Raw genomic sequence first — 55917 nt, 5'->3', positions numbered from 1 at the left:
CGATCAGGGTCGGCAGCACGAAGGTGCCGCGGCTGCAGGCATCCCCCTGGGCGCGGGCGATCTGGTGCACCTTGCGGCCCTTGTCGCCCATCGCCTTGATGTGGCGCTCGATGTTGGCTTTGGCCTCGGCGTCGATGACGGGGCCGATGTCGGTGGCGAGGTGTTCGGGGCTGCCGACCTTGTACTCGGCCATGGCGCCCTTGAGCATCCGGATCACCCGCTCCGCCACGTCGTCCTGCACGCACAGCACCCGCAGGGCGGAGCAGCGCTGACCGGCGCTGTCGAACGCCGAGGAGATGACGTCCATCACCACCTGCTCGGTGAGGGCGGAAGAGTCGACGATCATGGCGTTCTGGCCGCCGGTCTCGGCGATCAGCGGAATGGTACGTCCCTGGGCGTCGAGGCGACCGGCCAGGTTGCGGGAGATGATGCCCGCCACCTCGGTGGAGCCGGTGAACATGACACCACGGATCCGCTCGTCACCGATCAGGGCCGCGCCCACGGTTTCACCGCGGCCCGGCAGCAGTTGCACCGCACCCTCGGGCACGCCGGCTTCGCGCAGGATGCGCACCGCCTGGGCGGCGACGAGAGGGGTCTGCTCGGCCGGTTTCGCGAGCACTGTGTTGCCGGCGGCCAGGGCTGCACAGACCTGGCCGGTGAAGATGGCCAGCGGGAAGTTCCAGGGGCTGATGCAGACCACGGGGCCGAGCGGCCGGTGGGTGTCGTTCGCGAAGTGGTCGCGGGCCTGGGCGGCGTAGTAGCGCAGGAAGTCCACCGCCTCGCGCACCTCGGCGATGGCGTTGGCGAAGGTCTTGCCGGACTCGCGCACCAGCAGGCCCATCAGGGGCTGCAGCTCGGACTCCATCAGATCGGCGGCACGCTCCAGCACGGCGGCCCGCTCGGCAGGCTGGGTGGCCTGCCAGATCTGGCCGCTCGCCAGGGCGCAGACGAGGGCCTGATCCACCATCTCGACGGAGGCTTCGCTCACCTGACCGACGATGTCGCGGTGATCCGCCGGGTTGATCACGGGCTGGAAGGCGCCGGGGGCGTCGAGTTCGCAGCCCAGCATGGGCAGGGCCTGGTAGGCGGTGTTGGTGCTGGCGAGCAGGGCGGCGGACAGGGACCCCAGACGGTGCTCGTTCGCGAGATCCAGGCCGGCGGAGTTCGGGCGGGCCTCGCCGTAGAGATCCCGGGGCAGGGGGATGCGCGGGTGCGGCAGGCCCAGGCTGCCTTCGCGGGCGGCCATCTGTTCGATCTGCTGCACCGGATCCTGCACCAGATCCGAGAGGGAGATGTTGTTGTCCGCGATGCGGTTGACGAAGGAGGTGTTGGCTCCGTTCTCCAGCAGGCGGCGCACCAGGTAGGCGAGCAGGGTCTCGTGGCTGCCGACCGGGGCATAGATGCGGCAGGGGCGACCCAGCTTGCCGTCCGCTACCTTGCCGACCACCTGTTCGTACAGGGGTTCACCCATGCCGTGCAGGCACTGGAACTCGTACTGGCCCGGGTAGTAGTTCTGGCCTGCCAGCTGATAGATGGCCGACAGGGAGTGGGCGTTGTGGGTGGCGAACTGGGGATAGATGGCCTCCGGCACCGCCAGCAGCTTGCGGGCGCAGGCGAGATAGGAGACATCCGTGTAGGGCTTGCGGGTGTAGACCGGATAGCCTTCCAGCCCTTCCTGCTGGGCGCGCTTGATCTCGCTGTCCCAGTAGGCGCCCTTCACCAGGCGGATCATCAGGCGGTGACGGCTGCGCTTGGCGAGATCGATGACGTAGTCGATCACATAGGGGCAGCGCTTCTGGTAGGCCTGGATGACGAAGCCGATACCGTTCCAGTCGGCGAGGCTGGGGTCGAAGCAGAGCTTCTCCAGCAGATCCAGGGAGATCTCCAGGCGATCGGCCTCCTCGGCGTCGATGTTGATGCCGATGTCATACTGCTTGGCGAGCTGGGTCAGACCGAGCAGGGTGGGGTAGAGCTCCTCCATGACGCGATCGTATTGGGCGCGGCTATAGCGCGGATGCAGGGCGGAGAGCTTGATGGAGATGCCCGGGCCCTCGTAGATGCCGCGACCGTGGGAGGCCTTGCCGATGGCGTGGATGGCCTGCTCGTAGGAGGCGAGGTAGCGCTTGGCATCCTCTTCGGTCAGGGCCGCTTCCCCCAGCATGTCGTAGGAGTAGCGGAAGCCCTTGGTCTCCATGGAGCCTGCGTTCGCCAGCGCCTCGGCGATGGTCTCGCCAGTGACGAACTGCTCGCCCATCAGGCGCATCGCCATGTCCACGCCCTTGCGGATGAGCGGCTCACCGCCCTTGCCGATCAGGCCCTTGAGGGACGTGTTCAGGCCCGCCTCGTTGTGGGTGGCCACCAGCTTGCCGGTGATGAGCAGGCCCCAGGAGGCGGCGTTGACGAACAGCGAGGTGCTCTGGCCCAGGTGCTGGCTCCAGTTGCCGCCGCTGATCTTGTCGCGGATGAGGGCGTCGCGGGTCGCCTTGTCGGGGATGCGCAGCAGCGCTTCCGCCAGGCACATCAGGGCCACCCCTTCCTGGGAGGAGAGGGAAAACTCCTGCAGCAGCCCCTGCACCAGGCCCTGGCGGCCGCTGGCGCTCTTCTGGTTGCGCAGCTTCTCGGCGATGCTCATGGCGAGTTTCTGGGTGGCGTCGGCCTTCTCCTTGGGCAGGCGCGCCTGCTCCAGCAGCATGGGGACGGCCTCGGTCTCGGGGCGGCGATAGGCCCCTGTGATGGCGGCCCGCAGGACGGACTGGGGCAGGATGCTCTCGGCAAACTCGAGGAAGACCTGGATACCCTGCTCGGTCAGGGTCTCGACGGCCTCTTCTCCGGCGGCGGCGGCCAGTCCGGAGTGCTCGGGCGGGGTCAGACCGCGCTCAAGTTGCTCCAGATAGGTGAAGATCGCCTGCTTGATCAGCCAGTGGGGGGTGCGATCCAGGGTCTGGGCGGCCTGCTTGAGCCGGTCGCGGGTCGCTTCGTCGAGTTTAACGCCAAGGGTGGTGGTAGCCATGGGACTTCCTGTGTCTAGAAGGTAACAATATTACCGGACGGTTAAATTTTGACGATAATGGTGCAACCAGGTGCAACCTTCAAGCAAGAATTTTTAATGGTTGTGCTACACGGTTTCGTTTGAGTTGAGGCCTTGCCATGGCTGTGCTGGTGGAAAAAACTGCCCCGGTAGTGATTTTTGCTGCTGGATCAGCTTGTTAACAATTTAAATTGTGAATGTTGTTAATGGTGCAACCTGTAGATGGATCTCGGTTGCATCTTTTTTTTGCCGCTGTCTAAGATGTGCCGCGTGGGTGCAACCGAAGCATGGATGTGGTGCCCCACCACTCGCTGACAACAACCTTCAAGGAATGAAGACAATGATGACTACACCCCTGGTGCAGCCACAGACGGCTGCGACCCGAAAACGGGCGCTGATAGCCAGCCTGACCGGCAGCTCCATCGAATGGTTCGACTACTTCCTCTACGGCACGGCCGCGGCCCTGGTGTTCAACAAGCTGTTCTTCCCGAACTTCGACCCCGTGGTCGGCCTGATGCTCTCCTACCTCTCCTTCTCCCTCACCTTCTTCATCCGGCCCATCGGCGGGGTGCTGTTTGCCCATATCGGCGATCGCATCGGCCGCAAGAAGACGCTGGTGATCACCCTCTCCCTGATGGGGGGCGCCACCGTGTTGATCGGCTGCCTGCCGACCTATGAGCAGATCGGCATATGGGCCCCCATCTTGCTCATCTCCCTGCGGGTGGTGCAGGGCATGGGCATCGGTGGCGAGTGGGGCGGAGCCCTGCTGCTGGCCTATGAGTATGCGCCCCCCAGGCGCAAGGGGCTGTTTGGCAGCGTACCCCAGGTGGGCGTCACCATCGGCATGCTGCTGGCGACCCTGGCGGTGAGCCTGATGGCCATGCTGCCGGAGGCGCAATTCCTCTCCTGGGGCTGGCGGGTGCCCTTCCTGCTGAGCGCGGGCCTGGTGTTCCTCGGCCTCTGGATCCGGCACGGGCTGGACGAGACCCCCGAGTTCAAGCAGGCCAAGGCCAGCGGCAATGTGGCCAAGATGCCCCTGCTGGAGACGCTGCGCCACCACTGGCGGGAGGTGCTGATCGCCGCCGGCCTCAAGGTGGTGGAGACGGCCCCCTTCTACATCTTCTCCACCTTCGTGGTGAGCTACGCGGTCAACTCCCTGGCCTATGAGAAGGGGGTGGCGCTCCATGCAGTCATGCTGGGAGCCCTGGTGGCGACCGGCATGATCCCCCTGATGGGGGCGCTGTCGGACAGGGTGGGGCGCAAGGCGGTCTACATCGGCGGCATCCTGGGGCTGGCGCTCTTCATCGTCCCCTACTTCATGCTGCTCGACACCCGCGCCGGCTGGGGCATCACCCTGGCGACCGTGATCGGCTTCGGCGTGCTCTGGGCTCCGATCACCGCCGTGCTGGGCACCCTCTCCTCGGAGATCTTCGCCACTCGGGTGCGCTACACAGGTATCACCCTGGGCTACCAGCTGGGGGCCGCCCTGGCCGGCGGCACGGCGCCCCTCATCGCCACCTGGCTGCTGAGCCGCTACCAGGGGGACTGGCAGCCGGTCGCTCTCTACATGCTGGTGACCGTCGGCATCTCCCTGGTGGCCATACTGGCCATCGGCAGGGGCCGGGACGCCGAGTTGCCTACCGGGGAAGTGGAGGCCGGGTAAGGCAAGCCTCCCGGGCTCCCCCCCGTCTGGGCGGGAGCGGGGGGCAGTCCTCTTCTATGCTGTTAGCTGGCCAGCGGGGCCAGCTATCGGTGACAAGGAGAAACCCATGGCGCGTGTGAGTACCTATCTCAATTTTGCCCGGGAGACGGAGGCCGCCTTCCTCTTCTACCGCACTGTGTTCGGCGGGGAGTTTGACGGCCCCATCCACCGCTTCAAGGAGTCACCCGGCTGCCCGGGCCAGCCGCCCTTGTCCGAGGAGGACGGGGATCTGGTGATGCACGTGGCGCTGCCCATCCTCGGCGGTCACGTGCTGATGGGCACGGATGCGCCTGCCAGCATGGGGTTCACCCTGGTACAGGGCAACAACAGCTACCTCAACCTGGAGCCGGACAGCCGGGCCGAGACGGATCGCCTGTTCGCGGCCCTGGCCGAGGGGGGCAAGGTGGAGATGGCGCTGCAGGAGATGTTCTGGGGAGATTACTTCGGATCCCTGGTGGACAAGTTCGGTACCCACTGGATGTTCAACTGCCAGAGCAAGACGTGAGAACCGATAGCAAGCATGGAAGGACAAACAGGGGCGCCACGGCGCCCCTGCTTTTTTACGGGTCAGGCGCCTCCTTGTTCGCCGCGACCCACCATGTCGGCGGGGATCACCCAAGCATCGAACTGCTCCGCATTGAGGTGGCCGGAGGCGATGGCCGCCTCCTTCAGGCTGAGCCCCTGGCGGTGCGCCAGCTTGGCGATCTCGGCGGCCTTGTCGTAGCCGATGTGGGGGTTGAGCGCGGTGACCAGCATCAGGGAGCGGGCCAGCAGATCGTCGATCCTGGCTTGGTTCGGGGTGATGCCGACGGCGCAGTGATCGTGGAAGCTTCGCATGCCGTCTGCCAGCAGCCGCACGCTCTGCAGGAAGTTGTAGGCGATCATGGGCCGGAACACGTTCAGCTCGAAGTTGCCGCTGGCGCCGCCGACATTGATGGCCACGTCGTTGCCCATCACCTGGGCGCAGAGCATGGTGAGCGCCTCGCACTGGGTCGGGTTGACCTTGCCCGGCATGATGGAGGAGCCGGGTTCGTTCTCCGGGATGATGAGCTCGCCGAGCCCGCTGCGGGGGCCGCTCGCCAGCCAGCGCACGTCGTTGGCGATCTTCATGAGGGAGGCCGCCAGCGTCTTGAGGGCGCCGTGGGCGAAGACCTGGGCATCGCTCGCCGCCAGGGCCTCGAACTTGTTGGGGGCGCTGACGAGCGTGAGTCCCGTCTGCTCGGCCAGGGTCCTGGCCACCGCCTCGGCAAAGCCCGGAGGGCAGTTGAGGCCGGTGCCGACCGCGGTGCCGCCGAGCGCCAGCTCGCACAGATGGGGCAGGGCGGCGTGCAGGTGGCGCTCCCCCTGCTCCAGCTGGGCGACCCAGCCGGAGATCTCCTGCCCCAGGGTGAGGGGAGTGGCGTCCTGCAGGTGGGTGCGGCCAATCTTGACGATGTGGTCGAAGGCGGCGGCCTTGTCGGCCAGGGTCTGCTTCAGGGTGGCGAGGGCCGGCAGCAGGTGGCCCGTGATGGCGGTGACGGCCGCCAGGTTCATGGCGCTCGGGAAGACATCATTGCTGGACTGGCTCCGGTTCACCTCGTCGTTGGGGTGAACCAGGCGCGCCTCCCCGCGGGGGCCGCCGAGCAGTTCGCTGGCCCGGTTGGCCAGCACCTCGTTGAGGTTCATGTTGGTCTGGGTGCCGGAGCCGGTCTGCCAGACCATCAGGGGGAACTCGGCGTCGTGCAGGCCGCGCAGGATCTCGTCGGCGGCGGCCATGATGGCCTGGGCCTTGCGGGCGGGGAGCAGCCCCAGGGCGTGGTTGACCCTGGCACAGGCGGACTTGATGCGGGCCAGGGCATGGATGATCTCCATGGGCTGGCGTTCTCCCGAGATGTTGAAGTGGTGCAGGGAGCGCTGGGTCTGGGCCCCCCACAGCCTGTCCGCCGGGACGGCTATCTCCCCCAGGCTGTCCCTCTCCATCCTGATGTTCATCGCGTTTCTCCTGCCGTTGGGGTGGTGATCCCCAGCATGAACTCAAACGGCGGGCGGGGCCAGCTTGCACATATCATCTCTTCGCTTATAATAAGTAAAGCTTATTATATAGGTTGCATGCCATGAACAAACAGCCCGACACCCTCGGCTTCCTGATAGGGGACGTCCAGCGCCTGATGCGCCGTCAGTTCCAGCAGCAGCTGGAGGGCAGCGGTCTCACCCTGGCCCAGGCCAGGGCCCTGGTGCATATCGCGCGCAGCCAGGGGATCCGCCAGGTGGATCTGGCTGATAGGCTCGACATCCAGCCCATCACCCTGGCCCGCCAGCTCGATCAGCTGGCGGAGAGCGGCCTGGTGGAGCGGCGCAGTGATCCCCATGACAGGCGGGCCTATCAGCTGTTTCTGACCGAGGCGGCCACCCCCCACCTGGCGATGATCAAGCGGGCCGCCGACCTGGTGCATCAGAGGGCCATCGGCGAGCTGGGGGAGGAGGCGACAGAGGCCCTGTGCCACTCCCTCAAGATCCTGCGTGCCAATCTCTGCCACTCCTGATTCTTTTTGTTTGACGCAACCAATGCGGAGCGATCTCATGACCCATGACTCACCCTCTTCCCCCCGTCCCGCGGCCAATCGGCGCCGCACCCGCCTGCTGTTGCTGGTGGTGGTGCCGGCCCTGGTGCTGCTCGGGGCGGGGGCCATCTACCTGCAGGGCGGACGCTATGTCGAGACGGACAACGCCTATGTGAAAGCGGACAAGGTGCCCATCAGTACCGAGGTACTGGGCCGGGTAGCCAAGGTGTTCGTCGACGAGAACCAGCAGGTCAAGGCCGGCCAGCCGCTGTTCGAGCTGGATCCCGAATCCTTCCGGGTCGCCGTGACCAAGGCCGAGGCGGAACTCGCCAAGGTGCGCACCGATCTGGTGGCGCTGCAGACCAGCTATCGGGGCCAGCAGGCCGAAATCGCCGTGGCCCGCACCCGCCATGCCTATGCCGTGAAGGAGGAACACCGCCAGGCGGATCTGGTGGCCAAGCACTTCACCTCTACCGCCAATTACGACGATGCGCGCCAGCTCACCATACAGACAGCCCAGCAGCAGGTGGCGCTGGAGGAGGGGCTCAAGAAGATTGAGGCCTCCCTCAGCGGGGACGTGAACCTGCCGGTGGAGCAGCAGCCCGCCTATCGGGAAGCCGCCGCCGGACTGGCCAAGGCCAGGCTGGATTTGGCTCGCACCACCGTTTATGCCCCCGCCAACGGCGTCGCCAGCCAGCTGCCCAAGCCGGGCCAGTACATGATGGCGGGCATGACCGCCATGATGCTGGTGGAGACCGATACCCCCTGGGTGGAGGCGAACTTCACCGAGACGGAGCTGACCCATGTGCAGCCTGGCCAGCGGGTCGACATCAGCGTGGACACCTACCCGGATGCCCATTGGACCGGGGTGGTGGAGAGTCTGAGCCCGGCCACCGGCTCCGAGTTCTCGGTGATCCCGGCCCAGAACGCCACCGGCAACTGGGTCAAGATCGCCCAGCGCGTGGCGGTGCGGATCAAGCTGGACACGGGGGCGGAGCTGCCCACCCTGCGGGCGGGGCTGAGCGCCATCGCCGAGATCGACACCGGTCATCAGCGCTCCCTGCCCGGCTGGTCGAGCCGAGGTTGATATGACGAGCGCAGCCACAGAGGAGGCCGACCAGGTCTCCCGTCGCACCTTCATCACCCTGTCGGTGATGGTGGCGACCATCATGCAGGCGCTGGACACCACCATCGCCAACGTGGCCCTGCCCCACATGCAGGGGGCCATGGGGGCGACCCAGGACCAGATCTCCTGGGTGCTCACCTCCTACATAGTGGCGGCCGCCATCTTCATGCCGCTGACCGGTTTCATCTCGGCAAGAATTGGCCGCAAGCGGCTGTTCATGTGGTCGGTGGCGGGCTTTACGGTCGCCTCCATGCTGTGCGGCGCGGCCCAGAGCCTGGATCAGATCGTGCTGTTCCGCCTGCTGCAGGGGATCTTCGGCGCCAGTCTGGTGCCCCTCTCCCAGGCGGTGCTGCTGGACACCTACCCGCCGGAGAAACACGGCTCCGCCATGGCACTCTGGGGCATAGGGGTCATGGTGGGCCCCATCCTGGGGCCGTCGCTGGGGGGCTGGCTCACCGAGTACTACAACTGGCGCTGGGTCTTCTACATCAACCTGCCGTTCGGTCTGCTGGCCTGGTTCGGGCTCGCCGCCTTCATCGAGGAGACGAAGATCGATGCCAGCCGTCGCTTCGATCTGCTGGGCTTCGCCCTGCTGAGCCTCGGCATCGGTGCGCTGCAGATGGCGCTGGATCGGGGGGAATCCCAGAACTGGTTCGCGAGCCGGGAGATCATCATCGAGACCGCCCTGATGGTGATGGCGTTCTACCTTTTCGTGGTGCACATCTTCACCCACCCGCACCCCTACATCGAGCCGGCCCTGTTCCGGGATCGCAACTTCAGCGTCGGCCTGGTGTTTATCTTCATCGTCGGCATCATACTGCTCGCGACCATGACCCTGCTGCCCCCCTTCATGCAGGGGCTGATGGGGTACCCGGTGATCGACGTGGGCTATCTGCTCGCCCCGCGCGGGGTCGGCACCATGTTCGCCATGATGCTGGTAGGCAGGCTGTCGGGCCGGGTGGATGCCCGCTATCTCATCCTCTCGGGGCTGCTGCTCACCAGCTTCTCCATGTGGGAAATGACCCTGTTCAACACGGACATCGGCAGCTGGGACATAGTGCGCACCGGCATCATCCAGGGGCTGGGGCTCGGCTTCATCTTCGTGCCGCTCTCCACCGTCACCTTCGCGACCCTGGCGCCGCGCTATCGCAACGAGGGGACGGCGCTGTTCAGCCTGGTGCGCAACATCGGCAGCAGCATCGGCATCTCGGTGGTGATCACCTACCTGGCCCAGCGCACCCAGATGAATCATGAGGTGTTCGCCGCCTACATCACCCCCTTCAACACCGGTCTGCACCAGGGGACGGGCATGGCGGAGCTGATGACGGCCAAGGGGCTCGCCACCCTCAATGGGGAGGTGACCCGGCAGGCCAGCCTGCTCGCCTACCTGCAGGATTTTCGCCTGATGATGTGGGTCAGCCTGTGCGCCGTGCCGCTGGTGCTGCTGCTCAAGGCGCCAGGGCGGGGCGGCAAGGAGGAGCTGGCGATCCTGGAGTAGGGCGCCGGCGTCACCCTCAAAGAGGGATGGCCTTGGCCATCCCTCTTTTCATTTGGATTTGCGCGTGTGCGCGCGCGGAATCAGCCCCTGAGGGTGAAGGGAATGAAGGGGGTCAGCGCGGCCAGCGGCGCGGCGTCCTGGTACTCCCGGGGCGTCTCGCCGTGCCGGAAGATCTTGAACTCCTCGTCGCGGGCGCTCCAGTACTCGACGGTCTCGTGGCCGTTCTCGCCGCTGACCTGCAGCAGGCTCGCCTCGCGCAGGGCCACCACGTGCTCGCTCGGGTTGATGGCGCAGAACTCGGCCAGGCGCTCGTCCCGGGTCTCCCCCATGTGGCCGCTGATGCTGGCGTCCAGGTAGTGGGGGTTGATCTGCACGGGGAAGAGGCCCAGCGCCGGCAGTACGGCGACGCTGCACACCGGCATGTCGTTGGTGGTGCGGATGCTGGGGGTGGCCACGTTGCAGCCGGCGCTCCAGCCCACGTAGGGCACGCCCCGCTCGCGCACCGCCCGCTGGATGGGGACCACCAGACCGTACTCGTGCAGCCGTTGGTTCAGGCGCCAGGTGTTGCCGCCGCTGATGAAGATGGCGTCGGCCCGGTGGATGGCGTCCACGGGGTCGTCGAACTGGTGGATGCTGATGGTCTCGACCCCCAGGCTCTCGGTGAGCTCGCGGGCGCGGGCATCCCAGTCGCTGCGGATCACTGCGTAGGGGATGAGCAGGATGCGCTTGACCTGTTTGCGGGCGAGCAGGGTCTGCACCCGGTCGCGGGCCCAGCCGAGCAGGCCGGGGTGTTCGGTGGTTTTGCCGTTGCTGAGCAGAAGCAGTTCCATGGTGTGTCCTCAAGGTAAGGCGCAGGACCCGGGCGGTCCTGATGACGGGAAGAGGGCACTCTACCCCCATAGCGGCGCCAAGTGTGTGATCCCGCCGCGTTTTGTGTCGCCCGGGGCCGCATGCCTCGCCGCCTGGGGTCAGGGCCACCGCCTTCTCGGGGTGTCAGGGGCTGCCGGCCCGAGTCGAGAAGGGGGGGGACGCAGCGGGGCCAGTGTGGCCCCGCTTGTTATTGGATGATCCTGCGCATCAGTGGTCCAGTTCGACGTCGACCCACACCAGGCGGTGATCCGAGCTGACGCCTTTGGCGATGCCGAGCTTGGCGTCATACACCAGGTGATGGCCCTGCTCGAAGCTGGCCGGCCAGAACACGCCGGAGGCGACCGCGTTCAGGTTGGCGGAGGGCAGCACGTGGTCGAGCTGCAGGCCGCTGCTGCTGGTGATGCGCTCCGGGGTGGGGCGGTTGTTGTTGCGCTTGCACTGATCCGGCTGGCTGGCGAGGCACTCGGGGCCGCCCTGGCTGACCGGGATCAGGGCGCCGTTGGTGACGGCCTGATTGACCAGCACATGGTTGTGCAGATCCTGAATGGCGGTCAGATCGCCATCGCCAATCTGGGGATCGGCGTTGAGATCGCCGGCGATGACGAACCTGGCACCCGCAGGCAGCCCACCGGCCTTGCCCGCGTCGTCCACCATGTAGCCGGCGCTCTCCACGTAATCCTGCCAGAAGGCGACTTCGGCCCGGTTGTGCCTGACGTTGTGGCGCGCCGCGTTGGCGAAGATGGGCGGGGTCGGGTGGGAGATGAGGAAGTGGATCACCTCCTCCTTGTTGCCGCGCTTGATGCGCACCGGCACGTCGGCGTGGTTCTTGGACGAGAGCGGGAAGGCCTGCCAGGCGGCGTCATCATACCAGGCATCGCCGCACTGGCGACCGGCCGGGATCGGCGCCCTGGCATTGTTGCAGTCGTCGATGACGGGGTTCGCTTCGCCCGGCATGTCCTTCCACTTGAAGTGCTGGAAGGTGCGGATCCCCTTGGTATCGATGGGGTACTGGGACATCACGGCGAAGGCGTACTGGCCGTGATAGTTGCCAAAGCCCCAGGCGTCGTCGGGCCCGTTGTTGCGCTTGCCGTCCAGGTTGAGGTCATGGCCGCTCATCAGGCCGGTGTTGGTGGCAAAGTTCTGCATCACCGGGTAGCGGATGGCCTTCACCTCGTCGTGCTGGGGGTGGGCCAGGTAGTTGTCGTTGAAGGCTTTGAGGTCCGTGGTATCGGCTCCCTTGCCGTCATTGTCGAATTCGTTGAGCAGGAAGACGTCGGGGCGGGTGCGCTGCACAATCTCGGCGATGTTGCGGATCTGCTGCACGTCGAGGGCCCTGGTCTTCTCGGCACCGCTCAGGGTGCCGTCGGCGAGGCGGGCCAGCAGGGCATCCTGCTCGGCGCGGCTCAGGGCCAGTTCACCGGCGAGCATGCCGGCGGCGGTGCGATCGAAGGAGAGGTTGAAGGTGGCGAAGCGAACCATGGGCGTCGGGGTCTCGGAGTCGTTCTGGCTGTTGCAGCCTGCCATCAATCCGAGGGAAATGGCAGCCGCGAGCAGGGTTTTGGGGATGTTTTTCATTGTAATATTCCGTAGCATCAAGATGTTATGCCTCGATAGGGTCAGGCGAGGCGCGGCCATTATAGGGAGCCTGTCCGGAAACTGGGCTCTGAATGAACCAAAGTGTGGGGCCATTCACAGAGTCATCTGGAATCTGGTCATGGACGAGGCAGGCTTCGAGCACATTCACACGGCCAGGTTGGACCGAAACCAGGGTTATGGACGGCAGGAACGGGAGGCGGGATGAGTCGGCAACAAACGGCCCTGGTGGTCGAGGGGGGCGCCATGCGCGGCATCTTTGCTGCCGGCGTGCTGGACGCCTTCCTGGCGAAGGGAAAGACGCAGTTCGATCACTGCATCGGGGTCTCGGCGGGGGCGGTCAACCTGGCGGCCTATCTGGCGGGGCAGCGGGGGCGCAACCACAGGGTCATCACCGACTACTCCTGCCGCCCCGAGTTCATCAACTTCGGCAAGTTCCTGCGGGGCGGCCACTGGCTCGATCTCGACTGGCTGTGGGGGATCACCATCCGGGAGATCAGGCTGGATCTCGCGCACTTCGCCGCCAATCCGGTGCCGCTGACCGTGGTGACCACCCGGGTGGCGGACGGTCAGGCGGCTTACCTCAGGGCCACTGCCGCCGAGCTGGAGCAGCAGATCAAGGCCTCCTGCTCGGTGCCGCTCGCCTACCGGCACTTCGTGCGCATCGGAGGGGAGGCCATGACGGACGGCGGGGTGGCGGACTCCATTCCGGTGCGCCACGCCTACGAGCAGGGGGCGCGGGACATCACAGTGGTGCTCTCCCGGCCCTTGGGCTATCGCAAGCGGGCGCCCAGGCTGCCCGCCTTGCACCGCTACCTACTGCGCCAGACCCCGGCCCTGGCCCGGGCGAGCCTCTCTCGCCATCAAAGCTACAACGACGCCATCGACTTCATTCGCCGGCCGCCCCGGGATTGCCGCGTCCGGGTCATAGTGCCGCCTGCGGGCTTTCGGGTCGGGCGCATGACCACGGACAAGGATCGGCTGGAGCAGGGGTATCAGATGGGGTGGCAGGCAGGGCTGGCCTATCTGGCGCAGGAGGACGCGAACGCAGGCCCTAGTTTGTTGCCTGGAGGGGCGCCTTGCCAAGCGGGGGCGCGCTGACCTTTGGGGTATGCGCCATCTGGATAGCCTGGGCCAGCCAGTCCCAGTCGAGCTGGGGGCTGCCAGCCTTGAAGCGCTGGTAGGCGCATCCCTGACGGACGGTGAGGAAGAGGGTGCTCGGCAGGCCGAGGCGGTTGAAGTAGCGCACCATGACATCCCCCTGGTACTGGCGCAGGCGCTGTTGCAGCTCGGGCAGTGTCAGCCCCAGCTCGCGGCCCGTCTCATCCCAGATTTCAAACATAGGTGTGCTCCTTTAACAACTGGAATCACTACTGTTTCGAAAACGCGGGGGAAGGGCAATTGTCAGATCTGACAGTGCCAAATGGAATCTGACCGGAAAAGCGAAAACCCGGCGCCAGGCCGGGTTTTCTGAAGGATGGTGGAGGGAGAAGGATTCGAACCTTCGAAGGCAGAGCCGTCAGATTTACAGTCTGATCCCTTTGGCCGCTCGGGAACCCCTCCACAGGGGCATTGCATATTGTGTCAGGAAGATGGTGGAGGGAGAAGGATTCGAACCTTCGAAGGCAGAGCCGTCAGATTTACAGTCTGATCCCTTTGGCCGCTCGGGAACCCCTCCACGGGGTATTTTCCTGATTTTTCGCACTTGAATGGTGGAGGGAGAAGGATTCGAACCTTCGAAGGCAGAGCCGTCAGATTTACAGTCTGATCCCTTTGGCCGCTCGGGAACCCCTCCCCAAGTGCGAGGCCGCATACTACCAGATCCGACAAGGTTGTGAACCCCTTGGCCTCATTCTGACGACAAAAAAGTGTCAAGTGGTTATTTTTTGATATGTCTCGCTCAAAATTCACGCTTTTCAATGACTTTTATACCGTCCCCGATGTCCAGCCGGGAGAGGTCAGAGGGCGGGAAAGAGTAGGCGGGAAATAAAAAGAGGAGCCACGCGGGCTCCTCTTTTTATCGGTGACGGGGTAGTAGCCCCGACGGGGAGGTCAGGCGTCCTGAGTGCGGGCCTGTTGGCAACCCTGCACCGCATGGGCGATGAGTTCCAGGGCGCTGTGATCGCAGGGGGGCAGCTCGTCCTCGCACAGGGCGAGGGGGGTGACGCGCTCCCCCCACTTGATGAGGGCGGCCCCCCAGGTGAGGCCGGCCCCGAAGGCGGCGGTCAGCAGGTAGCTGTTCGGCTTGACCCGGCCCTGCTCCAGCGCCTCGCACAGGGCGATGGGCACGGTGGCGGCGGAGGTGTTGCCGTACTGCTCGATGTTGACCATCACCTTCTCCATGGGGGCGTTCATGCGCTTGGCCAGGGTCTCGATGATGCGCACGTTCGCCTGGTGCGGCACGATGAGATCGACCTGCTCGGGGGCGATGCCGGCCTGGGCCAGCACGGTGCCGGTGGCCTCGCCCATGCCGCGCACGGCGCGCTTGAAGATCTCCTGCCCCTCGAAGTTGAACGTGAAGAGGCCGTCGATGTCGGCGAAACGCACCCGATCCGTACCGAAGTTCGGCACGTGCAGGATCTCCCGCGCCTCGCTGTCGCAGCCGAGTTTGTTTGCGATCAGGCCGCTCTCCTGCTCGCTCGCCTCGATGACCACGGCGCCGGCACCGTCACCAAACAGCACGGCGGTGTCGCGTTTGGCCCAGTCCAGCAGCTGGGTCAGGCGCTCGGCGCCGATCACCAGCACTCGCTGCATCATGCCGGTCTGTACCAGGGAGGTGGCGACCGAGAGCGCATAGACGAAGCCGGTGCAGGCGGCGTTGAGGTCGAATACCGCAGCCTTGTGGGCACCGAGGGCCTGCTGCACGGCGGAGGCGCCATTGGGCACCAGGGTGCCCGGGGTGGCGGTGGCCAGGATGATGCCATCAATGGCACCGGCGTCCAGGCCGGCGCAGGCCAGGGCGCGGCGGGCGGCCAGGGTGGCGAGCGCCGTGGTGCTGACGTGGGAGACCCGACGGGCCTTGATGCCGGTGCGCGGGTAGATCCACTCGTCCGAGGTGTCCATGATGGTGCTGAGGTCATCATTGGTCAGCGCTGCGGGGGGCAGGCACTTTCCCCAACCGGTGATATTGGCGTATTTCATCTTGTCGTCGCTTATCGTGATGGCCGCCCGGGGCGGAAAATTGCGCAATTATGACGCACGGGGCCGCCACTGTCATCCAGCGGACGGGAGCGTGCAGGGGAGAGGGGAGGGGCAAGACCGTGATTTTGCTTAAATTCCCGCTCTCCCTTGTCTTAAGATGAAGGCCCGACCCAGCCTGCCGCCACCCGAGGTGATCCCAGTGCACAAAGCGAATCTCAACCTCCTGCCCACCCTCAAGGTGCTGCTGGAGACCCGCAACATCAGCCGGGCGGCGGAGTTGCTGCACCTGAGTCAGCCCTCCATCAGCAAGCAGCTCGGCCAGCTGCGCAGCGAGTTTGGCGACGAGCTGCTGGTGCGGGAGGGGCAGCGCTGGCTGCTGACCCCGAGGGCGGAGGCGCTGGCGGCCCAGCTTGCCGATTCCCTCGGCGCCCTGGAGCGGCTCTACGAGGCGCCGGAGTTTGCCCCGGAGCGCTGCGAGCGGGTATTCCGGCTCGCCTCCTCCGACTACGTGGCCCAGCACATCCTGCCGGACATCTGCGCGGCGCTGGCGAAGGCCGCCCCCCAAGCGGCGCTGGAGTACAGCCTGTGGGACAAGCGCCTGCTGCCCCAGCTCTGGCAGTCGGAGCTGGACATGGTCTCCACCATCACCGAGCTGGTGCCGGATCAGATCCGGGGCCTGCACCAGGGGGAGGACAGGTTGGTGGTGCTGATGGGGCGCCACCACCCGCTCGCGGGCACGGCCCCCACCCTGGAGGAGTACCTCGCCTGGCCCCACCTGCAGGTGAGCGGCGGCGGCGACAAGGACAGCCCGGTGGAGCAGGTGCTGGCTCCCCTCGGGCTCTCCCGCCGCTGGTTTGCCCGGGTGCCCTTCTTCCAGGCCGCGGTGGAGGTGCTGCTGCGCACCGACTGTCTGATGACCACCCCGGCCCACATCGCCTGGCAGCTCTCCCGGGAGCACGCCCTGAGCTTCTGCGATCTGCCCTTCACCACCCGGGTCCAGCAGTACCATCTGCTGTGGCACCAGCGCCACCACCTGGATCCGGCCCACCGCTGGTTTCGCGAGCTGGCCTATCCCTTCCTGCGGGATCACCTGCAGTTCACCCTGGGGGAGAGCCGCAAGCAGCTGGCGTCGGGGAGAGGCCAGCCCGGCTAGCACCGGCAGCAGGTGCCAGACCATAGCCAATGGCTATGAAATCTATTCATAACTTTCACTTCTGGCATAGCTGGCCGCCCCCTACTCTGATCGCCTGAACCGACATTCGACAGAGGAAGGAAAGGGTATGGAATTGACGAGTTGGCTGGCGCTGGCCGCCATCTGCGTGATGGGGGCCATCGCCCCGGGGCCGAGCCTGGCGCTGATTATCCGCAACACCGTACAGGGGGGCCAGGGCCATGGGGTGGTGACGGCGCTCGGCCACGGCCTGGGGGTGGGGATCTACGCCCTGATCACGGCGCTCGGCCTCGCCATCTTGATCACCCAGACCCCGCTGCTGTTCGATCTCATCCGTTACGGTGGCGCCGCTTTCCTCGCCTGGCTCGGGGTCAAGGCGCTGCTGGCCAGACCCGCGAGCGGCGAGTCCCGTGAAGAGGAGGTGCACCAGCTGCGCGGCCGTCAGGGGGCGTTCGAGGGCTTTATGGTGGCCTTCTTGAACCCCCAGCTCGCCATCTTCTTCATCGCCCTGTTCAGCCAGTTCGTGCACGCCGATACCGGCTGGTGGGAGGGGAGCATCATGATGCTGACCGCTGGCGGCATAGACGCACTCTGGTACGTGCTGGTGGCCCTGGTGCTCTCCCGCGGGCCCGTGCTCGCCTGGCTCAAAGCCAAATCCACCGTGATCGACAAGATAAGCGGTCTGGTGTTGCTGGGACTGGCGTTGAAAGTCGTGATCTGAGGCTGGCGCTCAAGGTGGTCATTTGATCCGCTTCTCAAGGGAGAGCAGGGTCTGATCCAATCCTGCATTCTGCGGTGATCTTAAGCGGGATCAAGGCGAGGGGAGCCGGGTCTCGCTAGAGTGGCGGCCATTTGTCGCTCCTCTGGGACCAGACCATGCACGATCAGACCCCGCGCCTCGCGCCCCCCGAACAGAACCGACTAGAGCTGCTGGCCCCGGCGAAGAACCTGGCCTACGGCATCGAGGCCATCAACCACGGCGCCGATGCCGTCTACATGGGGGGCCCCGCCTTCGGTGCCCGCAGCGCCGCGGGCAACAGCATCGAGGATATCGAGGCGCTCGCCCGCCACGCCCACCGCTTCGGCGCCCAGGTGTTCGTCGCTTTCAACACCCTGCTGCACGACCACGAGCTGGAGCAGGCCCGGCGCCTGACGCACCAGATTTATGAAGCCGGAGCCGACGCCCTCATCGTGCAGGACATGGGGCTGCTGGCGCTCGACCTCCCCCCCATCGCGCTGCACGCCAGCACCCAGACCGACAACCGCACGCCGGAGAAGGTGAAGTTTCTGCAGGACGTGGGCTTCTCCCAGGTGGTGCTGGCCCGCGAGCTCTCCCTTGCGCAGATCCGCGAGATCAGCGCCGCCACCAGCGTGCAGCTGGAGTTCTTCATCCACGGCGCCCTGTGCGTCTCTTACAGCGGTCAGTGCAACATCAGCCACGCCCGCACCGGGCGCAGCGCGAACCGGGGCGAGTGCGCCCAGCTCTGCCGGCTGCCCTGCTCCCTGCAGACCCCGGCGGGGGAGGTACTGGTGGAGAACAGCCACCTGCTCTCCTTGAAAGACATGGATCAGAGCGCGAACCTGGAGGCGCTTGTCGAGGCTGGGATCCGCTCCTTCAAGATAGAGGGGCGCCTCAAGGGGCTGGACTACGTCAAGAACGTCACCGCCTGGTATCGCCAGAAGCTGGACGCCATCCTGGAGCGGCGCCCGGATCTGGTGGCCTCCTCGGCCGGCCGTTGCACCTACGGCTTCACGCCGGATCCCAAAAAGAGTTTCAACCGCGGCAGCACCGACTACTTCCTCCATGGCCGACAGCCGGGGATCGACTCCCCCCGCAGCCCGAAATACGTGGGGGAGCCGCTCGGGCGCGTCACCAGGGTGAACAAGGACGGGATAGAGATCGACGGCCAGCCCGTGACCCTCAACAACGGCGACGGCCTCGGCTTCTTCAAGCCGGGGGGCGAGCTGGTGGGGATGCGCCTCAATAAAGTGGAGGAGAAGGCACAGAGCAAGCGGTTACTGCTGTCGGAACCCATGCCCGGCCTCAAGGTGGGCACCGAGATCTTCCGCAATCACGATCAGGCCTTCAGCAAGCTGCTCGAAAAGCCGAGCGCGGATCGCCGCATCCGGGTCGACATGCGGCTCGGTGAGTGGGACGAGGGATTGAGCCTCACCCTGACCGACGAGCAGGGCATCTGCGCCGCCGTCACGCTCCCCTGCGACAAGCAGACGGCCGACAACCCGGCGCGGGCGCTGCAACAGGCGCGCGACCAGCTCGGCAAACTCGGCAACACCCTGTTTGTGGCGCGCCAGATTGAGCTGGCATTCACCACACCCCTGTTTATTGCTGCTTCACAGCTTAACGGCCTGCGCCGGGATGGCATCGCCGCCCTGGAGACGGCGCGTCTGGCCGCCTACCGGCGACCCGAGCGGCGCATCCCCTTGCGCGATGCCATCTACCCCCAGCACCGCCTCTCCTACCTCGGCAATGTGCTGAACAGTGCGGCGGAGCAGTTCTTTCGCGAACACGGGGTTGAGCGCATCGCCCCCGCGTATGAGGCGAACAAGGAGGAGCGGGAAGTGGTGCTGATGATCACCAAACACTGCATCCGCTACAGCCAGCAGCTCTGTCCGAAGGAGGTGCCCGGTCTCAAGGCCGAGCCCCTGGAGCTCAAGATGGGCAAGGAGAGTTTCCGTCTGCGCTTTGACTGCCACCGCTGCGAGATGCAGGTGATGGGCAGCCTCAAGCGCTGACGGCTGCCCGTGTGGGGATGGGGCGGGTGCGGATTAGATGGCAGTATGGGGTGGCGCTGCCCAGGGGCTTGTCTCTCTAAGCAGCCCCAACCCCTCAACTGACAAAGGAGCTGTCATGAACATCGATGCACTGCCGTTTTGCACCACGAACTGGGCCGAGGTCCCGCCGACCGAGCACCAGGGGGAGCGCGGCGTCGCCCGCTGGCACACCCGGCAGTTCGGGGATCTGCGGGTGCGAATGGTGGAGTACTCCCCCGGGTATCTGGCGGACCACTGGTGCAGCAAGGGCCATGTGCTGCTCTGCCTCGAAGGGGAGCTGCACACCGAGCTGCAGGATGGTCGCGTCTTCACCCTGACGCCGGGCATGAGCTACCAGGTGGCGGACAATGCCGAACCCCATCGCTCCTGCACCGAACTGGGCGCTCGCCTCTTTATCGTCGACTGAGCCGTTCTTCCCGTTTCCCCCGGAGCTGCCCATGCTGGAACTCAGACCCAACTGCGAGTGCTGTGACCGGGATCTGCCCGCCGACACGGCGATCGCCTATATCTGCTCCTTCGAGTGCACCTTCTGCGCTGAGTGCAACGAGCAGTATCTGCACCTGACCTGCCCGAACTGCGGCGGCGAACTGGTCAGGCGCCCCCGCCGCCCGGCGGCCAAGCTGGTGAACAACCCCGCCTCCCTCAAGCGCGTCTTCAATCCGGATCTGAAAGCGGCGCTGGACAAGGGGCGCTAGGGCCCTCCCTTCATGGGAAGGGCTGGGCTGGCAACTGGCTTGCCCCTGTGGCTCTTGACCTTCTCCCGGCGGCAGCCCCTATCAAGGGGGCTCACACCAAAGGAGCAAAAGATGACGGAGCGATTCGACGGAGAAGGGGCGAGGGCCTATGACAGCCGCATCCCCCTGCTGGTACCGGGTTATGAGCTGCTGCACCAGCTTTGTGCCTCACGGCTGATGGCCGCGCTGGGCCAGCAGGCCCAGGTGCTGCTGGTGGGGGTGGGTACGGGCAGCGAGTTGCTGCTGCTTGGCCGTCTCTGCCCCCGCTGGACCTTTGTGGCCCAGGATATCTCGGCGGACATGCTGGCCCAGGCCAGGGTGCGGGCCGAGCAGGCGGGCATGGGGGAGAGGGTGTGCTGGCACCTGGGCCCGTTGCCTGTGGTGGATAAGCCATGTGATGGAGCCCTCTGCCTGCTGGTGCTGCATTTTCTGCCCCTGTCGCAGAAAGCTGCGCTGCTTGGAGAAATCGCCCGCCAACTCGTGCCCGGTGCCCCCCTGCTGCTGGCGGATCTGATGGCGCCCACTGACCCGCTTGAGCGCAAGGCCATGGGGTTGCAGGCCGCCCTCGCCGGTCTGCCGCCTCCTGCCGGCGAGCAGATGGTGCGCCGCCTCGGGGAGGATTTCGTCACGCTGGACGAGGGGCAGACCCGGCACCTGCTGCAAGGGGCCGGTTTCACGGCGGCGCACCGCTTCTTTCAGGCGCTGGGCTTTCACGGCTGGCTGGCGCAGCGGCGTTAGCCCCCTAACAGGGTGTGCAGCGCCCAGCCAGAGAGATACAGCCCCAGGCCGAACACGGCATGGTTGATCAGGCTGTGAACCCGGGCCGAGGCGGGGTGGGGCGTGCGGGAGGCGGCGATGCCAGCCCCCATGCTGGGCTGCATGACAAGAAACGGGGCCGCCACTGTGACCAGGCCCAGGGCGAGGGCCGGGCCCGGCGTGGGCGCCAGCAGCCAGTCTTGGCCCTGGGTGGCGATCAGCAGGGCGGCGAAGGCGATACCGATGAGGTAGTGGGCGCTCCAGCCGATGAGGCTTTCCCCCGGGATGGGGCTGGCCGCGCCAATGGCCTCATGACGGAATCGGCCCTGGCCCATGTGACCGATCCAGCGCCCCATCATGGTGTAGCTCGGCAGCGGCATGCCCAGCAGCGGCTTGCGCACCACGCCCCACAGATCCATCAAGGCCGTTGCACCGACCCCGATCAACAGCACGGAAAACACAGTGTTCATGATTTTCTCTTCCCTTGTGATGACACGGACGCTAGCGTACGACTTCAAGTCGACTTGAGGTCAAGGGGGGCGTGTGGATATATCCGAGGTGGTGAAGCGGTCCGGGGTGCCTGCCTCGACCTTGCGTTTCTACGAGGAGAAGGGGCTGATCCAGGCTCTTGGCCGTCAGGGCATCAGGCGCCAGTTTGCGGCCAGCGTGCTGGAGCGCCTGGCGCTCATCGCCCTGGGGCGGGCGGCGGGTTTCTCGCTGGACGAAATCGCACGTATGTTCGGGGACGACGGGCGTCCCGAGATAGACAGGGAGCAGCTGCTGCACAAGGCCGAAGAGCTGGATCGCACCATAGTGCAGCTGACCGCCATGCGCGACGGTCTGCGCCATGCCGCCATCTGCCCGGCGCCGAGCCACATGAGCTGTCCCACCTTTCGCCGCCTGCTGGGGGCCGCTGCCCGTGGCGTCATCCACAGACGCAAACCGCCGAGCCCCTGAGGCGAGGTTGGGGCGAGCAGGCCGCTTTCTCAGGCGTCACTTCCCTCCAGCGCCAGCAGCGCCTGCTTGATGGGCAGGCCCCCCGCATAGCCGGTGAGGCTGCCGTTCTGGCCGATCACGCGGTGGCAGGGGACTATGATGGAGAGCGGATTGCGCCCGTTTGCGGCCCCCACCGCCCGCACCGCGCTCGGCTTGCCGATGGCGCGGGCGATGTCGCCATAGCTGCGGGTCTCCCCGTAGGGGATGTTGCACAGCGCCCGCCACACCGCCTGTTGAAACGCCGTGCCCCGCGCCGCGAGCGGCAGGGTGAAGCGCTGCAAGCGCCCTGCGAAGTAGGCCTCAAACTCGGCGAGGAAGGGGGCGAGCGCCTCGCCATCCTGTAGCCAGTCCCGCATGTCGGGCAGTGGCCGCAGGCCGGCCACGAAGTCCACGTGGACCAGACCGCGCTCATCGATGGCGATCAGCAGCCGGCCGCACGGGGTCTCCAGAAAGTCGTAACGGATCATGATGTTTTCTCCTCGTCTTGTTCGTGTCCGGGTTGGGTGAGCAGCGCCGGTTGCTCGCTCATGGCGTGCCACAGCCAGCTTGCGGCATAGGCGCGCCACGGCTGCCAGGGGGCGCTTCGCGCCTCTGCCTCCTTCACCGGCAGCTTGTTACCGCCCCCGAGCGCCTTTTGCAGCACGAGATCCGAGGCGGGGAAGGCGTCCGTGTCCAGCCCGCAGCGCAGCCGCCAGTAGGCCACTGTCCAGGGCCCTATGCCCGGCAGCGCGAGCAACTGCTCGTCGCTTGCCGTGCCCAGGATGAGCGCGCCGCTCGCGAGCGCCGAGGCCAGCCCTTGCAGCGTGCGGATGCGGCTGCCCGGCATGCCGATGCCGTCCAGATTGAGCTCGCACAGCTGGGCCGGCGTGGGCAGCTGCGCCGTGCCGAACTGCGCCAGGGTGCGCGCCACCAGACGCCCCATGATGGTGATGGCGCCCTTGACCGACACCTGCTGGCCGACGATGGCGCGCAGCATCACCTCGTATTCATCCCACCCCCCCGGCAGCCGCACCCCGGGCCAGCGCTCCTGGATGCCGGCGAGCAGCGGATCCTGCCCCAGGTGTTCGCCGATGCGGCCCATGTCGGCGTCGAGATCCCACATGCGGCGCACCCGGTACAGGATGTCCGGCAGCGCGCCCGGCGGCAGATCCCGCACCGTCAGCCTGAGCCTCTCCCCCTCGACGGGTTCGATGCGGATGAGCCCCTCCTGATCGCCGACCCGGTGACGGCGCTCGTAACCGTGCTCATCCACGCGCTCCAGCCCCGGAATCGCGCGCAGCCGGTAGAACGCGAGCATGGCCTGCACGTCGAACGGCGGGCGATACAGCAGGTGCAGTTGCAGGTTCGATTGCGGCGCCGCCTCGCCAGTCCCCCCTTCCTGCTTGCGCAGGGCGCCCGGCGCCATGCCATACGCCTGAAGCCAGGCGTCGTTGAAGCGACGAATACTCGCAAAGCCAGACGCGAACGCGACGTCCGTGATCGGCAGATGCGTCTCCGTCAGCAGCCGTTTCGCGAGCAGCAGGCGACGCGTCTGCTCCACCTGTTTCGGCGACGCGCCGAGGTGTTGCTCGAACTGGCGCCTCAGCGTGCGCTCCGTGATCCCGGCCTGCGCCGCGAGCGTGCCCAGGCTGTGCTCCGCGAGCTCGCCGCGCTCGATGCGCGCCAGCACCTGGGCGACGAGCGGCGGCAGATCGCCGCTCTGCGCCGGTGCGAGTTCGGGGCGACAGCGCAGGCAGGGCCGCAGCCCGTGCTGCTCCGCCGCCGCCGCGAAGCGAAAATACTGCACGTTGTGCTCGTGCGGCGCCCGCGCCGGACACACTGGGCGGCAATAGATGCCGGTGGACAGCACGCCGGTAAAGAAGCGGCCATCGAAGCGTGCATCTCGCGCGAGCCGCGCGGCGTGGCACTGCTCCCGGGTGAGGCCCGGGATGATCTCGTCCCTGGGGGATGGGTGTGGGCTGACAGTGGTCATGGCATGACTCGGATTTCTGTGGGCATGTGCCTGAGACTAAGCGGGTGCGAGGGGGGTGACTAGCCAGAAACGGACAGGGATAGCAAAAATAGTCGGGCAGGGGGAAAGCGGGCGCGAGATGAGTCGCGCCCGGGAGCGGTTATTTCAGGTAGCGCTGTTCGAGGTGCTTGCGCAGCCACTGGGGATTGAGCGCCTCGCCGGTCGCGCGGCGAATCAGCTCGTCCGTGCCGTGCAGGCTGCCCTGGGACCAGATGTGGCGGCCGAGCCAGCCGAAGATCTCCGGCAGGCGGCCAGACGCCACGAGCGTGCCCATGTCGCCGAGCTCACGTTCGAGCGCAAAGCGCAGCTGCGCCGCATACATGGCGCCGAGCGTGTAGCTCGGGAAGTAGCCAAACGAGCCGTCTGTCCAGTGGATGTCCTGCATGCAGCCGTTCTGGTAGTTGCCGTTCGTGGACAAGCCGAGCCACTGCTGCATCTTCGCGTCCCACAGCTCGGGGATGTCCGCGACCTCGATGCGCCCTTCCATCAGGTCGCGCTCCAGCTCGTAGCGTAGGATCACGTGCGCCGGGTACGTCACCTCGTCCGCATCGACGCGGATGAAGCCGGGCTCGACCCTGTTGTACAGCTTCTCGAGGTTCGCGGGCGCGAGCGCGTCCTGTACGCCGAAGTGCGCGCGAATGCGCGGCGCTATCAGCGACAGGAATGCGGGGTGATGGCCGAGCTGCATCTCGCAGAACAGGCTCTGGCTCTCGTGAATGCCCATGGAGCGTGCCTCGGCCACCGGCTGGCCGAGCAGTGCGCGCGGCAAGCCCTGTTCGTAACGCGCGTGGCCCGTCTCGTGGACGATGCCCATCAGGCTGGAGACGAACTCCTGCTCGTTGTAGCGCGTGGTGATGCGCACGTCCGTCGGCACGCCGCCGCAGAACGGGTGGCTGCTCACGTCGAGCCGGCCGTGCGCGAAATCAAAGCCGAGCAGCCCCATCACCTCCTGGCCGAGCGCCTGCTGCGTCGGGATCGGGAACGGGCCTTGCGGCGTCAGGAGCACGTCGCTCTTCTGCCGTTCACTCACGCGCTGGATCAGATCCGGCAGCCAGCTCGTCAGATCGCCGAAGATCTGATCCAGCCGCGCGCTCGTCATACCGGGTTCGTACAGCGCCAGCATGGCGTCATAGGGGCGTACCCCGAGCGCCTCGGCGCGCAAGGTTGCCACCTCCCGCGACAGGCGCACCACCTCCTCGAGGTTCGGGGCAAAGCCTGCCCAGTCGTTCTCCTTGCGCTGGCGACGCCAGGCGTGCTCGCACTTGCTGCCGGCGAGGGACAGCGCCTCCACGAGGTCCCCCGGCAGCAGGCTCGCATCCTGCCACTGGCGTTTGATCTCGTGCAGGTTCGCGCGCTGGGTCGCGTCCAGGGTTTCCCCCTCGGCCGCCGCAATCCAGTCGCCGAGTTCCGGGGCGGTGCGTTTGCCGTGGATCAGCACGCCGAGCTCCGCCATCGCCTCGGCGCGGGCCTCGTTACCCCCCTCCGGCATCATGGCGGCCTGATCCCAGCCACAGATGGCGGAGAGGTGGGAGAGGCGGTGCAGTTGTTGCTGATGTTGTTCGAGTTTCTGGTATGACATGGGATTGTCCTTGTTATCGTCCCTGATGGTATGCACCCCGTACCTGGCATGATCGGGGCCGCCCGATGCTAGCACTGCCATCCACCGTGGTGCCACCCTCAGGCAGTCAGCCGAGGCGCTTCTGGTGACGTTCGCGGTTTTCCGCCTTCTTGCGCTCGCTCTTGCGCAGCAGCACATAGAGCGCGCCGCTGCCGCCGTGGCGCCGCTCGGCGCTGTGCATGGCCATCACCGCCGGCAGTTGCGGCAACCAGGCGCTGACGTGACTCTTGAGCAGCGCGCGCGGCGTGCTGCGCTCCCCCTTGCCGTGCAGGATCAGCAGGCAGCGGATGTCCCGCGCCTCGCACTCCTGGACGAACTGCACCAGGGCGGTGCGCGCCTCGTTGAGCGTCTTCTGGTGCAGATCGAGGGAGCCCTGCAACTCGTATTTGCCGAGGCGCAGCTTCTTGTAGACCCCCTCCTGCACGCCGTCGCGCTTGAAGCCGACGATGGCGTGGGGATCCAGCATCTCGATCCCCTCCATGCCGAGGTGATCCAGGGTGAGTTGTTCGGCGGTGGCGGCCTGGCGGCGCGCGAGTTGCGCCTCGGTCGGCTGGCTGTTGCCCGCAACGGGGGCGATGTGGTCGCTGCGCAGCGGCCGCACGTCGGCCACTTCCTGCAGGAACAGTGAGAGTTCGTCGTTATGAGACACGGCAGGCTCCCCGCATGAGAATGAGGGGCCATTATAGCGGGGCTGGCCTGTGCTTAGAATGGCGGGGGCACTCGGTGCGCCGTGGCGCGGCGCCCGTACAGCCTGCCGGGTCAGGGGCTACCGGCGGGCAGGGCGAGCAGTCTCTGGCATGGCTATGGCTATCAACGCGCCCTGCGATGACCCTGGCGCTTATTGCTCCTCGACGGGCGGCTTCGCGTGCATCACCTTGTAGATGAAATAGACCGCGTAGGCGCTGATGAGCAGGAAGGTGCCGAAGATCACCAGCATGGACATCAGCCCCACGCTGTTGCCGAACATCAGGTTCATCCAGAATTCCATTTCGTTCACTCCTGTCACTGGGCGATGACAGGCATGATAGATACCTCTTTGGGAGGGTAGGGATGATCTCGATCAAGTCCCCTTCTGGTTGTTTAATCGGCAACCCATTCTGTGAGCGGCCTCCCATCACCGGCCGCCGTCCCGAGGGAGATGGCGTTATTTCGCCCCCTCGGGGGTGGGCTCGGTGAGCGGCGTGATGCGCCAGCCCTGCTGTTCCAGCAGGGCGAGCAGTCCGTGCTCGCCGTAAAGATGCAGGGCCCCTACCACGATGAAGCTCTCGTTCGGCAGGCCGGGCCACTTCTTGAGCCAGTTGCGGTTGCGCTCCGCCAGCAGGGTCTGCTCCAGCCAGGCTTGCAGCTTGGGCGGCGCCATCTCCTCCTTCAGCAGGCTGATGAGGGTGGCCTCGTCCCCGTGCTGCCAGGCCGTCATCACGGCGGCGAACCCCTTCTCGAGTTCGGGCAGCTCATCCAGGGTGCTCTCCAGCATCAGGGTCTGGTTGTCGCCGACGCTCGCGAGGTAGCCGAGCTGTTCCAGCAGGGTCTCCAGCCCGACGATGGGCTTGCCGCCGTCACTCGCCCGCTTCGCAAAGTGCTGATCCACCCCGAGATCGCCGCGAAAACCGGTGCGCTCCAGGGCGGCCTGGGTCAGGGTGATGGCCGCAAACCAGGGACGCAGCGGGGCCAGCATGCTCTCGTTCAGGCCGTTCTGGCCGGCGGCGATCAGGGTGCGCCGGTAGAGATCCTCCGGCAGGTGATCCTTGAGGGTCTTGCCGTCCACCAGCCGCGTGATGGCGCCCATCTCCTGCCACTGGGTCTGGCTGATGCGGGTCATGTCGACCTCCATCACCAGGGCCCGGCTCTGTTGCCAGGCCCGCTCCACGGGATCCGGCAGGGGGTAGAGGGAGGGCTTGCCCGCATGGATGGATCCCAGCAGCCAGTGCTGCTCCTTGCCCTTGTTGATGCGGTAGAAGGCCGGATCCGCGAAGGCGTGGAGCGGCAGCAGCAGGCAGAGCAGGAAGGAGAGCAGCGTGGGATGGAATCTCATGAGACACCTTATGTGAGCGGGATGAGTGCTCTATGATAAGTCCTCATTTGTCACAGCCAAGAGGTTTCCCATGCCCCACCTTCGTTTTCGGGCAGTTTCTGTCGACACCCTTCAGCGGATAAGCGTGCCCCTGACGGAGGAGCTCTGTGCCCTGACCGGCGGCAAGCCGGAGTTCGTCACCCTGGAGTGCGTCCCCACGACCCAGGTGCGTGACGGGGTGATCGAGGCCGGTTCCCCCTTCGTGGAGCTGGTCTGGTTCGAGCGCCCGCAGGAGGTGCAGGACGCCGCCGCGGCGCTTATCACCCGTCATCTCAAGGCGGTGCTGGGAGAGCAGACCTATGTGGTGGTGCAGGTGTTGCCCATCGTGAAATCCCACTACTACAGCAACGGCCAGCACTACTGAAAGATGCCGCCCCCTGGCCTCTGGCTGCGGGGCGGCGTTTGTCTGGCGTCAGGCGGATTTGATCAGCAGCCGGTCCAGCAGGCGGCTTGGCAACAGGCGGCGCAACACGGCGAACAGCCGGGTCGGGAAGGTGACGGGGTAGCGGTGCTTGGGGCGCCGGCTGCTGAGCGCGTGGATCAGCGGCGGGATGCAGGCCTCGCTTGGCAGGGTGAAGCCACGGGCCCCCCCTTCGCGCTCCAGCCTGGCCAGCGTCTGGGCATAAGCGGCCTGATGGCGGCTCGCACTCGGGTCGATGTGGCGCAGGAAGGCGTCCCGGGCATTGGCGCGAAAGCGGGTGTCGATGGGGCCGGGCTCTATCAGGCTGATGTGTACGCCGCTGCCCGCGAGCTCCAGGCGCAGGGTGTCGCTGTAGCCCTCCAGCGCGAACTTGCTGGCGTTGTAGGCGCCGCGATACTTCATGGCCACCAGACCGAGCACGGAGCTGTTCTGCACGATGCGCCCCTCGCCTGCGGCCAGCATGGGGGGCAGCACCTGACGAATGAGGTGATGCCAGCCGAACAGGTTGGTGTTGAACTGCTCCCGGAGCGCCTCGGTGGGGAGATCCTCCAGCGCGCCGGGCTGACCGTAGGCACCGTTGTTGAACAGACCGTAGAGGCGGCCCCCGGCCAGGGCCAGCGCCTCTGCCGCCCCGCGCTCTATGCTGGCGGTGTCGGCGAGATCCAGCTGCACCGCCAAGAGACCCTGCTGCTGCAACAGGGCGACGTCCCCGGCCTTGCGGGCGGAGGCGATGACGGTGAAGCCGTGGGCGCCGAGCGCCTTGGCGGCGGCGAGGCCGATGCCGCTGGAGCAGCCGGTGACAAGCACGAAGGGGTGGGGCATGAGGATCATCCTGATTGGCGGCCTGCGGGTGGCCCGAACCGGCATGGTAGCGTGGCCGCACCAAAAACAAAACCGGGCCAAGGGGCCCGGTTTTCGGTCACGTCAGATGCGTTATCACAGGATGGTGAACGGCATGATGATGTGGAACTTGACGTCATGCTCGGAGCTGAACATGTTCGGGTAGTACCAGCTGCCCTTGTCGTCCTGTTCGTTGTTGTAGTCGGTGTAGTGCAGCTTGAACAGGGTGCCCTTCAGCTTGCCATCCTGCACCGTGTACATGACGTCGAAGTTCGCCGCCCACTCTTTGCCGCCTTCCAGGGAGCTGTCGCCGTTGTTGGCATCCCAGCCGTAGGCTCCGGAGACACCGACACCCCAACCCGGTGCGCCCACCAGATCATCCAGGGAACGGGTCACGCCGAAGAACACGGCCTTCTCGTCGTTGTGGTTCCAGTCAGAGCGGGAATCCCACCAGATCTCGTTCGCACCCTGGGAGTTGCCGTAGCCGCGGGTCAGACGGGGCAGGTAGTTGCCCTGGTCACCCTCGGCCTTGGTCCACAGACCTTCCAGACGGAAGCCGTACTGGGCGTAGTTCCAGCTGGCGGTCAGAGCCTGTTGCCATGCCAGACCATCGTAATCGTTGTTGTCGGTCTCGGAGCCGTAGAACTGGTAGCTGGTGTTCAGCCCACCCAGTACGTCGAACTTGTGGGCCAGCTTGAAGTGGTAGCTGTCCATGTAGCCTTCGGACTGACCGAAACCACCAGTGATGGCGGTGCCGTTCTCGAAGGTGTAGCGCGCGGCCAGACCGTGGATGTAGTCGATCTTGTTCGCGTCGCTGAAGGGATCGCTGGCGTAGGGGCTGCTCTTGGAGAAGCCGGCGGTGTTCTTGAACCAGGGAGCCTTGTACTCGTCGGCGATGGCGTAGGTCAGGTAGAGGCCGCCGAAGGTGCCTTCGATCTGGCCGCCGCGGTAGGTACCGGGTTGATAGGACCAGTTGACCCCCAGGATGCCCGGGACGTAGAGCTGGGTATAACCACCCTTGGCGGTGACATGCTCACCGAACTTGAATTTCAGGGCGGCGTTGGAGAGGCTGAAGCCGTTCTCGGGCACGCCGTCACCACCTGAACCCCACTGGTCGCCCCAGAAGGAGAATTCGTTCTCTTCGTTGACGCCATTGCTCTCGTCAACAGCCAGGTCATAGGCGCCGAAGCCGCCCAGATCGATACCCACGACGTCCCAGGCATAGCCGGAGTTGAAGTTCAGGGCTGCCTGGGTGGTGGCATGGCTCAGGTTGGAGTGGTATTTGCCATCTTGGCCGGGGCCGGCCTGCTTGCGGTCACGTTCACGCTGGAAGTAGAACAGACCGCCGGTGACTTTGGCATCGTCGGTGAACGCCTGGTAGGACTTGCCGTATTCCGGGCTCATCATGTCCTGGGCAGCCAGTGCCATGCCCGGGGCGACCAGCGCCGCGACCACGGCGGCACTCAAGGCGGCGCGCTTGAAGATCACTTTTTCCATTTGTTATTGCTCCTGATTTTATGGACTTAGCTTTTTTATCCGGCAGTCGGGTACGGGCCCGCCGCTCGGTATTGGCATTGCAATCAACACCCCGAAGGGCAAAAAATTCTCTGTGTCGTGTCCCTGTGTCCGTATGCCTTGGCGCATCGTCACGGGACAATCTGCATCGTTTCAGTCGTTATTTTTTGAGTCTGGATCCTTGGCGATCTGACATCACCAAGAGTACGTTCGCGGTGCGAAATATCAACATGAAGTTCCCGCCAAGTTTCAAAAATATGACCGAGTGCAAATAATCATGATGCTTGATGTGGGCACTCCCAGCCCATGTGTGTCGGCAATGATAACGCTTTCAAGGTGTGTTCACCGTTATCCTGAGCGGATCTTGACGAGAAGGCTGAACTTTCTTTGTTAACTTGATGGCAACATATAATTTTGTGTCACAAAAAAAGATGTGGCCGACCCCGGGGCGGGCGCAGCCATGCTGGCATGGGGATCAGGCCTGCTACCCTGTGCGGGTGCCAAGGGTGGTCGCAGCCGCTCGGGAGGTGGCCTTGCAAGCCCGCCGGGGATGGCTGGCTCTTGCTGGAGACTGAGGGGGACGTGCGGGGAACCGCGACCCGGCGTGGTGCCGGGCCCGGAGTCAGGCCTGGCTCAGGATCCGTGGGATCTGCTGGGCCTGGTGGTGGATGTGCTCCGACACCTGGACGGAGAGCCGGCTGCCCTGGCGGGCGTGCTGGCTGATGCGGCCGATGAGGTCGGCAAAGCTCGCCAGCCTGCGCTCCTGGCTCTTGGCGTTGTCGGCCCCCTGCAGGGCGATGACGGCGGTGCTGCGCGCCATCTCCCGCACCGTCTGGGTGGTCTGGCGCAGCTGCTCGGCCTGCTGGCGCTGCTCGGCCGCCTCGGCGGTGATGCGGGACAGCACGGTGGCGAGCTGATCCCCCGCCTGGGTGAGGCTCGCCAGGATCTCGGTGATCTGGCCGAGGGAGCGCTGGGTATCGGCGGAGAGGTGGCGCACCTCGTCGGCGACCACGGCAAAGCCGCGCCCCTGTTCACCGGCCCTGGCCGCCTCGATGGCGGCGTTGAGGGCCAGCAGGTTGGTCTGCTGGGAGATGTGGCCGATGACGTCGACGATGGCGGTCACGTCCTCCACCGAGCGGGTCAGCTGGGCCAGGGCCGCGCTGCTCTCGTCGATGGCGAGCCCGGTCTGGGCGGTGGCCGTCAGCATGCCTCCCACCAGCCGCTCGCTCTGGCTCATGGAGTGTTCGTTGTGTTGGGCGTGCTGGGCGATTTCGGCGGCGACCTGGTGCACCTCGCTGGCGAGCTGGTTGAGCTCCTGCATCATGGTGTCGCTCTCGTCCACCGCCTGTTCCGTGGTGCGGGTGCTGTGATGGATCTCCTGCACCTGGGCCACCATCTCCTGCAGGCTGGAGGAGACGCTGGAGAGCTGCCCCGCCTTCTGCTGCTGATCCTGCTGCAGCTGCTGGATCAGGCGGTTGTAGCTCGCGACTATGTCGGCCAGTTCGTTGCGCTCGCGCCCCTGGGCCAGCAGCTGCGCCTGACCCGTGGCATCGAGCTGCAGGAAGGCGGCCCGCAGTTGTAGCAGCGGCCTGACCAGCCAGCGGCGCTGCACCAGGGCAAACAGCAGGGCGACCACCACCAGGCAGAGTGCCAGCACGCCGAGCACGGTGGCGAGCTCCCGGTTCACCGTCTGGCGGGCGGCGGCGAGCCGCTCACCGAGCTGCTCCCCCGCCTGCAGCAGGTGCGCGATGTCCTGCTGCACCATCTGACGGGCGGCCTGCTGCTGTTGCAGCGCCTTGCGGCTGTTCTCGAGCTCCATGGGATAGCGTTTGAGCAGGGAGACCAGCTCGGCTTTGGGCAGATCCCCGAGCTCCTGGCGCTGCGGCTCCCCCAGGGTGAACTCGTCGGCGGGGGCCTCCTTGAAGAGGTTCAGGCTCGGCAGGGCCGCCAGAGCGTCCGCTTGCTTTTGCAGGGCGGCGATCTCGAAACGCAGCCCTTCGAGGCGCTTGGCGCTCGCCTGCTCCATGTAGTTCTGGCGCTGGTGGGCGAGGGCGGGCAGGGCGGCCAGGATGTCGGCGGCCCCCTGGCGATACTGTTCGGCGAGCGCGGGATCGGCTCCCGGGGTGGCAGCCCCCTGCTGGCCATAGCGCAGCAGGGTACGGGCGTGGGCGGCGAGCTCGTTCTCGGCATTTTGCAGGAGCCACTGGCTGTTGCCCGACAGCTTGCCCGCCGCCAGGTAGTCGCCGTCGATGCGTGCTCCCATCTGCTCAAGCCGGGCGTTTAGCGGCTGGGTCTGGGGATCCGCCAGGCTGGACAGCAGCGCCAGCGCCTGCTGGCGCACCCCCTGGGCCTGGGCCAGCAGCAGGGGATCCCCGCTGCCGAGGTAGTCGCGAAGCGCCCCCTGCAGCGGGCCGCTCAGCTGCCGTTGCAGCTGCTCCTGCTGGCGCTGGGCCTGTTCGGCCCGATTGAACTGCTGCCACCCCTGATAGAGGGCGGCGGCCTGCACCCCGGCCACCAGCAGCAAGACGAGAGAGGAGAGGGAGGCATAGTGGGCAATTTTCACATCAGATTCCTGCTTGAACCACGCAATGGGCGCGAGCTTAAGCAGGCCTGATGGCGTTTTTATGACAGAGGCTCTGCAACTGGCTGAGTCTTGGGGTTTTTCACCAGCAGACCGAGCAGGGCGCCGCCCATGATGAGGGCCCCCGCCAGCAGGTGGCGCGGGGTGAGCGCTTCGCCGTTGAGCCAGACCAGCAGCAGGGTGCTCAGCAAGGGGGTGAGGTAGGCGAGCGCCCCGATGCGGCGAGGATCCCCGTCCCGCAGCGCCAGATACCAGGTGACGAACGCCGCTCCCATGGGACCGAGGGCGAGGCCGGCGATAAGCAGCCAGTCCGCGGTCGGGATCTGGTCGAAAGGCAGGGGCCCTTCCAGCACCCAGGCCAGCAGCAGGGCCAGGAGCCCGGCGGGCAGGCAGGCGGCGGCCGTCACCACCGCCGGCGCGGGGGGCAGGCGGCGGGAGAGCACGGAGTAGGCGCCCCAGACGATGGCGGCGCCGAGGGCCAGCAGGTAGCCGGGCAGATGGGCCTGCTGCAGCTGCAGGCTGCCATCGACCATCACCAGCACGGAGCCCGCGAGACCGAGCGCCCCGGCAAGCAGATGGTGCAGGCTCAAGGGGTGACCCGGCAGCAGCAGTGGGGTGAACAGGATGATGCAAAGCGGCCAGAGGTAGTTGATGAGGTTCGCCTCCAGCACGGGGGCGTGGCGAAAGCTTGTGAACAGCAGCAGGTGATAGAGCAGCAGAGCGGTGATGGTCACCAGCCAGGTGAGGGGGCTGGCGCGCCACTGACGCCAGAATGGCAGGGTGCCCGCCCCGCAGAACAGCAGCACCAGCCCCACCAGCACCAGAGGCGAGACGCTGGTGATCCGGGAGGTGAGCGCGGCGAGGGAGGCCCACAGCAAGATGGTGAGCAGGGCAAAACCGGTGGACTTGTCCCACCAGGAAGAAGCCGACATCCAACACTCCTTTGCAAGATGAATGAACGAAAAAGAGGGCCAGTCTAGCAGACTGGCCCTCGTCACACAGCGTTGCCGTGGCGCCCGGGATTATGACTCCCGGCTCGGGATGGCGTCGGCCACCGGAGCCAGGGACTGCCCCTTGACGTACCAGACGATGAGCGCCAGCACCAGCAGCGGCAGCACGGGGTCGAACCAGGTGCCGCCTGAGCCGAACATCAGGTTCAGCAGGGCGACGCCGGTACCGCCGATGGCCCAGGCGATGGTGGTCGGGATGGACCAGACGATCATCTGCTGCTTCACGTCCGAGATGCCCATCATGCGGTTGACCACCCAGAACAGGCTGTCGTTGAAGTAACCGAAGAAGAGCGACCCCATGGTGGCGGCCTGGGCGGCCAGCAGCATGTTGACCCCGGGGATCTGCGCCAGTATGGGGGCGGAGATGGAGGCCGCCGTCACCATGGCCACGGTGCCGGACCCCTGGATGAGGCGTACCAAGGTCGCCACGATGAAGGGAATGAGGATGGGGGAGATGGGCAACTGGGCGATCTGCTCGGCCAGTTGCTGGCCCGCGCCGCTGTCGCGCAGCACGGCCCCCAGCGCCCCGCCGGCACCGGTCACCAGCAGTATGATGCCGGCGGATTGCAACCCCTCTTCCAGGCGGGCGGCGGTGGCGTGCCTGTCCATGTGCGGCACCAGGGTATAGACCGCCAGCAGCACGCTGATGGCCAGCGCTATGATGGGGGTGCCGATGAAGTTGACGCCCTGCACCAGAGGATTCGCCATCAAGCCGTCCATGCCCTCCAGGGTGGCCAGGGTGGTGAAGATGGCCTTCACGAAGATGAGCACGATGGGCACCAGGATCGGCAGCAGCGACAGGGTCAGGCTCGGCAGGGTCTTGCCCTCCTTCTCCTTGATGTACTGCTCGTAGGTGGCCTGCAGCTCGTCCGGGGTCTGGGCAGCCTGGGCGCCGAACTCGGGGTACTTCTTGTCGAGCCACTGAGCGTAGAAGACGATGCCGAGCACGCAGGGGATGGCCAGGGCCATGCCGGTCAGCAGCATGGCGCCGATGTCCACGCCAAACAGGCCGGCGACACCGAGCGGGCCCGGGGTCGGCGGCACCGTGTGGTGGGTCACCACCAGGCCGCCCGCGAGCGCCACTCCCAGGGTGAGCAGGGAGCGCTTGCCGCTTTTTGCCAGCGCCTTGGCAACCGGATAGAGGATGACGAAGGCGGAGTCCACGAAGATGGGGATGCTGACGATGTAGCCCGTGATGGCCAGAGCCCACTCCTCGCGGCGCTTGCCGAGCCACTTGATGAAGCTGTAGGCGATCTGTTCGGCGGCGCCGGAGACCTCAAGCAGGCGACCCATCATGACCCCGAGGCCGATGACGATGCCGATGCTGCCAAGGGTGGAGCCAAAGCCCTGGGTGATCACGGTGAGGGTCTTGTCGATGGTCATGCCGCCGGTGATCCCGGCGATGCAGGCCGCCGCCAGCATGGCGATCAGGGCGTGCACCCGGGTACGGATGACCAGAAACACCAGCACGAAGACCGCGATGATGAGACCGATGATGGGGGTAGGGATGTCGCTCATGATGCCTCCTGCATGTCATGGGTGATGAAACTGTCGATGATGTCGGCAAACGTCCTGTCTGCCGCGAAGCCGAGGGCGCAGGCCCGCTGGTTGTCGATGCGTCCCGGCCAGCTGGCCACGATGCGCTCGATGGCCGGATCGGCGGCAAACTGCACCCGATCCAGAGCCACCTGCCCCCCGACTCTGGCGAGGGCCTCCAGCATCTCGCCGACGGTCACGCTGATGCCGGGCAGGTTGATGCTGCGGGCGTCACCGGTGGCGGGAAGCCTGGCCGCCAGCAGGAAGTTCGCGACCACGGTGGCGGGGCTGGAGAGCCAGAGGCGCAGATCCGGGCTCACCGGGCAGAGGGCGCTCTCCCCTTGCAGCGGCTCGCGGATGATGCTGCTGACAAAGGAGGAGGCGGCGCGGTTCGGCTTGCCCGGGCGCACGCAGATGGTGGGCAGGCGCAATGCCAGACCGTCGACGAAGCCCTTGCGGCTGTAGTCGTTGACCAGCAGTTCCCCCATGGCCTTCTGGGCACCGTAGGAGGAGGTGGGGGTCAGGGCTGTGCCGTCGTTCACCAGCTCCGGCAGCGGGCCGCCATAGACGGCGAGGGAGCTGGTGAAGACGAAGCGGATGCCGGGGCGGGCATGGCGGCACGCCTCCAGCAGGGTGCGGGTGGTGTCCAGGTTGACCTTCCAGCCCAGATCGAAGTCCTGCTCCGCGTGGCTGCTGACGATGGCGGCCAGGTGGTAGACCACGGCGGTCCGCTCGCTGATGAGGGACTCGGCGACACCGGGTTCGGTGAGGTCGGCCCGCAGGCAGCGAACCCTGGGGTCCGGCAGGGGGGATTGCGGCTGCTGGATGTCCACCAGCAGCAGCTCGGTGAAGGGGTGGGGGCCTTGCAGCAGGGCCCGGGCCAGTTTCTGGCCCAGGAAGCCACCGCCGCCGGTGATGATGATCTGCATCTTGTTATCCTCAGACTCGTTCATGTTCAGGGTCGTTATTGTTGTGTCAGCCAGCCCAGCCCTTCCCGGGTGCCGGCTCTGGGGTTGTATTCGCAGCCTATCCAGTCGTGGTAGCCCGCCTGCGCCAGCACCTTGAACAGGTGCGGGTAGGCGATCTCCCCCTCGTCCGGTTCGTGGCGATCCGGTACCGAGGCGATCTGGACATGGCCGATGGCCTGGCCCAGCTTGCCGATGAGACGGGTGAGATCCCCGTCCATGATCTGGGCGTGGTAGAGGTCGAGCTGCACCCCCACGTTGGGTCTGTCTATTTCCTGCACCAGGGCCAGGGCGTCGAGCTGGTGGGCCAGGAAGTAGCCGGGGACATCCCGATCGTTGAGCGGCTCGAGCAGTACCTTGATGCCGTCTTCGGCCAGGAAGTCGGCGGCGAAGCGGATGTTGTCGATCAGGGTCTGGCGGTGGGCCGAGAGGCTGTAAGAGGGGTCCACGATGCCGCTCATGGCGTGCACCTTGGTGCAGCCGAGCGCCAGGGCGTAGTCACGCACGGTTGGCAGGTGGCCGCGAAACTCCGCTTCCCGCCCCGGGATGGCGGCCATGCCGCGCTCCCCCGCGCCCCAGTTGCCCGGCGGCATGTTGAACAGGGCCTGGGAGAGCCCCTGCTCGCGCAAGCGGCGGCCCAGTTCGGCGGCCGGCCACTCGTAGGGGAACAGAAACTCCACCGCCTCGAAGCCTGCGTCGCGGGCGGCGGCGAAGCGCTCGAGGAACGGCACCTCGGTAAACAGCATGGTGAGATTGGCGGCAAACTTGCTCATGGTTTCATCCTCCTCAATTCATCAATTTCGGGTTCGCTCAGGTAGCGGATGGACTGGCCATGGAGCATCAGTGCCAGGCGCGCCGTCTCCTCCAGCTCTTCCATGTTGTTGACCGCATCCACCAGATCCTTGCCCGTTACCACGGGACCGTGGTTGGCCAGCAGGAAGGCGTTGCCTTCGGGGGCGCGGCGCCCCAGCTCCTCGGCGATGCGGGCATCCCCCGGTTTGTAGTAGGGGATGAGCGGCAACTGGCCGACCCGCATCACGTAGTAGGGGGTGAAGGGACGGATGACGTTGGCCGGATCCAGCCCCTCCAGACAGGAGAGGGCGGTCAGGTGGGTGCAGTGCAGGTGCACCACGGCCCGGCAGTCCGGATTGTTGTGGTAGATGGCGAGGTGGAAGGCCACCTCCTTGGAGGGGCGATCTCCCCCCAGGTGTTCCCCCTGCAGGTTGACGTGGGAGAGCCTGTCGGCGCTCAGACGTCCCAGGCAGGAGCCGGTCGGGGTGGCGATCAGGGTGCCGTCCGGCAGCAGGGCGGAGAGGTTGCCGGCGCCTCCGGTGGCATAACCGCGCTGGAAGAGGGAGGCCCCCAGCATCACCATGGTGTCGCGCAGTGCCTGTTCAGTCATGGAAGTACTCCTGAGCCTGGTCGAAGAAGTCGTCGCTCCCGAAATTGCCGGACTTGAGGGCCAGCGACAGAGGGGCGTCGATGGCCCGCACCCAGGGCACACCGGGGGCGATCTGCGGGCCTATGTGGAACGCCTTCACGCCGAGGGCCTGGGTGACCCGGCTCGAGGTCTCGCCACCGGCGATGATGAAGCGATCCACCCCGGCTTCCTGCAGCAGGCAGGCGAGGCGGCCAAAGCAGTGTTCCACCGCGTCGCTGGCCGCCTGCTGGCCGTGGGTCTCCTGAATGCGGGCCAGCTCAACCGGGCTGGTGGTGGCGTAGACGAGCGGCGCCGGGGTCCGGGGCTGGTCCAGTACCCAGCGCGCCAGCTCGGCCGGGTAGTCGGCCTCTTCGAGGCAGCGCACCACATCCAGCGCCAGGGCAGGAGCATGCTGGCGATAGCGGGCCACCTGACGGTTGGTCATCTCGGAGCAGGAGCCCGACAGCACCGCAGCGCGGGTGCCTCTGGGCCAGCCCGCTTCGCGGGCACCCTGCAGATCGCCGCTGCCAAGCTGACGGGCCAGGCCGATGGCGAGGCCGGATCCGCCGGTCACCAGGGGCATGTCGAGGGCGGCGGTGGCGATGTCCAGCAGGTGCTGCTCGGTCAGGGTGTCGACCACGGCGTAGCGCACGCCCGCCTTTGCCAGTTGCTCGAAGGCGTCGGCAATGGCGGTGGCACCCTGCGCTATGGTGGCGAACGGCACCAGGCCGGCGCGACCTTCGGCCTGCCCCTCCATCAGCCGCAGCAGGTTGCTGTCGGTCATGGGGGTGATGGGGTGGTGGCGCATGCCGGACTCGGCCAGCGGCTGGGTGCCGACGAAGAGGTTGCCCTGATAGACGGTGCGACCGTTGACCGGCAGAGCCGGGCAGATCAGGGTGAACTTGCTCTCCAGCGCCGCCAGCAGGGCGTCGGTGACGGGGCCGATATTGCCCGCCGCCGTGCTGTCGAAGGTGGAGCAGTACTTCTGGTAGATGCGGGGGCAGCCGCGGGCCTTGAGCCAGTCGAGGGCCGCCAGGGAGTCGCGTACCGCTTCGCCTGCGGGGCAGGAGCGGCTCTTGAGGCTGATCACCACGGCGTCGACCCCGGTCAGATCCGCCTCAACCGGGATGCCGGCAAACTGGATGGTGGAGAGGCCGTTCTCCACCAGGAAACCGGCGATGTCGGTGGCGCCGGTGAAGTCGTCTGCGATGACTCCGAGTTTCATGCTTGCTCCTCCTGACCCGGCAGGGTGATGCCTGAGAAGATCTTGATGACGGCGCTGTCATCTTCCAGGCCGTGGCCCGCGTTGCTGGCGCCGAGGAACATGTTCAGCGCCGTGCTCGCGAGCGGCAGCGGGAAGCGCAGCGCCTTCGCGGTGTCCGCCACCAGGGTGAGATCCTTGACGAAGATGTCCACCGCGGAGCGGGCCTGGTAGTCACCGGTCAGCACCCGGGGCATGCGGTTTTCAAACATCCAGGAGTTGCCGGCGGCATGGGTGACCACGTCATACATGAGATCCAGGGATACGCCGGCCCGGCTGGCCAGGGCCATGGCCTCGGCGGCGACGGCTATGTGCACCCCGGCCAGCAGCTGGTGGATGATCTTGACTGTGCTGCCCTGGCCCGGTTCGCTGCCGACCCGGTAGAGCTTGCCGGCCACCGCATCCAGCACCGGGGCCAGCTTGTCGAAGGCGGCGTCTGAGCCTGCGGCCATCACCGTCATCTCGCCGGCATCGGCCTTGATGGCGCCGCCGGAGACCGGCGCATCCAGCATCGGCAACCCCATCTGCGCCAGCTCGGCGGCCAGGGTGCTCGCCTCCTCGGCGGCGATGGTGGAGGAGACCATGATGGCGGTGCCCGGCTTCAGGTGACGGGCCAGCCCCTCGTCGCCGAGCAGGATGCGGCGCACCTGAACGGCGTTGACCACCAGCAGCAACACCGCATCGAGCGTCTCCGCCAGGGGGCGGGCATCGGCCATGACGGCGGCGGCACCGGCCTGTTGCAGCTGGTTGCGGGCCTCTGCATTGAGATCGATGCCGTAGGTGGTGAGCCCGGCCCGCAGGCAGGAGCGGGCGGCGCCCATGCCCATGGCGCCCAGGCCGATGACGGCAACATGATAGGGAGTGCTCATCTCGTGATTCCTCGATAACGACTGATGAGCCGATAGTAGAGGCTTGTGGCGGTGAAATATCAGGCGCATGTCACAAAAAATAACTCAACTGGTGTTAATTTTTGTTATTTGTTCGAGTTGAGATTCTTTTGAATCGAAAAATGATGCCTTTTGTGTGAATAAATGTGATTTGTGAGCCCATTCGAGGTTATTTATCATTTTTTACCATCTCACTGGGGTAGAATGGGGCCTCCCTTCCCCGAGGTGCGAGGCAAGATGATTCCCGTAGAGCGACAGCAACGTATCCTGCAACTGCTCGCCGAGCGCGGCGTGGTCAGCATAGTGGAGCTGACCGACTGGCTGCAGGTCTCCCACATGACCATCCGGCGTGACATCCAGAAGCTGGAGGAGCAGGGGCGGGTTCTGTCCGTCTCGGGCGGGGTCAGCCTCTCCCAGCGGATCAAGAGCGAGCCCTCCCACGCCGCCAAGCGCAGCCTGATGCAGGGGGCCAAGCTGGCCATCGCCCGGCTCGCCGCCGCCCAGGTGAGCGAAGGGAGTACCGTCTATCTGGATGCCGGCACCACCTCCCTGGAGCTGGCCCGGGAGCTGGCGCTGCGGGAAGACCTGATGATAGTGACCAACGACTTCATGGTGTGCGCCTACCTCATCGAGCACGGCCGCTGCCGCCTCTATCACACCGGGGGCCAGGTCATTCGCGAGAACCAGTCCTGCGCCGGGGAGGCCACCGCCCACTTCCTGCGTAACCTCCATCTGGACATCGCCTTCCTGTCCGCCTCCTCCTGGGACGGGCAGGGGATCTCCACCCCGAGCGAGCAGAAGGTGCCGGTGAAGCGGGCCGTGGTGGAGTCGGCGGCGAGCCGCATTCTCATCTGCGATTCGTCCAAATATGGCAAGGTGGGGACCTTCAACGTGGTGGGCTGGGATGCGATCGATCAGGTGATCACCGACGAGCAGCTGCCCCAGAGTGCCCGCGAGGTGCTGGCCCAGCATGGGGTCAGGGTGACCATGGCGCCGCTGGCCAGCCTGGTGGCAAGCGGCGAATGAGTGGCAGGGTCGCCCGTGGCGACCCCTGATCGCCAGGGGCGGGATCAGTGCCGGCCGGTGTCTTGCTCGTCCGTCAGGTTGGCGGAGCCCTGGATCACCTCACCCGCCTTCTCGATGTCTCGTCCCATCCCGTGAATGGTGTTGCAGCCCAGCAGCCAGAGGCTGGCGCAGAGCACCAGCAGCATTCGATGCGCGTTCATTTCTCTTCCTCCCATGCTATGGGGTCAGTTTGAGCAGGCGCCCGTTGCCTGAGTCCGTCAGCAGATAGAGGGCACCGTCAGGCCCCTCCTTGACGGTACGGATCCGCTCCCCCAGATCGGTCAACAGTCGCTCCTGTGACACTATGGTGTCCCCGTCCAGGCGCAGGCGCAACAGGGCCTGGCCGCGCAGGGCGCCGACCAGCAAGTCCCCCTGCCACCCCTTGAACAGGGTTCCCTGATAAAAGGTCATGCCCGAGGGGGCGATGGAGGGCACCCAGATCCAGCGCGGCGCCGTCAGGCCGGGTGCGCTCTGGCCCACGCCAATCTTGCCGCCCCCATACTCCTCGCCGAAGGTCACCTTGGGCCAGCCGTAGTTGTGGCCGGGCAGGATGAGGTTCACTTCATCCCCGCCCTGGGGGCCGTGCTCGTGGGCCCAGAGCTGCTGGCTGCCCGGGCGCAGGGTGGCCCCCTGCATGTTGCGGTGGCCCAGGCTCCAGATCTCCGGCAGGGCCCCCGGCGTCGTGACGAAGGGGTTGTCGGCGGGCACCCGGCCATCCTTGTGCAGGCGCACCGTCTTGCCGAGGTGGTTGTCGAGGGTCTGGGCCCGCTCCCGCTCGCTGTAGCGATCGCCGAGGGTGATGAAGAGATAGCCATCCTCGGTCAGTACCAGGCGGGAGCCGAAGTGGGCGCCACCGGCCACCTTGGGTTGCTGGCGAAACAGCAGTTGCCAGTCGACGAGAGCCTCTTTTTGCAGCCGGGCCCGAGCCACGGCGGTGCCTGCCCCCCCGTCCCCCGGTTCGCTGTAGCTGAGATACACCCAGCCATCGCCGTCCAGGGCGAGATCGAGCAGCCCCCCCTGACCCGTGGCGGCGAGGGGCTGCAGGCCGGAGACCTGGTGGCGCTTGCCGCTGGCGTCGATGTGCAGCAGGCGGCCCGGGCGCTCGCTAATGAGGTAACCGCCATCGGGGAGAAGCGCGAGCCCCCAGGGGTGGCGCAGATCCCCTGCCACCGTGGTCAGGGTCAGCGCCCGCACCGGGAGCACCAGGCAGAACAGCAGCAGGACAAGCAGTCGCAACACGACGTTTCTCCTCTCTCGGGTCTGGTCTGAACGTCGCTGAAGTATAGGGGAAGGGAGTGACAAAACGTCAGGCGCAACAAGCGATTGCATCACGCCCAGCATACACTTCAGGAGGTCATCACGACGAACGCGGGGATCTGGCAGGCCGGTTCGCCGCGTCAGGACGGTCCCGGGTTCATGGAGGATTTAAATGTCATCACTTGCGTCGGCGCCGGGGCGCCTCCTGTCCGATCTGCTGGCCGGTGTCACCGCAGCGGCCGTGGTGCTGCCCAAAGCCATGGCCTATGCCACCGTGGCGGGGCTGCCGGTGGCGATCGGCCTCTACACCGCGTTCGTGCCCATGGTGATCTATGCCCTGCTGGGCTCCTCCCGGGTGCTCAGCGTCAGCTCCACCAGTACCCTGGCTATCCTGACCGCCACCCAGCTCGCACTGGTGGTGCCGGACGGCGATCCCGGCCGGCTGCTGACGGTGACGACCACCCTGACCCTGCTGGTGGGGGCCATGCTGATGCTGGCGGCCGCGTTGCGGCTCGGCTTCATCGCGAACTTCATCTCCCTGCCGGTGCTGGTGGGGTTCAAGAGCGGCATAGGTCTGGTCATCATCCTCGACCAGCTGCCCAAGCTGTTCGGGGTGCACATCCAGAAGGAGAACTTCTTCCTGGATCTCTATCACCTCGGCCAGGCGTTGCCCCAGACCTCCTGGCTGACACTGGGGGTGGCCCTCGCCACCCTGGCGGTACTGGTGTTCATGGAGCGGCGCTTTCCGCACTCCCCCGCCCCCCTGCTGGGGGTGGGGATCGGCATCGCCCTGGTGTGGGGCCTTGGCCTGAACGAGGCGGGCGTCGCCATCGTCGGGGCCATCCCCACCGGGCTGCCCGGCCTGACGATGCCGGATCCGACCCTGGTCATGCAGTTGCTGCCGGGGGCGGCGGGGATCGCGCTGATGAGCTTCACCGAGACCATCGCGGCCGGGCGGGCCTTCGTGGGCAAGGAGGAGCCCGAGATCAATCCGAATCGGGAGCTGGTGGCTACCGGGCTGGCGAATCTCGGGGGCGCCTTCTGCGGCAGCATGCCGGCGGGGGGCGGCACCTCCCAGACGGCGGTGGTGCGCGCCGTCGGTGGCATGAGCCAGCTGGCCAGTGCCGTCACCGCCGGGATGGCGCTGGCGACCATGATCTTCCTCGCCCCGCTGCTCTCCTGGCTGCCGAGCGCCACCCTGGCGGTGGTGGTCATCGTTTACTCGGTGGGGCTCATCCAGCCGTTGGAATTTCGCAAGATAGGGCAGATCCGCATGATGGAATTTCGCTGGGCCGTCACCGCCTGCCTGGGGGTGCTGCTGTTCGGTACCCTGCAGGGCATAGTGGTGGCGATCCTGGCCTCCCTGCTGGGGTTGGCGAGCCAGACCGCGCATCCGCCTGTCCATGTGATTGGCCGCAAGCCCGGGGAGGATGTGCTGCGCCCGCTCTCGGCGCGCCACCCGGAGGACGAGACGGTCCCGGGCCTGCTGATCCTGCGGCCGGAGGGGCGCCTCTTCTTCATCAATGTGCAGCATGTGGCGGCGAGGATGCGCGAACTGATCGCGACCCATCAGCCCGAAGTGGTGGTGCTCGACATGAGCCGGGTGCTGGACGTGGAGTATTCGGCCCTGATGGTGCTGAAGGAAGGGGAGCGGCAGGCCAGCGCCAAGGGGGTTACCCTCTGGCTGGCCGGGCTCAATCCCGGGGTGCTCGAAAACGTGCGCCGCAGCGGCCTGGCTGCCCGGATGGGGGACAGCCGCATGCTGTTCAATGCCAGGGCCGCCATCCGCCAGTATCAACAGATGAGGGGCGCGCCGGGGCCCGCCCCCCTTGCCTAGAAGCGCTCCGGAATGATGCGCAGCGGATGTTCCGATGGCTTGACCTTGCCAATCTTGCGCTTGGGCAGCTTGACCGGCTCGACCGGCAGTGTCTCGTAGGGAATGTGGGCCAGCAGGTGGGAAATGATGTTGAGGCGTACCCGCTTCTTGTCCTCCGAGCGGGCCACGAACCAGGGGGCCCAGGCGGTGTCGGTGGCGTTGAACATGGCATCCCGCGCCCGGGTGTAGTCATCCCAGCGATCGAAGGACTTGATGTCCATGGGGGAGAGCTTCCAGACCTTGCGGCCGTCGTCGATGCGATCCCGCAGCCGCCGCTCCTGCTCCTCAGGGGTCACCTCCAGCCAGTACTTCAGCACTATGATGCCCGAGTCGACCAGGGCCTTCTCCACCATGGGGGCACCAGCCAGAAACTTGTCGCTCGCCTCCTCGCTGCAAAAGCCCATGACGCGCTCCACGCCGGCCCGGTTGTACCAGCTGCGATCGAAGATGACGATCTCGCCCGCCGCCGGCAGGTGGGGGATGTAGCGCTGGAAGTAGAGCTGGCTCTTCTCCCGCTCGGTGGGGGCCGGCAGCGCGACGACCCGAAATACCCGCGGGCTGACCCGCTCGGTGATCGCCTTGATGGTGCCCCCCTTGCCGGCCCCGTCGCGCCCCTCGAACACGATGCAGACCTTGAGCCCCTTGTGCACCACCCACAGCTGCAGCTTCACCAGCTCCTCGTGCAGGCGGCGCAGCTCCTTCTCGTATACCTTGTTGCCAAGGGGCTTCTGCGCCTCGGTCACAACCGGCTGTTCAGCCCTGGATTTTTTTTTGCTGCCCATGATGTCCTTCTTGTGTCTCAAACGGATAGAGAGTGGCCGTCATCCCGGACGGCGCCCTTCAAGGGTAGACGGCGGCGGCTCGCCGGGAGTAAAAGGGGACGCGGGACTGGAGAGGTTGGGCGGCGTTCAGGGGGCCATGGGATTCAACGTGAAAGGGGGGAAGCCTTGCCTCGAATGCCATTAGTAGGCGAGGGCTGATCTGAACCCCACAGGGGACTGGCTGGCGGATGAGAAGAGACGAGAATGATCAAGGGGTTGGCACCATGACGATGCCAACCCCTTGTTTTGTATGGCGTTCCCGACTGGAGTCGAACCAGTGGCCTGTCCCTTAGGAGGGGACCGCTCTATCCTGCTGAGCTACGGGAACCTTGTGGCGGGCATTATACAAGAAGCCTTGTGCTTTTAAACCCTTGATTCCTATTCCAATACGGCCAAATCACCGATTTGGACGTTGAACGGCGAATATTTGTTCTGGCTGCTGATGACGGCGCCATCCTCGAACACCTGGACCACCTCGAACAGACCGTCGGCGGGATTGCGCATCACCCGGGACTTGCCATAGGGGTCGACGAAGTCGGCGCTGTGCTGGATGCGGAACTGGTCGCCGAGCTTGACGCCGTTGCGACGACCCAGGTTGATGTGGGGACCGCGCTCGTGCTGGGCTACGATCCTGGCGGTCACGGGGGCGCAGGCGAGTTCGGCGACGATGTCCTGGGCCGCCTCCTTCAGCTGGTAGCTCACCTCCTGGCCGTAGCTCGACTGCCAGAACAGGCCGCCGCTGCTGCCGACCTGCTCCCGCTTGGAGAAGGTCCAGTTGGCGCGCCCCTGGTACTCCTTGCGGCCGAGCAGGGTGCCGTTGATGCCGTCAAACAGGTAGAGCTGCATGCGAAAATTGCGCAAGGGATCCTCGTACCAGCTGGTCAGGGCGTTGCCCTGGGGCTCGAGGGAGAGATCGTCGATGCTGCCAAGCACCAGGTACTGGCTGTCGGTGCGCAGGCTCAGGGCCTTGATCTCCTCGAGGGCGCTGCGATCCCCCTGCTGCAGATGGAGGGGGTCGATGCGCAGGTTTTCGTCGAGCCACTGTCGGGCGACCACCTGGGGCGTGGCGGCCAGGGTCTCGAACAGGCGGCGGGAGAGATCGGCGGGCATGTCGTCCAGGGCGCCGGTGCTCGCCTGATCCGGGTAGCGCATGCGCAGGCGGACCAGCGTCAAATCCTTGGCGTAGTGCTGGGTCTGGCAGATCTGGCGCTCGGCCTGGATGTCGGCCACCAGCGTGATGTACATGCGGCCATTGCGCACCTCTTCACGCTTGAGGCGGTATTGGCGGATGTCGCCGCCAGAGCGGATCTGGATCTGCTCCGAGCGCAGGCTGCCATTTTCCAGGCGCTGGATGCTGGAGACGGATGCCCCGCTGGATAGCAGAGCCTGGCGCAGCGCATCCCGGGTCGCCTGTTCGCGGGCATAGACCTCGTCACCCCCCAGGATGGCGGCACTGCCCTGGGCTTCGATAAGCTCGGCCCGGGCCGACAGGCTGGCCAGCAGCAGGGTTAACAGCAGCGATACTTTCATGACGGACACCTTGAATAGATGGCCCCGGGGCCGCGATGAGGCGGGCAGGGGATCCTGGACACAGCCCGACGCGCACCGGGCAGACAAATAAAAGCAAGATCCATGCCTTGTTCCTGGGATGCGGGGATCCTCTTCGTCCCACCGGCCTGGGGCGGCAGGAGGGGGACTGGGCGGATCCTCGCGCGATCCTGTGTGCATTCCCGTCTCAAGTGTTGGCGTTTGCGACCGATAACAGGTCAGGTGCAGATGCAGGAAAGGTATCCATGAAGAGAGTTATCACTGTGCTGGCGATAGCGCTGGCATTGGCCGGTTGCGGGTCGACCGACCCCATCAAGCGGGATCAGGGGGATCCTCGCCAGGCGGCGAAGGGGATGGAGCTCAACTGGCTGGTGGCCCGCATGACGGATCAGCTGATGGAGCGCAAGTCCCTCACTACCTTGACCGAGCCCATTGCGGTCGCGTCTTTCGTCGACCTCGACACCCTGAAGGACACCAACTGGATGGGTCAGCAGATCGAGGAGAGCTTCATCTACGAGCTGAACCGGCGCGGCGAGGTGGTGGTGGACTTCAAGACCACGGGTAACATCCAGGTGACCCCCCAGGGTGACTTCGTGATGAGCCGCAACTACAAGGACCTTTCGTCCCGTCTGCCCATCTCCCGCATCCTGACCGGCACCTTCAGCCGCAACCAGCAGGGGATCCTGGTCAACGCCCGCATCATCGATCTGCGCACCCGAATGGTGGAGACCACGGCCCAGAGCCTGATCCCGAAACAGTATCTGTCCGGCGCCAGCAACTCCTTTGGCCGGGCTTCCATCAACCGCGGTTACCTGATGCGGGGGGGCCAGAGCCCGTCCGGCCATCTGGTCAACCTGACCCCCTGAGGAGTAAACAGCGATGAAAATCTTGTTGGGTTGCCTGATGGCCATGTTGCTGACGGCGTGCAGCGGCAACCGGGTCGTGAACTACGACGTGGCCGAGAAGCCCGATGACTTCCCCGTGCTCAAGGCGGTGGGCTATGCGGTGATCGACATCCAGCCCGGTCCCTCCCAGTCCGAGAAGATGCTGCAGGCCATTCGCGCCTCCAAGATGGATGCCTACCGGGAGCTGGCCGAGCAGCTCAACGGCCAGCAGGTGCGCGGCCAGAGCAGCTACCGGGACTTGACCCAGACTTCCAACTCCCTGGACGTGTCGGTGGCCGGCATGGTGCGCGGCGCCCGCGTGGTGGCGACCTACCCCCGCGGCAACACCTATGCCACCGAGCTGGAGCTTGATACCCGTAACCTCTATCACCTGAACCAGCTGATGGCGGGCCAGTTCTGACGTCGAAGCGTTGAGGCGAATGGACGACAAAAAGGCGACCCCGCAGGGTCGCCTTTTTCATGGGCGGTATTGGCCGGCAGATACCCAGGCCGGCCAACCTTGGCGGATCAGCTGCCCATCAGCACCGGCGGCACGGCGGTCGGCTTGACGTCTTCACTCGGGTAGCAGCCGAGCACCTTGATGTAGCGGGTGATCTTGGTCAGCTCCAGCAGGGCGGCCTGCATCTCCGGATTTTGCAGGTTGGCGGAGACGTCCAGGTAGAACATCTCTTCCCAGGGGTTGCCCTGCACCGGACGGGATTCCAGCTTGGTCATGTTGATCTCGTGGCTGCGCAGCACCAGGAGCGCTTCCACCAGGGAGCCCGGCTTCTGGGAGGTGGACATGATGAGGGTGGTCTTGGCCGGGATCTGGGGCGCCACGTCGATGGGCTTGCGCGCCACCACGATGAAGCGGCTGTAGTTCTCCTTCTGGTTCGCGAGCTGCTCGGCCAGCACGTCGAGGCCATAGAGCTCGCCGCCGGCGGCGCTGCCGATGGCCGCCGCCTCTGGGCTTGCCAGCTCCTTCACCTTCATCATGGCGCTGGAGGAGGAGTCGCAGATCTCGTGGCGCGCCCCTTCCAGCTTGCTGAGGTAATGGGAGCACTGCTGGAACACCTGGGGATGGGCGTAGAAGGTCTTGATGCGAGACAGCTCGGTGGGCACGGCGGTCAGGATGCAGTGCTCGATGGGGTAGGTGAGCTCACCCACGATGGAGAGGGTGGTGTGCTGCATCACGTCATACACCTCGTTGATGGAGCCCGAGCTGGTGTTCTCGATGGGCAGCACCCCGAAGGCGGCGCGGCCAGACTCCACGGTGTCCAGCACCTCGCGGAAGTTCTGGCAGTTCACCTCGATCACCTGATCCTTGTAGCGGGCCAGGTACTTGCGGGCGGCCAGGCTGGAGTAGGAACCACGTGGGCCCAGGTAGGCGACGCTGGTCATGGGCTCCTGCTGCTGGGGGTTCAGCAGGCTCTGCAGGTAGGCCTGCTGGGAGAGCACGGAGTCTTCGATGATGGTGTGGTAGATGCGGGTGATGTACTGGGCATCCAGTCCGAGGGCGCGTCCCTTCTGGATCAGGGCGACCAGCAGATCCTGCTCGCGCTGGGTGTCACGGATGGGGCGGGGGTTGGCCTGCTTGGCACGGGCGACCTCGATGCTGAGGGTCTTGCGCTTGGCCAGCAGGGCGAGCAGCTCCTGATCCAACTGGGTGATGTCGTGTCTGATCTCGTCGAGCGTTGCCATGGTGGTTCCCTATCCAATTCTTCTGTTGTGTGTTGTGCAAAAAAAAGCCTCCGCTGGGGAGGCTCGATTCGTCTTTGGTTTCTGTTTACGCGAATGGTTCACGTGACGACGGGCCTTCCCTCATGAGGGCCGAGTAAACGAGAAAACAAAGAAGAATAGTGTGTGCATGAGAGTGTCCTGAATGTAACGCCATAACCATTAAGGGATTTGACGATGTGATGCAAGTAAAACTTGCCCGGGCGCGTTGAACCGTGCAGGGTAGATGGCCGGGGTTCGAGGGGTGATGAGTGCCATTGAGACCCCATTTTGTCGGGCAAGGCGAGGGAGGCGAGACGATGGCGATTATCTTTGATCTGGGTCGGGTGGTGGTGAGCTGGGATCCGGTCGGCATAGTGAGTGCGGTGAGGGGCCCCGAGGGGGCGGCGGCGCTGGCGGAGCGGTTGTTCAACCACCCTGACTGGCTGGAGGTGGACCGCGGCACCCTCTCCCTGCACACCATGGCGCGCCGGGCCGAGGAGCGCACCGGCCTGAGCGCGGCGGACAACCTCGCCATCCTGCAGGCGGTGCCGGCCTCCCTGCTGCCGGATCCCGCCATGGTGCGGCTCATCGAGGAGCTGCACAGTGCCGGCCATGTCCTCTACGCCCTCTCCAACATGGGCCACGCCAGCATCGACTGGCTGGAGCAGCACCAGGACTTCTGGCGCTTCTTCAGCGGCAAGGTGGTGTCGGCTCGGGTGCGCATGATGAAGCCGGAACCCGACATCTATCGCTACCTGCTGGTGTCGTTCGACCTGGCTCCGTCCGATTGCCTCTTTATCGACGACAGCCCTGCCAACGTGGCGGCGGCCGAGGCCCTCGGCCTGCGGGGACTGGTCTTCACCGACCCGGCCCGGTGCCGTGACCACCTGGTCGGACAGGGGCTGCTGCCGGCGTGAGGGATGCGCTGCCGTTGCGGCGAATAAAATGAGCAAAATTCGTCTTTAGATCAAATAACATACAATATAACCATGCCATTTAAGGGTATATTCAGCTTGGTGCGCGCAAAATGACATCCTGTTTATCATCCGGAGTGGTTGTGATGGATGCCAACGTAGTCGCGCTGAATCGGGGATACGATCAGCACTTTCAGGCCAGGGAACAGAGGCTCATCGATACCCTGGCAGGATATGGCGAACTACTTGTCTGCTTCTCCGGCCGCCTGGAATCCTGCTATGGCATGGATCTGTGTCGAGCCAGCGGGGTCCGCGTTCGTGCCGTGACCCTGGACAATCCCACCCTCAGCCGCAAGTCGGTGGCAAGGGCCAGGCGTTACTGCCAGCACTACGGCATCCCTCATCAGGTGATCAAGACAGACGAGATGATCTTCAGCGTGCACCTAGGCCACCTCGCCGAGGTGACGGATCCGGTGCGCTATCTGTGCCGACGTCTCGGGCAGGACAGTAGTGGCCCGCCGATCCTGTTGTCGGCCTCCGTCGAAGAGATGCGGGAGTATCTGCGGCGCTTTCGCAGTCTGCCAGCGAACACGCTCTGGATCTTTGCCGAGCAGGGCATGACAAACCGGGATTTTCGCTACGGTTTCCACAAGCGGCAGCTGGCGCTCTGGGGCACGGGAGGGGAGGCCTGCCTGAGCTGGCGCTTCTCCGACGTATCGAGCCTGGACAGACGTCACCTGCACATGGTCGACATGGCCGAGCAGATGCTGTTCGACATGGGACTGGAGGGGACACAGGTCTTCTTCCACACCCTGGCGGACAGGGTTACCACCCTGGCGAGGATAAGGGTGCCCCAGCGCCTGCGCGCCCTGGTGTTCGACCTGCAGCCGACGATCCAGAAGGCGCTCAAGAGCGTCCATTTCGACCTGGTGACCCTGGATCTCGCCGCGAGCGAGGATCCCCAATCCCTGATCCTCTGATCCCGCGCAGGGGCACAACGTGAGTCGGGTCATAGGCAAGGGGGGCCCGACTCTTTATACTCCTCCTTTCGCATCCCTTACCGAGTTTCTGCCCATGAAATCCCTCTCCAGATTGCTGGTCGCCCTTTGCCTCTGCCCACTGCTGGCCGAGGCTGCCCCCCTGCACCAGATCACCCTGCCCGACGGTCGCCAGGTGCAGCTCAACGATGACTTCACCTGGGAATACCTGCTGATCAAGCCTGCCGAGACGAGTTCCGGCAAGGTGGTGACCACCAGCGTGGCGGCTCCCGTGCTGACCGAGCAGGCCCTGGCCCATCCCGACCTGCTCTCCCAGGCGACCCGGGACGGCATCACGGTGAAGCTCGACCAGATGGCGGGGGACGATCCGTTCAGCCTGCAGTTCCTGGTGAGCAACAGCGGCAGCCGCAACGTGGTGCGGGTGAACGGCAGCCTGACCCTGTTCAGCGCCGAGGGGGTGCAACTCTCGACCCAGCCGGCGCGTTTCTGGGTCGGGGAGAACCGGCTGCCAGAGTCCTATCTGCGCAAGGGCGAGGCACGTCCGTCCCGTGCCATCGAGCTGGCCCGCCCTGCCGGCCTCACCGGCAAGCCGCTGGTGCGGGTGCAGATCGACGAGGTGGAATTCCGCTGACAGGGTGGCGGGGGAGGCTGCGCTCCCCCGCCGATTGTTGCACCGTTAACGGCCTGCAACATCCGCTTACATCTGCCATGGTTTGGCAACAGCTTGCCGCTCGGCGCCTCCCCGTTTGCCCGTCACAATGACCCCATTCCAGTTAGGTCCGCCTAACTCAACACATGGAGTCAACGAAATGCAAAAGATCGCACTGTCTGTTCTGGTTCTGGCCGGTCTCTCTTCCACCACCGTCATGGCACAGGATGCCTTCAGCTATGCCAAGGGCTCAGCCACCTGGGCGCACACCAAGTCTGACTACATCGGCGGCAAGGATGGCGACAACCGCGACTTCGGCGGCCTGAGCGTGGATCTATCCAAGAGCTTCGGCTCCAACGTCTATGGCCGGGTCGGCACCGAATACACCTCCCGCAGCAGTGGCAACGACAGCATGGCCATCTCCAACCTGGGGGTCGGGGTCTTCACTCCCCTCAGTACCGGCCTGAACCTCTACGGTGAAACCGGTCTGATGGGTTACAGCATGGAGCGCGAGCTGGCCTCCGACGTGAACCACTCCGGCTGGGATACCCTGACCCGCAAGCAGAGCGGCAGCCTGTACGGTGAAGTAGGTCTGCGCTACGACATCGGCGCGGTGGAGCTCTCCACCGGCTACCGCTACGCCAACATGACCGACGACATGCACGACTTCAAGGCGGGTGCGGCCTACAAGCTGACCCAGAACCTGGCCCTCACGGCCGATTACACCTACCGCAACTGGGATCTGCAAAAAGGCTCCATCTCCAGCCTGGGTGTGAAATACAGCTTCTGATCTTCCATCCTGTAGTGTCTTCCTATTTGCCCATGACCCCGGTCATGGGCTTTTTTGTTTGCCGGTGATCCACCCTTCACGCATGCACCGTATCTGTCCGCAATAGTTATACAACTTTCATTTTTTTGTATAACTGCTATAACGAAAGCAAGGCTTATACAAGGGGTGTCATCATGTACAAGATTAAGGTCGGTATCAGCGCCTGTCTGCTCGGTCAGGAGGTGCGCTTCGATGGGGGTCACAAACGTTCCAGCTTCTGCGAGCGGGATCTCGGCTCCCATTTCGACTATCACCCCGTCTGCCCCGAGATGGCCATCGGCCTCGGCGCGCCCCGCGCCGCCATCCGGCTGGTGAAGCGCCAGGGCGAGATCCGTGCCGAGGCGAGCAACGGCAGCTTTGACGTCACCGACCGGCTCATCGCCTTCAGCGAGCAGAAGGCGCGCCAGCTCGACTTTCTCTCCGGTTACATCCTCTGCGCCAAATCTCCCAGCTGCGGCATGGAGCGGGTGCGCATCTATGGCGCCAACAACGAGGGGAGCGCCAAGGAGGGGGTCGGCCTCTTTGCCAAGGCGCTGATGGAAGCCAACCCCTTGCTGCCGGTGGAGGAGGACGGTCGCCTGTGTGATCCCATACTGCGGGAGAACTTCGTGCTGCGGGTCTTCGCCTATCACGACTGGCAGCAGCTCTGTGCCAGGGGGATCACCGCCTCAGCCCTGATCCGCTTCCACTCCCGCTACAAGTACCTGGTGCTCTCCCACGCCACCACCCACTACCGGGCACTCGGCAAGCTGCTCGGCAACCTGGCCAAGGCAGACCTGCAGGAGGTAGCCGACAGCTACATCAAGGGACTGATGGCGGCGCTGACCCTTCGCGCCAACCGTCGTAGCCACACCAATGTGCTGATGCACCTGCAAGGCTACTTCAAGCGGGTGCTGACCCCGGCCCAGAAGCAGGAGCTGTGCGAGGCGATCGACAAATACCGCACCGGGCTCTTCCCGCTGCTGGTGCCCCTCACCCTGATCCGCCACTACCTGCGGGAATACCCGAATCCCTACCTCTCGGAGCAGGTGTACCTCAATCCGCACCCCGACACGCTGAAGCTGCGCTACGGGCTCTGAATGCTATGTGCGGGTCCCGGCCGATGGCCGGGGCCGCTCTCCCAATCTTTGATGGACAGTGTCATGTCTGATGAATCACAAGCAGCCGCGCCTCTCCCCGATGAGGGCGTCTACCCCATTCGCGAGGTCTCCCGCCTCACCGGCGTCAATGCCGTCACCCTGCGTGCCTGGCAGCGCCGCTACGGCCTGGTGCAGCCAGCCCGCACCGAGAAAGGGCACCGCCTCTACAGCGAACAGGATATCCGCCAGATAGGCGAGATCCTGAGCTGGCTGGAGCGGGGGGTGAGCATAGGCCAGGTGAAGGGGCTCCTGAGCGAACCCCAGAGTGCGCCGGTGAGCGATCACTGGCAGCAGACCCTGGAGCAGTTCAGCCTTGCGCTGCTTGCCTTCAACCAGCGCAAGGCGGAGGCCGAACTGAACGACCTGCTGGCGAGCTACCCCTTCGAGCTGGTGCGCAGCCGGGTGTTGCAACCTCTGGTGGAGCGGCTGCTGGGGCTGTGGCGAGAGCGGCCGGATGGCGAGCTGCTGCAGCAGGTGTGGCTGGGCTGGCTTCATACCCGCTTCGCCCGCCATCTCATCGAGCAGGAGAAGGGCGTACCGGTTACCCTGGCGAGCTGGGGGCAGGTGGGGCCGCTCGATCTGGTCTGGGCCGCTTATGAGCTCATCAGCCAGGGTTATGAGGTGCAACTGCTGGGGGCGGTGGAGCCGCGCCATGTCGCTCTGCTGGAAGGACGCGCCACTCCCCCCTGGCTGATACTGCTGGGGGCCGGGCTCGGCAAGCAGGATCTGGCCGCCGGGTGGCCTGCCGGCACCCGCTTCTTTGGCGAGCTGGGACGCCTCTACGACGAGGAGTGGCTGCGTGCCCGGCACTGGCACGCCACCCTGGCCGAGGCCAGTGCGACCCATCGCACGGCCAAGACGAAGGGCAAGGGTGGGAGAAAACCATCATGAGGCTGGTCTGGTTTCGCAACGACTTGCGTCTGGCCGACAACCCGGCGCTGCGCTCTTGTTGTGGAAAGAGTGCCTGCGCCAGTGATGAACCGGTCGCCGCGCTCTTTATCCTCTCCCCCACCCAGTGGCGGCAGCACAAGCTGGCACCGGTCCGCCAGCGCTTCCTACTGGCGCAGGTGGATGTGCTGGGCCGCGAGCTGGCGGCCCTCGGCATCCCGCTGCATCTGCTGCGGGTCGAGACCTTTGCCGAGGTGCCGGCGGCGCTGGCAGATCTTTGTCGCGAGCTGGGGGTGAGCCAGCTCTATGCCAACCAGGCCATCGAGATCGACGAGCAGCGCCGCGACCAGGCCGTCACCGCCGCGCTGGCGGAGCAGGGCATGACCAGCCACTGGTTCAACGGCTGCTGCGTGCTGCCGCCGGGGCGGGTGCTGACCGGGTCGGGGGAGATGTTCAAGGTCTTTACCCCCTTCAGCCGCGCCTGGCTCAAGGCCCTCGAGGAGGATGGCTTCGTCATTCACCGTGCCCCCGCACCCCGCGGCGAGCCGCTGGTGTGGCAGCCGCTGGCCGAGCGGGACTTCGTCGATGCTGCCCTTGGCGAGCTGACGGCGGACACCCGCTGGCCGGTGGGGGAGGCCGAGGCGATCCGCCGGTTGCACGCTTTTCTGGATCAGGCGGTGCTCGATTATGGCGAGACCCGGGATTTCCCCGCCATCGCGGGCACTTCGGTGCTCTCCCCCTATCTGGCGGCCGGCATCATCAGTGCGCGCCAATGCGTGGCCGCGCTGCAGCAGCGCCTCGGTTACCGGCCCCAGTCGAAGGCCCAGCCCGGCTTTGTCTGGCTCAACGAGCTCATCTGGCGCGAGTTCTATCGCCACCTGCTGGTGCGGATCCCGACCCTTTCCATGAATCGGCCCTTCAAACCGGAGACATCGGCCCTGCCGTGGAGCTGGGATCCGGATGCCTTCACCGCCTGGTGTGAGGGGCGTACAGGCTACCCCATCGTCGATGCGGCGATGCGCTGCCTCAACGCCACCGGCTGGATGCACAACCGGCTGCGGATGATAGTGGCGAGCTTCCTCACCAAGGATCTCCATATCCACTGGCGGCTCGGGGAGGATTACTTCATGAGCCGGCTCATCGACGGGGATCTGGCGGCCAACAACGGCGGCTGGCAGTGGGCGGCGGGGACCGGGGCCGATGCGGCGCCCTATTTCAGGGTCTTCAACCCCACCACTCAGGGGCA

Annotated in this window: 53 protein-coding genes, 4 tRNA genes and 1 other annotated feature (2 of these 58 only partly in view); of the genes, 25 read left to right on the top strand and 32 right to left on the bottom strand. The window is 65.7% G+C overall.

Annotated features, from left to right (window positions below):
• Positions 1–3010: the 5' portion of a trifunctional transcriptional regulator/proline dehydrogenase/L-glutamate gamma-semialdehyde dehydrogenase gene (gene putA / locus I6L45_RS01870; RefSeq protein WP_216983301.1), read on the bottom strand. It extends 941 nt beyond the left edge of the window; only the first 3010 of its 3951 coding nucleotides appear in the window; its start codon is at positions 3008–3010; its stop codon lies off the left edge, out of view.
• 358 nt (positions 3011–3368) lie between these two features.
• Here putA and I6L45_RS01865 point away from each other — a divergent pair, with 358 nt between their 5' ends.
• The gene (locus I6L45_RS01865; RefSeq protein WP_197068416.1) at positions 3369–4691 is read left to right on the top strand and encodes an MFS transporter; all 1323 of its coding nucleotides are present in this window, start codon (positions 3369–3371) and stop codon (positions 4689–4691) included.
• A 106-nt stretch (positions 4692–4797) separates the two neighbouring features.
• On the top strand, positions 4798–5235 hold the full coding sequence (locus I6L45_RS01860) for a VOC family protein (RefSeq protein ID WP_216983300.1): 438 nt from the start codon (positions 4798–4800) through the stop codon (positions 5233–5235).
• Between the two features lie 62 nt (positions 5236–5297).
• Here I6L45_RS01860 and fumC read toward each other — a convergent pair whose 3' ends face one another.
• Positions 5298–6701 carry a class II fumarate hydratase gene (fumC, locus tag I6L45_RS01855; protein WP_216983299.1) on the bottom strand — a complete coding sequence of 468 codons (1404 nt, stop codon included), beginning with the start codon at positions 6699–6701 and terminating at the stop codon, positions 5298–5300.
• A 122-nt stretch (positions 6702–6823) separates the two neighbouring features.
• On the opposite strand from fumC, the gene I6L45_RS01850 reads away from it, so the two are divergent.
• Genes I6L45_RS01850 through I6L45_RS01840 form a run of 3 tightly spaced genes read left to right on the top strand, consistent with a single transcriptional unit; the run spans position 6824 to position 9894 of the window.
• The gene (locus tag I6L45_RS01850; RefSeq protein ID WP_043758426.1) at positions 6824–7252 is read left to right on the top strand and encodes a MarR family winged helix-turn-helix transcriptional regulator; all 429 of its coding nucleotides are present in this window, start codon (positions 6824–6826) and stop codon (positions 7250–7252) included.
• Positions 7253–7289: 37 nt separating this feature from the next.
• A complete protein-coding gene (locus tag I6L45_RS01845) occupies positions 7290–8357 on the top strand; it encodes an HlyD family secretion protein (protein ID WP_216983298.1) in 1068 nt (355 codons plus the stop codon).
• A gap of 1 nt (position 8358) precedes the next feature.
• Positions 8359–9894: a DHA2 family efflux MFS transporter permease subunit gene (locus I6L45_RS01840; protein ID WP_216983297.1), complete on the top strand. Its 1536-nt coding sequence runs from the start codon at positions 8359–8361 to the stop codon at positions 9892–9894.
• Between the two features lie 80 nt (positions 9895–9974).
• Here the strand turns inward: I6L45_RS01840 and pepE are convergent, their stop codons facing one another.
• Both pepE and I6L45_RS01830 read right to left on the bottom strand, forming a co-directional pair.
• Complete coding sequence (pepE, locus tag I6L45_RS01835) at positions 9975–10724, bottom strand: dipeptidase PepE (RefSeq protein ID WP_216983296.1); 750 nt, start codon at positions 10722–10724, stop codon at positions 9975–9977.
• Between the two features lie 247 nt (positions 10725–10971).
• Positions 10972–12339, bottom strand: coding sequence for an endonuclease/exonuclease/phosphatase family protein (locus I6L45_RS01830; protein WP_216983295.1), 1368 nt, complete (start codon positions 12337–12339; stop codon positions 10972–10974).
• Between the two features lie 222 nt (positions 12340–12561).
• Here I6L45_RS01830 and I6L45_RS01825 point away from each other — a divergent pair, with 222 nt between their 5' ends.
• Positions 12562–13458, top strand: a complete 897-nt coding sequence (locus tag I6L45_RS01825; protein ID WP_216983294.1) for a patatin family protein — start codon at positions 12562–12564, stop codon at positions 13456–13458.
• Here the strand turns inward: I6L45_RS01825 and I6L45_RS01820 are convergent.
• The 5 genes from I6L45_RS01820 to I6L45_RS01800 all read right to left on the bottom strand — a co-directional run bounded on the left by I6L45_RS01820 (position 13412) and on the right by I6L45_RS01800 (position 15498).
• A complete protein-coding gene (locus I6L45_RS01820) occupies positions 13412–13699 on the bottom strand; it encodes a hypothetical protein (RefSeq protein ID WP_216983293.1) in 288 nt (95 codons plus the stop codon). The two genes, I6L45_RS01825 and I6L45_RS01820, sit on opposite strands and share 47 nt — an antisense overlap.
• Before the next feature lie 136 nt (positions 13700–13835).
• Positions 13836–13920, bottom strand: a tRNA-Tyr gene (locus tag I6L45_RS01815).
• A gap of 30 nt (positions 13921–13950) precedes the next feature.
• Positions 13951–14035, bottom strand: a tRNA-Tyr gene (locus I6L45_RS01810).
• Between the two features lie 32 nt (positions 14036–14067).
• Positions 14068–14152, bottom strand: a tRNA-Tyr gene (locus I6L45_RS01805).
• A gap of 257 nt (positions 14153–14409) precedes the next feature.
• Complete coding sequence (locus I6L45_RS01800) at positions 14410–15498, bottom strand: ketoacyl-ACP synthase III (RefSeq protein WP_216983292.1); 1089 nt, start codon at positions 15496–15498, stop codon at positions 14410–14412.
• 199 nt (positions 15499–15697) lie between these two features.
• Here I6L45_RS01800 and I6L45_RS01795 point away from each other — a divergent pair, with 199 nt between their 5' ends.
• From I6L45_RS01795 to I6L45_RS01770, 6 genes are all read left to right on the top strand, one after another.
• Positions 15698–16651 (top strand): LysR family transcriptional regulator, encoded by a 954-nt coding sequence (locus I6L45_RS01795; protein ID WP_216983291.1) that lies wholly within the window; start codon positions 15698–15700, stop codon positions 16649–16651.
• A 127-nt stretch (positions 16652–16778) separates the two neighbouring features.
• Positions 16779–17390 (top strand): LysE family translocator, encoded by a 612-nt coding sequence (locus I6L45_RS01790; protein WP_216983290.1) that lies wholly within the window; start codon positions 16779–16781, stop codon positions 17388–17390.
• A gap of 155 nt (positions 17391–17545) precedes the next feature.
• Positions 17546–19423: a U32 family peptidase gene (locus I6L45_RS01785; protein WP_216983289.1), complete on the top strand. Its 1878-nt coding sequence runs from the start codon at positions 17546–17548 to the stop codon at positions 19421–19423.
• Between the two features lie 115 nt (positions 19424–19538).
• Positions 19539–19868, top strand: coding sequence for a DHCW motif cupin fold protein (locus I6L45_RS01780; protein ID WP_216983288.1), 330 nt, complete (start codon positions 19539–19541; stop codon positions 19866–19868).
• Between the two features lie 31 nt (positions 19869–19899).
• The gene (locus I6L45_RS01775; protein ID WP_216983287.1) at positions 19900–20157 is read left to right on the top strand and encodes a DUF1272 domain-containing protein; all 258 of its coding nucleotides are present in this window, start codon (positions 19900–19902) and stop codon (positions 20155–20157) included.
• Between the two features lie 111 nt (positions 20158–20268).
• On the top strand, positions 20269–20934 hold the full coding sequence (locus I6L45_RS01770) for a class I SAM-dependent methyltransferase (RefSeq protein WP_216983286.1): 666 nt from the start codon (positions 20269–20271) through the stop codon (positions 20932–20934).
• Here I6L45_RS01770 and I6L45_RS01765 read toward each other — a convergent pair.
• Positions 20931–21422, bottom strand: a complete 492-nt coding sequence (locus tag I6L45_RS01765; RefSeq protein WP_216983285.1) for a DUF2938 domain-containing protein — start codon at positions 21420–21422, stop codon at positions 20931–20933. The two genes, I6L45_RS01770 and I6L45_RS01765, sit on opposite strands and share 4 nt — an antisense overlap.
• A 73-nt stretch (positions 21423–21495) precedes the next feature.
• On the opposite strand from I6L45_RS01765, the gene I6L45_RS01760 reads away from it, so the two are divergent.
• Complete coding sequence (locus tag I6L45_RS01760; RefSeq protein WP_216983284.1) at positions 21496–21909, top strand: helix-turn-helix domain-containing protein; 414 nt, start codon at positions 21496–21498, stop codon at positions 21907–21909.
• Between the two features lie 29 nt (positions 21910–21938).
• Here the strand turns inward: I6L45_RS01760 and I6L45_RS01755 are convergent, their stop codons facing one another.
• From I6L45_RS01755 to I6L45_RS01730, 6 genes are all read right to left on the bottom strand, one after another.
• Entirely contained in the window at positions 21939–22415 is a 477-nt protein-coding gene (locus tag I6L45_RS01755) for a methylated-DNA--[protein]-cysteine S-methyltransferase (protein ID WP_216983283.1), read from the bottom strand.
• Positions 22412–23920, bottom strand: a complete 1509-nt coding sequence (locus tag I6L45_RS01750) for an AlkA N-terminal domain-containing protein (protein WP_216983282.1) — start codon at positions 23918–23920, stop codon at positions 22412–22414. The genes I6L45_RS01755 and I6L45_RS01750 overlap by 4 nt, the downstream gene beginning before the upstream one ends.
• Before the next feature lie 139 nt (positions 23921–24059).
• The gene (locus I6L45_RS01745; RefSeq protein WP_216983281.1) at positions 24060–25538 is read right to left on the bottom strand and encodes a carboxypeptidase M32; all 1479 of its coding nucleotides are present in this window, start codon (positions 25536–25538) and stop codon (positions 24060–24062) included.
• 106 nt (positions 25539–25644) lie between these two features.
• Positions 25645–26226: a DNA endonuclease SmrA gene (smrA, locus tag I6L45_RS01740; protein ID WP_216983280.1), complete on the bottom strand. Its 582-nt coding sequence runs from the start codon at positions 26224–26226 to the stop codon at positions 25645–25647.
• A 189-nt stretch (positions 26227–26415) separates the two neighbouring features.
• On the bottom strand, positions 26416–26565 hold the full coding sequence (locus tag I6L45_RS01735) for a DUF3149 domain-containing protein (protein WP_216983279.1): 150 nt from the start codon (positions 26563–26565) through the stop codon (positions 26416–26418).
• 156 nt (positions 26566–26721) lie between these two features.
• Positions 26722–27609: a TraB/GumN family protein gene (locus I6L45_RS01730; RefSeq protein WP_216983278.1), complete on the bottom strand. Its 888-nt coding sequence runs from the start codon at positions 27607–27609 to the stop codon at positions 26722–26724.
• A gap of 70 nt (positions 27610–27679) precedes the next feature.
• On the opposite strand from I6L45_RS01730, the gene I6L45_RS01725 reads away from it, so the two are divergent.
• Complete coding sequence (locus tag I6L45_RS01725; protein WP_043758474.1) at positions 27680–28012, top strand: DUF1904 family protein; 333 nt, start codon at positions 27680–27682, stop codon at positions 28010–28012.
• Positions 28013–28060: 48 nt separating this feature from the next.
• On the opposite strand, the gene I6L45_RS01720 is transcribed toward I6L45_RS01725, so the two are convergent.
• From I6L45_RS01720 to ltnD, 10 genes are all read right to left on the bottom strand, one after another.
• Positions 28061–28891: an SDR family oxidoreductase gene (locus I6L45_RS01720; protein WP_043808788.1), complete on the bottom strand. Its 831-nt coding sequence runs from the start codon at positions 28889–28891 to the stop codon at positions 28061–28063.
• 114 nt (positions 28892–29005) lie between these two features.
• Complete coding sequence (locus tag I6L45_RS01715; RefSeq protein WP_134695435.1) at positions 29006–30406, bottom strand: OprD family outer membrane porin; 1401 nt, start codon at positions 30404–30406, stop codon at positions 29006–29008.
• 640 nt (positions 30407–31046) lie between these two features.
• Complete coding sequence (locus I6L45_RS01710; protein WP_216983277.1) at positions 31047–32987, bottom strand: methyl-accepting chemotaxis protein; 1941 nt, start codon at positions 32985–32987, stop codon at positions 31047–31049.
• Between the two features lie 59 nt (positions 32988–33046).
• The gene (locus I6L45_RS01705) at positions 33047–33937 is read right to left on the bottom strand and encodes a DMT family transporter (protein ID WP_216983276.1); all 891 of its coding nucleotides are present in this window, start codon (positions 33935–33937) and stop codon (positions 33047–33049) included.
• A gap of 90 nt (positions 33938–34027) precedes the next feature.
• Positions 34028–35533, bottom strand: a complete 1506-nt coding sequence (locus I6L45_RS01700) for a GntP family permease (RefSeq protein WP_134695433.1) — start codon at positions 35531–35533, stop codon at positions 34028–34030.
• Positions 35530–36480 carry a D-erythronate dehydrogenase gene (denD, locus tag I6L45_RS01695; protein WP_216983275.1) on the bottom strand — a complete coding sequence of 317 codons (951 nt, stop codon included), beginning with the start codon at positions 36478–36480 and terminating at the stop codon, positions 35530–35532. The genes I6L45_RS01700 and denD overlap by 4 nt, the downstream gene beginning before the upstream one ends.
• A 35-nt stretch (positions 36481–36515) precedes the next feature.
• Positions 36516–37289 carry a 2-oxo-tetronate isomerase gene (gene otnI, locus I6L45_RS01690; RefSeq protein WP_216983274.1) on the bottom strand — a complete coding sequence of 258 codons (774 nt, stop codon included), beginning with the start codon at positions 37287–37289 and terminating at the stop codon, positions 36516–36518.
• Entirely contained in the window at positions 37286–37918 is a 633-nt protein-coding gene (locus I6L45_RS01685; RefSeq protein ID WP_043758491.1) for an aldolase, read from the bottom strand. Before I6L45_RS01685 ends, otnI begins: the two co-directional genes overlap by 4 nt.
• Entirely contained in the window at positions 37911–39161 is a 1251-nt protein-coding gene (gene otnK, locus I6L45_RS01680) for a 3-oxo-tetronate kinase (protein WP_216983273.1), read from the bottom strand. The genes I6L45_RS01685 and otnK overlap by 8 nt, the downstream gene beginning before the upstream one ends.
• Entirely contained in the window at positions 39158–40066 is a 909-nt protein-coding gene (gene ltnD / locus I6L45_RS01675; RefSeq protein WP_216983272.1) for an L-threonate dehydrogenase, read from the bottom strand. The genes otnK and ltnD overlap by 4 nt, the downstream gene beginning before the upstream one ends.
• Positions 40067–40321: 255 nt before the next feature.
• On the opposite strand from ltnD, the gene I6L45_RS01670 reads away from it, so the two are divergent.
• Complete coding sequence (locus I6L45_RS01670; protein ID WP_043758499.1) at positions 40322–41110, top strand: DeoR/GlpR family DNA-binding transcription regulator; 789 nt, start codon at positions 40322–40324, stop codon at positions 41108–41110.
• A 44-nt stretch (positions 41111–41154) separates the two neighbouring features.
• On the opposite strand, the gene I6L45_RS01665 is transcribed toward I6L45_RS01670, so the two are convergent.
• Both I6L45_RS01665 and I6L45_RS01660 read right to left on the bottom strand, forming a co-directional pair.
• Positions 41155–41310, bottom strand: coding sequence for an entericidin A/B family lipoprotein (locus I6L45_RS01665; RefSeq protein WP_081843622.1), 156 nt, complete (start codon positions 41308–41310; stop codon positions 41155–41157).
• Between the two features lie 16 nt (positions 41311–41326).
• A complete protein-coding gene (locus I6L45_RS01660; RefSeq protein ID WP_216983271.1) occupies positions 41327–42388 on the bottom strand; it encodes a PQQ-dependent sugar dehydrogenase in 1062 nt (353 codons plus the stop codon).
• Between the two features lie 190 nt (positions 42389–42578).
• On the opposite strand from I6L45_RS01660, the gene I6L45_RS01655 reads away from it, so the two are divergent.
• A complete protein-coding gene (locus tag I6L45_RS01655; protein WP_216983270.1) occupies positions 42579–44243 on the top strand; it encodes a SulP family inorganic anion transporter in 1665 nt (554 codons plus the stop codon).
• On the opposite strand, the gene ppk2 is transcribed toward I6L45_RS01655, so the two are convergent.
• The 3 genes from ppk2 to I6L45_RS01640 form a co-directional block, all read right to left on the bottom strand.
• Complete coding sequence (gene ppk2 / locus I6L45_RS01650) at positions 44240–45064, bottom strand: polyphosphate kinase 2 (protein WP_216983269.1); 825 nt, start codon at positions 45062–45064, stop codon at positions 44240–44242. The two genes, I6L45_RS01655 and ppk2, sit on opposite strands and share 4 nt — an antisense overlap.
• A 290-nt stretch (positions 45065–45354) precedes the next feature.
• Positions 45355–45431: transfer RNA gene (locus I6L45_RS01645), tRNA-Arg, on the bottom strand.
• A 50-nt stretch (positions 45432–45481) separates the two neighbouring features.
• Complete coding sequence (locus I6L45_RS01640; RefSeq protein WP_216983268.1) at positions 45482–46633, bottom strand: flagellar assembly protein FlgT; 1152 nt, start codon at positions 46631–46633, stop codon at positions 45482–45484.
• 263 nt (positions 46634–46896) lie between these two features.
• On the opposite strand from I6L45_RS01640, the gene I6L45_RS01635 reads away from it, so the two are divergent.
• Both I6L45_RS01635 and I6L45_RS01630 read left to right on the top strand, forming a co-directional pair.
• Positions 46897–47517, top strand: coding sequence for a FlgO family outer membrane protein (locus I6L45_RS01635; protein WP_043758507.1), 621 nt, complete (start codon positions 46897–46899; stop codon positions 47515–47517).
• 13 nt (positions 47518–47530) lie between these two features.
• Positions 47531–47956, top strand: a complete 426-nt coding sequence (locus I6L45_RS01630) for an LPP20 family lipoprotein (RefSeq protein WP_134696891.1) — start codon at positions 47531–47533, stop codon at positions 47954–47956.
• A 107-nt stretch (positions 47957–48063) separates the two neighbouring features.
• Here the strand turns inward: I6L45_RS01630 and pheA are convergent, their stop codons facing one another.
• On the bottom strand, positions 48064–49236 hold the full coding sequence (pheA, locus tag I6L45_RS01625; RefSeq protein ID WP_043758512.1) for a prephenate dehydratase: 1173 nt from the start codon (positions 49234–49236) through the stop codon (positions 48064–48066).
• A gap of 38 nt (positions 49237–49274) precedes the next feature.
• Positions 49275–49408 (bottom strand) — a sequence feature (Phe leader region).
• A 163-nt stretch (positions 49409–49571) separates the two neighbouring features.
• Here pheA and I6L45_RS01620 point away from each other — a divergent pair.
• From I6L45_RS01620 to phrB, 7 genes are all read left to right on the top strand, one after another.
• Positions 49572–50171: an HAD family phosphatase gene (locus tag I6L45_RS01620; RefSeq protein WP_216983267.1), complete on the top strand. Its 600-nt coding sequence runs from the start codon at positions 49572–49574 to the stop codon at positions 50169–50171.
• A gap of 143 nt (positions 50172–50314) precedes the next feature.
• Complete coding sequence (locus I6L45_RS01615; RefSeq protein WP_216983266.1) at positions 50315–51148, top strand: hypothetical protein; 834 nt, start codon at positions 50315–50317, stop codon at positions 51146–51148.
• Between the two features lie 94 nt (positions 51149–51242).
• Positions 51243–51797, top strand: a complete 555-nt coding sequence (locus I6L45_RS01610) for a DUF3157 family protein (RefSeq protein ID WP_216983265.1) — start codon at positions 51243–51245, stop codon at positions 51795–51797.
• Between the two features lie 178 nt (positions 51798–51975).
• Entirely contained in the window at positions 51976–52605 is a 630-nt protein-coding gene (locus tag I6L45_RS01605) for an autotransporter (protein ID WP_043758521.1), read from the top strand.
• A gap of 173 nt (positions 52606–52778) precedes the next feature.
• A complete protein-coding gene (locus I6L45_RS01600; protein ID WP_043758523.1) occupies positions 52779–53723 on the top strand; it encodes a DUF523 and DUF1722 domain-containing protein in 945 nt (314 codons plus the stop codon).
• A 63-nt stretch (positions 53724–53786) separates the two neighbouring features.
• Positions 53787–54674, top strand: a complete 888-nt coding sequence (locus I6L45_RS01595; protein ID WP_210548047.1) for a MerR family transcriptional regulator — start codon at positions 53787–53789, stop codon at positions 54672–54674.
• Positions 54671–55917, top strand: the 5' portion of a protein-coding gene (gene phrB, locus I6L45_RS01590) for a deoxyribodipyrimidine photo-lyase (RefSeq protein WP_216983264.1). Its footprint extends 193 nt past the window's final position; only the first 1247 of its 1440 coding nucleotides appear in the window; the start codon lies at positions 54671–54673; its stop codon lies off the right edge, out of view. Before I6L45_RS01595 ends, phrB begins: the two co-directional genes overlap by 4 nt.

The organism is Aeromonas sp. FDAARGOS 1415 (assembly GCF_019048365.1).
GTDB lineage: Bacteria > Pseudomonadota > Gammaproteobacteria > Enterobacterales > Aeromonadaceae > Aeromonas > Aeromonas taiwanensis.
Note: the sequence above shows the minus strand (reverse complement) of the source record. Positions and strands in the feature narration are given on the sequence as shown.

Excerpts from the sequence above, each read along its gene's own strand:
- I6L45_RS01865 (WP_197068416.1), top strand. The coding sequence starts at position 3,369 with ATGATGACTACACCCCTGGTGCAGCCACAGACGGCTGCGACCCGAAAA.
- I6L45_RS01860 (WP_216983300.1), top strand. The coding sequence starts at position 4,798 with ATGGCGCGTGTGAGTACCTATCTCAATTTTGCCCGGGAGACGGAGGCC.
- fumC (WP_216983299.1), bottom strand. The coding sequence starts at position 6,701 with ATGAACATCAGGATGGAGAGGGACAGCCTGGGGGAGATAGCCGTCCCG.
- I6L45_RS01850 (WP_043758426.1), top strand. The coding sequence starts at position 6,824 with ATGAACAAACAGCCCGACACCCTCGGCTTCCTGATAGGGGACGTCCAG.
- I6L45_RS01845 (WP_216983298.1), top strand. The coding sequence starts at position 7,290 with ATGACCCATGACTCACCCTCTTCCCCCCGTCCCGCGGCCAATCGGCGC.
- I6L45_RS01840 (WP_216983297.1), top strand. The coding sequence starts at position 8,359 with ATGACGAGCGCAGCCACAGAGGAGGCCGACCAGGTCTCCCGTCGCACC.
- pepE (WP_216983296.1), bottom strand. The coding sequence starts at position 10,724 with ATGGAACTGCTTCTGCTCAGCAACGGCAAAACCACCGAACACCCCGGC.
- I6L45_RS01830 (WP_216983295.1), bottom strand. The coding sequence starts at position 12,339 with ATGAAAAACATCCCCAAAACCCTGCTCGCGGCTGCCATTTCCCTCGGA.
- I6L45_RS01825 (WP_216983294.1), top strand. The coding sequence starts at position 12,562 with ATGAGTCGGCAACAAACGGCCCTGGTGGTCGAGGGGGGCGCCATGCGC.
- I6L45_RS01820 (WP_216983293.1), bottom strand. The coding sequence starts at position 13,699 with ATGTTTGAAATCTGGGATGAGACGGGCCGCGAGCTGGGGCTGACACTG.
- I6L45_RS01800 (WP_216983292.1), bottom strand. The coding sequence starts at position 15,498 with ATGAAATACGCCAATATCACCGGTTGGGGAAAGTGCCTGCCCCCCGCA.
- I6L45_RS01790 (WP_216983290.1), top strand. The coding sequence starts at position 16,779 with ATGGAATTGACGAGTTGGCTGGCGCTGGCCGCCATCTGCGTGATGGGG.
- I6L45_RS01785 (WP_216983289.1), top strand. The coding sequence starts at position 17,546 with ATGCACGATCAGACCCCGCGCCTCGCGCCCCCCGAACAGAACCGACTA.
- I6L45_RS01780 (WP_216983288.1), top strand. The coding sequence starts at position 19,539 with ATGAACATCGATGCACTGCCGTTTTGCACCACGAACTGGGCCGAGGTC.
- I6L45_RS01775 (WP_216983287.1), top strand. The coding sequence starts at position 19,900 with ATGCTGGAACTCAGACCCAACTGCGAGTGCTGTGACCGGGATCTGCCC.
- I6L45_RS01770 (WP_216983286.1), top strand. The coding sequence starts at position 20,269 with ATGACGGAGCGATTCGACGGAGAAGGGGCGAGGGCCTATGACAGCCGC.
- I6L45_RS01765 (WP_216983285.1), bottom strand. The coding sequence starts at position 21,422 with ATGAACACTGTGTTTTCCGTGCTGTTGATCGGGGTCGGTGCAACGGCC.
- I6L45_RS01755 (WP_216983283.1), bottom strand. The coding sequence starts at position 22,415 with ATGATCCGTTACGACTTTCTGGAGACCCCGTGCGGCCGGCTGCTGATC.
- I6L45_RS01750 (WP_216983282.1), bottom strand. The coding sequence starts at position 23,920 with ATGACCACTGTCAGCCCACACCCATCCCCCAGGGACGAGATCATCCCG.
- I6L45_RS01745 (WP_216983281.1), bottom strand. The coding sequence starts at position 25,538 with ATGTCATACCAGAAACTCGAACAACATCAGCAACAACTGCACCGCCTC.
- I6L45_RS01735 (WP_216983279.1), bottom strand. The coding sequence starts at position 26,565 with ATGGAATTCTGGATGAACCTGATGTTCGGCAACAGCGTGGGGCTGATG.
- I6L45_RS01730 (WP_216983278.1), bottom strand. The coding sequence starts at position 27,609 with ATGAGATTCCATCCCACGCTGCTCTCCTTCCTGCTCTGCCTGCTGCTG.
- I6L45_RS01725 (WP_043758474.1), top strand. The coding sequence starts at position 27,680 with ATGCCCCACCTTCGTTTTCGGGCAGTTTCTGTCGACACCCTTCAGCGG.
- I6L45_RS01720 (WP_043808788.1), bottom strand. The coding sequence starts at position 28,891 with ATGCCCCACCCCTTCGTGCTTGTCACCGGCTGCTCCAGCGGCATCGGC.
- I6L45_RS01715 (WP_134695435.1), bottom strand. The coding sequence starts at position 30,406 with ATGGAAAAAGTGATCTTCAAGCGCGCCGCCTTGAGTGCCGCCGTGGTC.
- I6L45_RS01705 (WP_216983276.1), bottom strand. The coding sequence starts at position 33,937 with ATGTCGGCTTCTTCCTGGTGGGACAAGTCCACCGGTTTTGCCCTGCTC.
- I6L45_RS01700 (WP_134695433.1), bottom strand. The coding sequence starts at position 35,533 with ATGAGCGACATCCCTACCCCCATCATCGGTCTCATCATCGCGGTCTTC.
- denD (WP_216983275.1), bottom strand. The coding sequence starts at position 36,480 with ATGCAGATCATCATCACCGGCGGCGGTGGCTTCCTGGGCCAGAAACTG.
- otnI (WP_216983274.1), bottom strand. The coding sequence starts at position 37,289 with ATGAGCAAGTTTGCCGCCAATCTCACCATGCTGTTTACCGAGGTGCCG.
- I6L45_RS01685 (WP_043758491.1), bottom strand. The coding sequence starts at position 37,918 with ATGACTGAACAGGCACTGCGCGACACCATGGTGATGCTGGGGGCCTCC.
- otnK (WP_216983273.1), bottom strand. The coding sequence starts at position 39,161 with ATGAAACTCGGAGTCATCGCAGACGACTTCACCGGCGCCACCGACATC.
- ltnD (WP_216983272.1), bottom strand. The coding sequence starts at position 40,066 with ATGAGCACTCCCTATCATGTTGCCGTCATCGGCCTGGGCGCCATGGGC.
- I6L45_RS01670 (WP_043758499.1), top strand. The coding sequence starts at position 40,322 with ATGATTCCCGTAGAGCGACAGCAACGTATCCTGCAACTGCTCGCCGAG.
- I6L45_RS01665 (WP_081843622.1), bottom strand. The coding sequence starts at position 41,310 with ATGAACGCGCATCGAATGCTGCTGGTGCTCTGCGCCAGCCTCTGGCTG.
- I6L45_RS01655 (WP_216983270.1), top strand. The coding sequence starts at position 42,579 with ATGTCATCACTTGCGTCGGCGCCGGGGCGCCTCCTGTCCGATCTGCTG.
- ppk2 (WP_216983269.1), bottom strand. The coding sequence starts at position 45,064 with ATGGGCAGCAAAAAAAAATCCAGGGCTGAACAGCCGGTTGTGACCGAG.
- I6L45_RS01640 (WP_216983268.1), bottom strand. The coding sequence starts at position 46,633 with ATGAAAGTATCGCTGCTGTTAACCCTGCTGCTGGCCAGCCTGTCGGCC.
- I6L45_RS01635 (WP_043758507.1), top strand. The coding sequence starts at position 46,897 with ATGAAGAGAGTTATCACTGTGCTGGCGATAGCGCTGGCATTGGCCGGT.
- I6L45_RS01630 (WP_134696891.1), top strand. The coding sequence starts at position 47,531 with ATGAAAATCTTGTTGGGTTGCCTGATGGCCATGTTGCTGACGGCGTGC.
- pheA (WP_043758512.1), bottom strand. The coding sequence starts at position 49,236 with ATGGCAACGCTCGACGAGATCAGACACGACATCACCCAGTTGGATCAG.
- I6L45_RS01620 (WP_216983267.1), top strand. The coding sequence starts at position 49,572 with ATGGCGATTATCTTTGATCTGGGTCGGGTGGTGGTGAGCTGGGATCCG.
- I6L45_RS01615 (WP_216983266.1), top strand. The coding sequence starts at position 50,315 with ATGGATGCCAACGTAGTCGCGCTGAATCGGGGATACGATCAGCACTTT.
- I6L45_RS01610 (WP_216983265.1), top strand. The coding sequence starts at position 51,243 with ATGAAATCCCTCTCCAGATTGCTGGTCGCCCTTTGCCTCTGCCCACTG.
- I6L45_RS01605 (WP_043758521.1), top strand. The coding sequence starts at position 51,976 with ATGCAAAAGATCGCACTGTCTGTTCTGGTTCTGGCCGGTCTCTCTTCC.
- I6L45_RS01600 (WP_043758523.1), top strand. The coding sequence starts at position 52,779 with ATGTACAAGATTAAGGTCGGTATCAGCGCCTGTCTGCTCGGTCAGGAG.
- I6L45_RS01595 (WP_210548047.1), top strand. The coding sequence starts at position 53,787 with ATGTCTGATGAATCACAAGCAGCCGCGCCTCTCCCCGATGAGGGCGTC.